We start from the raw sequence: 57,671 nt of genomic DNA, 5'->3' as shown, positions 1-57,671 counted from the left end.
CTCCGCCGCCCGCTGCTTCGCGTACTTGACGGCGCCCTGGAGCCCCGCCGACATGGGCGTGCCGTTGCACGGACAAGGCGTGAAATCGAGCGCGTCGGCAATCGGCGTCACGTTGCCCGGCAGCGCGGCGATGGGCACCTCGGGCGTCGCATATTCGTTGATGTCGCACATGTTGTCCTGGCATTTCGTCGCGCCAGGCGTGGGCGCCTGATACGGCGGGAAGAACCCGAGGCCGACGTTGATCCCGGTGGAGCTCGGATCCTTCATGAACCCGTTCAGCGCCGTCGTGACGTCCTTCCACCGCGAGATGGAGACGAGCCCGCCGTCCTCCACGGCCGCAGTGCAATTGTCGTACTTGGAGGTGTCGTGATAGCCGACCATGGAGCCCGACTGATCGAGCATCACGTACATGTCGAGCGGGCGCAGCTCGGCGGTCTTGTTCGTGGAGACGCAAGCATCAATCCCGGAGCTCGAGCTTCCACCGTTGCCGCCGCTGCCGGGGAACCCGATGCCGCCGGCCCCGCCGCTCCCGCCGGATCCACCATTGCCGCTGCCTCCCTGGTTGCCCGAGCCGCCGTTGCCGCCTTCGCCGCCGCACGCGGGTATGGCAAGCGCGGGCGCGACGAGGAAGAGCGAGAGCGAGAGCGCGAGGCGGTTGGCAAATGTGGTTCGGGGTTTCATGCGGCTCATGGCTGTCTCCGTTTCGGCCCCGAAGGTAAAGGATGGACGCCCGATACGCGAGCCGAAATCGTGCCAACCTACGATTCCGGCGAGGGTGCGCATTGTTTAACCCTATTTGAATCGCAAACCGCCGCGCCGGGGCGCTGCCCCGGACCCCGCGGGGGCTGTTCGCCCCTCGACCCGAACCAGGGCAAGCCCTGGACTGTTCGTGGAAGAACTGCGCGATGCGCAGTTCTTCCAACAGGCCCGTTGCCGGTTGAGATGTCAGCGCTGCTGTCTTGGTTGGCGGGGTCGTTCCTGGTCTTGACTCGGCCTGTTCGATGAACTGCGCATCGCGCAGTTCATCGACCCCGGGTCCAGCGCTTGCGCTGGTCCGGGTCCAGGGGCGGACAGCCCCTGGTGGGGCCTGGGGCAAAGCCCCAGCGCAGCGCCTCCCAAGATGAAACCCATGCTCAGTCGTTTTCGGACAGGGGGGCGAAGTTTCCGGCTTGGAGATCGCGCCGCTCGTCCTCGTGCTCCTCGACGAATTTCACGAGGTCCTTGTACGTGCCGCATGTCACCTCGGGCAGACCGCACACGGCCTGCGCGAACGCTTGCATGGCCTCCCAGTATGCGCCGCCGTTCCACTTCGAGAAGTGGTGGCCAATGTGCAGCGGGGCGCGGTTGCCGAAGTAGTTCGATTCGAAGTAGGCCATGTAGGTGTCGACCATCTGCTTTTTGTACGTCTCTTTGTGGTCGGGGTCCGGCTTGGCGCCTGAATCGGCGAAGTAGAAGTTGTAGTCCATCGACAGCGTGGCCTTGCCGGAGCCGACGATGCGGAGCTCTGCCAGCGGGAAGTTCCAGATGCCCGCGATCTTCTCGGGCCAATAATTCGCGGCGTTCGTTCGGCTCGTATCGTACGTGTAGCCTTTGTTCACCAGCGTCTTGAAAAGACCGGGGCTGTGCGCGAGCAGCGGCGCACGAAAGCCCACGACGTCGCGCGGGCCGAAGCCGAGCTCGGGAGCCGAAAGCCCGATGCCCCTGAAGATGATCTCCTCGAATTGATCGAACTCGCTCTCCCAGTCGGCCTCGCTCCACGAGCTCCCGTCGAAGTGGCCGTTCGCGTGCGAAGCGATTTCGTGCCCCTCGGCCGCAGCCTTCTTGACCTCCTCGAAGCGCTCGGCAATCTCGTCGACCGTCCCGCCCCACCCGATCGCCGACTTCCCCGGGCCGTGCCGCGGAGCGTTGTAACGTAGCTTGGCCGCGTTCGGAATGAAGTACACGCCGCTGATGAAGTACGTGAATTTCAGTTTGTTCGCCGCGGCGAAGGCGCGCGACTCGCGCCAGAACGAGAGGTTGTACGACCCGTCGAAGGCGAGAATCACGAATTGCGGAGGCCGCGCCACGGCCACCGCTTGCGCGCCCTCTGCCGCGTCGTCTTTCTCTCGAGGAGAGTCGCCGCATCCGGCCGCGAATGTATGAAAGAGGGCGATAGCGGTGGCTCCGAAGAGGCGGCGGTTGCTCATGCCTCTTTCGCAAGCACCGCCCATACCAATCTACGTCGGTCCCATTTCGGCCCGTTGCCGACCTCGGTGACGATCCGCCACCGCGCTGCGACAAGCTGAACAGAAGGGAGTATCCAAAGGATCTCTTTTGGGCCGCCGCGCCGGGGCGCTGCCCCAGACCCCGCGGGGGCTGTCCGCCCCTCGACCCGGACCAGCGCAAGCGCTGGACCTTTTGTGGAAGAACTGCGCGATGCGCAGTTCTTCCAAGGCGCCGGTGGCAAGACCAAAGACGGCGTTGCCGGTCGAAATGGCAGCGCGGCCATTTTTGAACGGCACGAGCCACAACATGTTCCGCAGAGCTGCGCCCATCCGGCGCGAACGCCCCGGACGATGATTCTTGCCGGCTTGGTATTCTCGAAACGTTCCCAGCGTTGAAGTTGCCTGCAAAGCGACGCGAGAGCGAGCCCCCGCAATGAAGCGCTCGGGGCGATGGCTCATGGCTTGCTCGAGGCGTGGGCGTGGGGCCTCCAATCTTCAGTCGCTGCCGGTCGCACGTCTCGTCGCTGCACTCGCCGCGTGTCGGGGCCGGAATCCTGACCAAGCGTGCCACCCATTGCCGAGCTGGCGCGTCCGCTCTTCGTCTCGCGCAATTCCGAACCAATGAAAAGGAACCAAGTCATGTCGACCAAGGAGACCTTGGCCATCGTTTTCGCTGCCGCTCTCTTGCCCGCGGTCGTGTGGGCTCAGGATGCCGGCGACGCCCCGCTCGAAGCGCTACGCGTCCAGGTGACTTCGTTGACGCTGGCAACGCGCCAGTTGCAGATCCTGGGCGGCTACTCCGGCTCGGCCGAGCACAAGTCCGCCACCATCCTCGGCGGCGAGAACTCACGCACCGACAAGCACGGCGACTACGCGCCCTTCTGAGGAGAACGACCATGATGACATCCGGCTCGTTGCCTCTGGCACTCTCGGCGCTCGTGCTCGGCATGTCGGCCTGCATTTTGGGCGACGTCGAGCCCTCTCCGGTCGAAACCTCGGTCGCGACCACGACCCAGCCGGTGGTGGTGGCGCCGGACCCAGCCGACAAGCGCTACGTCAACACCTTTCAGAAGCTCGATCCGACGCGCACCGATTTCAACTGGCAGAAGTGGCCGAATGGCACCCGCGAGGTGCAGATTGCCGGAAAGCTGATCGTCCTCGACGACGCCTACGTGAACAGCATGGGGAAGGACATCCAGGCAGGCAACGTCACCCGGCTGGACATCTACGCCGAGCGATTGATCGTACGGCGCCCCATCCGGGTGCCCGGCGCCCACGTGCGCATCTACGCCCGCGAGCTGCGCTTCGAGGACACCGGCGCGGAGCCGGCGCTCATCGACACCTCGGCGAAACAGCCGCCCGTCGGCGCGGAGCAATTTCGCAACGGCGACAACGGCCAGTCCGCCGGCGACGTGCACCTGTTCGTGAAGGAGTTCTCCTCGCAGGGCAATCGCTTCCCGCGCTTTCGCATGAACGGGGGCAACGGGCAGAACGCGGGCCCGGGCAAGCACGGGGCCCCGGGGGTATCGCAAACGACCTTTGCCAGCGCGCATCAGGACCTGCTCAAGTGCGCGCGCAAGCACGGCATCGCCGCCTCGATGAACTTTCACGTCTCCAGTTTCAAGTTCGACCCGGCTCCCCTGACCCTGGACGAGCTCGAAAACAATGCCGTCGCGCTCGGGGTGGACCTTCCCACGAGCGGCACCAACGCGAGCCCGGGTGGGCGCCCGGGCGAACCCGGCAACGCCGGCTCGTTGCACGCCAACCTGCCTGGCCTCGCGCCCTACGCCGAAATGTTGGGGGGGAGTGCGGGCCTGAGTGCCGGGTACTACAGGGGCGGCCGGGCCGGCCAGCCCACGCCCGCGCTCAAGCTGGCCTCGGCAAAGTGCCAGCACCTGGTTGGGTTCTCCACGCCCGCTTGCCGAGGTTGTGGCGGGTCGACCTCTACAGCCGATCGACTCATCGTTCCCTCGGTCACCCGGGCCACGCCCACCGACGGGCGGAGCGTCGACTCGCCCTTGCCCAACCGCTCCACCGGCGACGCGGGCGAGGCCGAGCTGGTGAACGCGCCATTCGCCTGGTTGCACCCCCATTCGGTGGCCATGACCCTGTCTTTCGTCGAGGACGCGTTCCTGAACGGCTTCCGCACCCTGGCCGTCGACGAGCTGACCTCGCTCGATCAGGCGCTCGACACCTACCAGAAAAGCCCGGACTGGCAGGCGCTCGCCCTCGGCGACCAAGCGCTGCTCGAGCAGCAGGAGCTACGCGTCGAGACCCTCCTGGGCAAGTTGGCCGCGCGCCAGGACTACTTCGGCAACCCCGAGCACTGGGTGCCCGCGCTCTCGCTCGAGGCCAACAAACTGCTCTTCGAGGAGGAGGTGAGGTGGGCCATCCGCACCATCTACATGGCCGACTGGATCACCGAAACGCAGGAGCGTCAGGTCGACCGGGCCGCAGCCATCGACGCGGCCAAGAACCTCTTGCGCCAGGAGATCCGTACCCTCGAGTCGCAATACAACGACGCGCTTTTGGCGCTACCGCAACTGCAGATCGACGCAGAGACGGCGGCCAGCCACCTCGCGACGCTCGAGGGTGAGCTTTTGGTGGCCGAGCAGCGGCTCGAGGCGCGGGCGCGAGAGAACGTCGAGGATCGCCACAAGGTGCCGTTCTGGAAGAAGGGTCTGCGCGTGCTCGCCAGCGTCGCGCGCCTGATCCCGGTGGGCCAGCCGTACACGGGCGCGATCGCCGGCACTGCGCTCGACGCCATCGCCGAGGTCAAGAGCGACGCGCCCTGGGACTCCATCAAGGCATTGCCCGACCAGGTCAAGCAGGCCAGCGAGACGATCGACAAGGCCAAGGAGGCGGCAGCGGCGGCCAAGAAGGCCAAGGAGGAGAAGGTCAAGCCCGAGACCAAGAAGACCAAGAAGACGCTGCGGGAGGGGGTGAAGGAGCTCGCCACCAAGCTGTCGCCGGTGATCGAAGAGGCCAAGAAGCACAAGGCTCTCTTCGCGAGCGCCGAGGCGCCCAAGGAGGAGCTCGAGAAGGAGCTCGAGAAGCTCAAGGGCGAGGACGCCGCGTTCAAGAAGGTCGCCGAGAAGGCCGCAGCGATCACCAAGGAGCGCGAGGCGTTCGCGGCCCGGTTGACCGAGACGCTCGACAAGCTGGAGAACGCCGCGGGCAAGATGGGCGAGCACTACCTGCACCTCGCCGAGCTCTTGCCCGAGGAGGAGGGCATCACCGAGGTGCTCCTCACCCAGCGCGCCATGCTCGCCATCGGCGACATGCGCCAAGGCGGAGCAGCGGCTGCTCAAGTACCACTACCTGCTCGGGCGCTCGTTCGAGTACACCATGCTGCGTCCGTACCCGGGCGACCTGACGCTCACCCGGCTGTTCAACGAGGTGCTTTCGCTGGTGAAGAACGACGCCACCGGCGTGATCTCGACCGAGCAGGACGAGCAGCTGTACACGCTTTACCGCGAAGAGATCTCGTCGCTGGTCGAGCTCGTCGTGACCGAGCACGCAGGCCGGCTGCAGACCACCCAGGTCGAGATCGACCTCACCCCCGACGAGATCGCGCGCATCAACGAGGGATCGCCGCTCGAGATCGACTTCGCCGAGCGCGGCGTGTTCGGTCTCGAAGAGGAGAACCTGCGCCTGCTGGGCCTGGAGGTCGTCGACCTACGCTTCGCCGGCGCGCCGCCGGCAGGCGCGAGCTTCATGGACCTGGTGTTCGAACACGGCGGGCTGTCGCGCATCTTCCACGAGGGCGTGGTGCACGTATTCAAGCACTACAACCAGAAGACGCGCGACCCGCTGCGCTGGACGGCACGCTCGCAGAACGGAACGCTCACCATGCACCAGCCGAGCCCCGCCGCCGCGTCGCTCCTGCGTGCGCTGCTCACCGGCGACGACGGAAACCTCATGCTCTTCGCCCGGCCCTCGCCGTGGGCGAAGTTCTCGGTGCGCACCGTGTTCCAGGGCGCGCGTGTGCCCCTCTCGGCGGTGCGCCTGCGCCTCTCGTACGAGTACGAGCGGACCGTCGGTTCGAGCAACTGGAGGGCGCACCAGCAGGCGCAGAACGCGCGCATCGGCGCCCGTTACGCCAATCTGCTGCACCGCCAGCCGACCGCGGACGAGCTGCGCGCCGGCCGCGAGCTGCTCGACCTCGGCTACGGCGATGGGGACGTGGCGTCCGTGGTTTTCCGCCTGCATGAGCAGGAGGCCCAGGCGCTCGAGGTCGACCGCATCTACAGCGAGCACTACGGCCGCGTACCCAACCCGGCCGAGCGGGCCTTCTGGTCGCTCCAGCTTTTGGATGGCCGCAGCCTGGCGCAGGCAAAGGAATACGTGCAGCTCGTCAACGACGCGGTATTCGAGATCTACGCACGCCAACCTACCTACGACGAGCTGAAGCTGTACACGCAGTTGCTCGACCAAGGGCTGGGGATCTAGAGCGTAGGGTCACCCCCCTCCACGGCCCCTCGCCCCCACCCGACCCCCCGTTCGACCCCCAGCCGAGACGCCCGCGCCCCTCGGCGCACGTCCCTCGAACACCGGCCCAAGACCCCCCCGGCCTCGTCACTTCCTTCTCGATCGCGGACAAAACCGCCCCCGCCCCTCGCCGCCTCGTTCTCGCGCGCGAACCTCGAAGCCCTCGCCCCTCGAAACCTCCGACCCGAACCCGATGAGCGCCGCGCTCCGCCCGAAAGACACGCGACGTGAGCTTCCGCCTTGGAGGTCGCGCCCCCCTTCGTCTCGCGCGTCGACGCCGACACAGGAAGGCAGAGGGCTCTTGCCTCGCGACACGCGTGCCAAGAGAGGAGGTCTCCTGCCTCGTCGCTCGGCGCTCGCGTCGCGACCATCGAGGTCGCGTGCCTCCTCGCGCGCACGCCGAGCGCGACGCGAGGACCCCCGCGCCCACTTCAGTCCGCGCGCGTGTTCCAAACAAAGACCCCTGCGCCCTCTTTCACCCAGGTCCACGTCGCGGCCCACGAGCCTCCCCCCCTTGCGCGCGCGCGTCGGAGTCACGCCTACGAACCCCCCTTATCTTCTTCGTCGCGCCTCGGGCAGCATGCGACCCGCCTTACGACCACCCAGGTCGAGACTCGATCCCCGAAAGGACCGCCCGCATGGATCCCCTCCTCGCATCCCCTCGGCGAATATCCCTCCGACAGCGAGGCCGATCGAAAGGCACGCGCTGCTCGTGGGGCCTGCGCATGGGTCTTTTCTTGGGGCCGCCGCGCCGGGGCGCCGCCCCGGACCCCGCGGGGGCTGTTCGCCCCTCGACCCGAACCAGGGCAAGCCCTGGACCTCAGGGGGAAGAACTGCGCGATGCGCAGTTCTTCCCACAGGCCGGTGGGATAGCGTTGCCGATCGAAATGGCAGCGCGGCTGTCTTGATTGGCAGCGTCGCTCGCCGGTCTTGCCTCGGCCTGTTCGATGAACTGCGCATCGCGCAGTTCATCGACCCCGGGTCCAGCGCTTGCGCTGGTCCAGGTCCAGGGGCGGATAGCCCCTGGTGGGGCCTGGGGCAACGCCCCAGCGAAACGGCTCCCCGATGGATGCGGCGACGCTAGGATGCGCCCCGTGACGTACAGGATCCCTCCCTGGATTCGCGCCCTGCTCGCGGCCGACCGTCTCGCACACCGCATCGCCACCGCGCGCGAAGGCCTGCGCGACGAGCTGCTCCTCGCCTGGATCCCCGAGGCCGATCGCGCCGCCCTCACCGCCGCGCTCTACGCGCGCCAGAAGACCTACCTCCCCGGCGGCCATCGCTTCGAGAGCGGCCTCTTCACCTGGGAAAAACGTGTCCTCGACGCGCCCACCTTCCCCCGCCGCGGCTGCGTGCTCGTCGGCGCGGCCGGCGCCGGGCGCGAAGTCGTCGCCCTGCTCGAGCGCGGCTACGAAGTGACGGCCTTCGACCCCTGCGAGGACTTCGTCGAGAGCGCCCGCACGCTCACCCGAGGCCGCTCCGCCGAGATCCTTCTCGGCTCCTACGACGACCTCATCGCCGCCTCCGAGGGCCGCGGCGGCCCGCTCGCCTCGCTCGGCGATCCGCTCTCCTTCGACGCCGTGATCCTCGGCTGGGGCAGCCTCTCGCACGTCCTGCCTGCCTCCGCGCGGCTCGGTCTTCTTCGCGCCGTCCGCGCGCTCGCGCCACGCGCCGTCGTGCTCACGAGCTTCCAGCTCCGCCACGACAGCGAGGCGAAGACCGAGACCAAGGGACGCCTGCGCGACGCGCTCCGCCGCGCCTTCACCGCGATGGGCGCTCCCGGCCGCAGCGAGCCGGGCGATCAGTTTTACCCGGATGGCGGATTCTTCTCGTACCTCTCACCCGACGAGATCCCGCGCGTGGCCTTCGAGGCTGGCTACGAGGTCGTGCTCTTCGAAGAAGGCCCCTACCCGCACGCGCTGCTCGCCCCGCTTACGGGCGCGGTCTGAATGCGCCGCTGCGCGGGTGCAACGAAGTCCGGTGGCCGTCGTTGTGGCCTCCGCACCCGGGTGGTACGCTGGCCGAAGCGTCATCGGAGGCGCGCGCCTCTGCGGCGGCGGTAGAAGGAGAACGACGCGCATGGCCGACATCGAAGACAGAAGCGCCGAACTCGAAGCCCCTCCGCACGCGGAGGGCGAAGAGGCCGACGACCCCCGCAAGCCCTACGAGCCGCCGCGCCTCACGAAGAAGCGCTCCGTCGCCCGCGCGACGCTCTTCACGCCCATGGGCCCGGCGACGGGCATGGTCGTCATGGGCTGAGCGGCCCCGCTGCGCGTTTCCTGGAGCTCCCATCCGCCATGGCCGTCACGTGGATCGCCCTGCACCTCACGGATCGCTGCCAGCTCGACTGCCAGCACTGCCTGCGTGATCCCGGACAGAAGCCAAAGGATCTCTCGCTCGACACGATCCGCAAGGTCCTTGCCGAGGCCCGGCGGCGCTACCACACGCGCCAGGTCGCGCTCACGGGCGGCGAGCCCACGCTCCATCCCGAGTTCGAAGGCGTCCTCGACGCGATCGTCGAGCATGATTGCACGTGGCACATCGTCACGAACGGCCGGCGCTTCGAGCAGCTCCTCTCGCTCGTGCGTGATGATCCTGCACGGCGCGAGCGCCTCACGGCCGTGAACCTCAGCCTCGACGGCGCCGACGAGGCGACGCACGACGCGATCCGCGGCGCGGGCAGCTTCCGCGACGTCATGAAGGCCGTCACTCTCTGCACCGCGCACGGCATCCCGTTCGTGCTCCAGATGGTGCTGCACGCGCGCAACGTGCATCAGATCGAGGCGTTTGGCCTCATGGCCGCGCAGCTTGGCGCGGCGCGCGCCTCGCTCTCCATGCTCCAGGCGACTGGCACGCACCACGACGAGGCCTTGTACCTGCCGCCCCGCGCCTGGCAGGACGCGCAGCACCGCATCGAGCGCCTCGCCGCCGCGCTCACCATGCCCGTCACGATGCCCGAGGGGTTCTACCGCGAGCAGGCCTTCCACGTCTGCGAGGCCATGAAGAGCGAGGCCCTCCACGTCGACGTCGAGGGCCGGCTGAACCTCTGCTGCCAGCACGCCGGCGTCCCGAGCGCGGGCCCGCCGCGCGACGTCGCCGGCGACCTCGCTACGACGAGCCTGCTCGAAGCCCACGGCCGCCTGCTCGGCATCATCCACGAGGCCCAGGCCGCGAGGCTCGCCGCCATGGCCGAAGGCTCGCTCGACGCGTGGGACCACTTCCCCTGCAACTGGTGCATGAAGCACTTCGACAAACCCCACTGGACGAACGCGGGCACGGGCGGTCCTCCGGCGCAGCGGGAGCGATGGCGCGGCGCGTGGGCGAAAAAGGTCACCTTGCCCGTCGTGCGCTAGGCGGCTCGGGGGAGCGCGAAATGCCTTCGCCCTTGCCGCGGCACCTCCGCCTCTCCGCGACCGCGGTGGCCTTGCGCCTCTCGCTCCCCTTGCGGGTCGCGCAGTCGAGCCTGCCCGCGCTGCTCGACGCGCTCTCGCGGGGCACGATCGAGCCCGCGCCGCTCGACGCCATCGACGAAGCCCTCGCGCGCGCGGACGCGATCACCCATCGCTTGCCCTTCGTGCCCGACACCTGCCTCTACCGCTCGCTCGCGCGCTTCTCGCTGCTCCGCCGCGCCGGGCATGCCGCACGTTTCGTCATGGGCCTCTCGCGGCCCGGGGAGATCGAGGGGCATGCGTGGGTGGAGCTCGATGGCACGCCGTACGGCGAAGAGCTTTCCCCCGACCTCATCGTGACGTACGCCTACCCCTGCCTAAACCCAAAGGAGCCCGCCGCGTGACCGAGCCGCGCCTTCCCAGGCCGAACCCCCAGGTGCTCTTCACCGAGCTCGACGACGGCACGGGCGTCCTGCTCCACCTCGACACGAAGTTCTATTTCACGCTGAACGCGGCCGCCGTGATCGTGTGGAAATCCCTCGCCGAGCCGATCGCCGAGCCGGGCGTGATCGCCGAGCGGATCACCTCGCTCTTCCGCGTCGATCGCGAGACCGCCGCGCGCGACGTCGACAGCGTGCTGCGCGAGATGCTCGAAGACGGCCTCGTGCTGCCGGCCTGACGCGAGATGCGAACCGCGGCGCTGCACGGCGCGACGCTCGCCTGGACAACCGAGGACGGCGCGCCCGATCTCGTCCACGAGCTCGGCCTCGACGAAGGCATCGGCCGAGCGGACGGCCGCGGCCGCATCGAGATCGTGCTCCGCCGCGGAGGCGCTTCGCTCGACGCGGATCCAGCTGCCGAGGGATACCGCCCCTCGTTTTTCCACGGCATCGTGCAGGCCTACCGCGAGCCCGCGGGCGCGCCTCGGGCCTTCCTGCTCTGGGATCGCAAGAGCCGCATCCTCGTCCCCGAGGGAGCCTCACGCATCGAGGCCTTCCTCTCCGGCGAAGAGATCGTCCCCGGCTCGGCCCGCGCCTCGCTGGAGATCGCGCTCTCGCTCGCCCTCCGCGCGGTCGGCCTCTTTCACCTCCACGCCGCGGCCCTCGTCCACCGCACGCACGGCGAGGCCGTCCTCGTCGTTGGCGGCGCGGGCGCGGGCAAGACGACCACCACGATCACGCTCGCGTCCGCCGGCTACGGCTTCCTCGGCGACGACGCGCTCCTCCTCGAAGACGACCCCCGAGGCCCGCGCCTCTGCGCCGTCCCGCGCCCCTTTCACGTCGGCCCGGCCGCGCTCTCGGCCTTCCCACGCCTCGCGCCCCTGGCTGGCCCCACGAAGAGCCACGGCGACAAACGCGACCTCGACCCGAAGCGCGCCTTCCCGGGCCAAGACCGGCCCACCTGCCTTGCGCCGACCCTCGTCCTGCACCCGCAAATCGAGCCGGATCAACCGACCCAGCTCGCGCCCCTCGCGAAGGCCGAGGCCCTCGGCAACCTGATCGCGTCGAGCGGCGGCCTCGTGATCGACGACGTGCCCGGAAAGACCGAACACCTCGCCCTGCTCGCCCGCATCACGAACGGCGCGCGCCACTACGATCTGCGCATGGGCCGTGATCTGCTCGCCGACCCCTCGATCCTCGCGTACGGGATCGACGGCCTCGACTACTGAAGGAAGAACTGCGCGCAGCAGCCCTCGGTAACCGAGCAGGGAAAGGAGCCGAGCGTGGCCTCGCACTTGCCGACCTGCATCCCGTTGATGGAGCAAACGCAGACCTGCGTCGTGCCCGGCTGCGGGAAACACTCCGTGGCCACGGCGCTCCCGTTGCACTGACCCTCGCACGAGCACGACCCGTCCTCGGCCTCCGAGCAAAGCGCGCTGGAGCAGCCGGTGCTCGGGGTCTCGCACGCCTCGAGCGCCTCGACGAACGGGAAGCAGACCGAGCTGAAGCACTCGCCGTTCAGGCCCGAGTTCTTGATGACGCACTCGAGCAAGGCGGTGACCTCGTTCAAGCACGGGCCGGCCTCGTCTTCGAACTCCTTCACACAATCGGCGACACAGTCATCCTCCGCGCACCCCGGGGTCGCGCTCATGCTCGCGCACGCCGCCTGGCAGAGGCTCTGCAAATCGCCGCCCCCCGCCCCGCTCGAGCTCGTCGTGGTGTTCGTCCCGGCACTCCCGTTTCCTGCGCTGCCCGTGCCGCCCGCGCCGCCGCTCCCGTCCGCGTCGATCACCACCTTGCCGCCACACGCCCCGAGCCCCGCGAACACGAGCGCCCCGATCCCCAGGAAGCCAAGCATCGTCCGTTGCATGGCGCGCATCCTAACCCGGACGGACAAGACCCGCGAGGGGACGGATGTCGCGCTCCGCCCGGGGGTTCGTCACGTCCGAGCGTTGCCACCGAGGGCGCGTTTCTGCGCTAGGATGCCTCCCCTCGGTGCTCCTTCCGACGCTCCTCGCCCAGCTCTTCGCCGCGCCCCAAGCCGCGCCTGCCATGACACAGGCCGCGCCTCCCGCCGCCGTTTGTCCCACGGGCACGCGGCTCGTTTCGGGCATCCATTACGAGAACGTGCAGCGGCTCTGCACGACGAGGCAGAAGGGCCATTGTTATTCGTTCCTCCCGGGCATGCTGGCGCTCGAGCCGGTGGCCACGCCCGTGCACGTGTGCATGGACGAGCACGAGTGGCCGAACCGCGAGGGCAAGCGGCCGGACGTGATGATGCGGTTCGTCGAGGCCGAAAAGAAATGCGCCTCGGTGGGCAAGCGCCTCTGCACCGAATTCGAATGGGAGCTCGCCTGCGAGGGCCCCGAGACCACACCCTGGCCCTACGGCCACACCTTCGACCCGAACGCCTGCAATTCGTCGAAGGATTTCATTCCCTACGACGAAGGGAAGCTGAACGCCGACGAACGCCGCGTGCGCGAGGTCGAGACGTGGCGCCTCTACCAGGGCGAGCCGAGCGGCTCCCGCCCGCGCTGCGCGTCGAGCTTCGGCGTGAAGGACCTCGTGGGCAACGTGGAGGAATGGGTTCGGACGTCACGCAAAGAGTGGCAATATCGGTCGTCGCTGAAGGGGGGATTCTGGGCCAAACCCTGGGCCCATTGCCGCGGAACGAACGATTCGCACGGGCCGATGTTTCGTTATTACGAGATCGGCTTCCGCTGCTGCAAGGATCCCGAGGAGCCCGTCACGGCGCCGGAGCCTGCGCCGGCGCCTGCACCGGAAATGACGCCGTCTCCGTAGCATTTTCGGAGAGCCGCCCCTCGATGCCCTTCGCGTGATCGGGCAAGGGCGGCAGATTCGCCTCGTCGTACCCGGGCGCGACCCAGTAGACCTCGGGCGAAGGACGATAGCCGCTGAACCAGCGCCGCTCCTCGACGCGGCCGTCGGCATATGAAATGCGCAGCGTCGAGGTGACGTCGTATCCGCGCACGCCCTTCTGTCGATGAATACGTTTCCCCGGCGGCAGGTGCGATTTCACCGTGATCCGACGGACGAAATCGTACGACTGCCCGACGCCATAGCCGTATTCGACCTTCGCGACCGGCTCACCGCCGAGGACCTCCACGCGCACCTTGTTCGGCTGCGGGAAATACGCGTGGATCATGACGGGGAACGTGTAGGGGTTCTTGAGCTTGAGGTCGACGATGGGAAAACTCACCGTCGCGTCGAGGCCGAGCTTCGTGTAGCTCGACGCGCGCGAGTGCCCCTGCCGATGCAGGACCTCGAGCCCGCCGTAGACGGCCGCGCCGTGCAGCGTCGAGGAGAGCTGGCAGGTGCCGCCGCCGATGCCGTCCGTGAGCTCGTCGCCCTGGATCTCGGGCGCCAAGGTAAAACCGTTCTCCCGCGTGCGCGCTCCGACGCGATCGTTGAAGGAAAAACCCGCGCCCGGTGGCAAGACGACGCCGTCGATCTTGCGCGCGGCGTTGCGGATGTTCACCGCGCGCCCCGCGCCCGAGCCGAAGAGCGAGAACGAGGTCTCGAACGAGGCGACGACCTTCGTCACGTCGACCTGCGCGAGATCGAGCGCGGTCACCTTCGCCGGCACGCGGCGCGTGATGAGGCGGATCACGACGCCGTCCTCGAAGCTCGTCGCGCGCATCTCCGCAAGCGTTGCGTCGATGTCGAGCTCGCGGCCGGGGACGTCCTCGATCTTGCGCTTGTTCTCGAGATCGAGCACCGCGTCGACGGGCGCGACGGAGAACCGCGACGCGATCGACTCCAGAAACCGCCGCGCCTTCGCCTCGTCGATCCAGAAGGCGAGCGGCACGAAGACCTGGCCCCGCCGCGCGAGGCGCGCCTCGCGCATGCGCCTCACGAGCGAGCCCGTATGCCCTACCTCGCCCGCGTGATCGAGCGAGGCCTGCACGTCGATCTCGACGCCGACCGCGCCGAGCGTGGTCTCCACGATCTCGCCGTCGTGATGGAAACGCGCTTCCCAGCCGAGCGCGTCGAGCTGACGGCGCGCGAGCCACGAGGCGGGCGAGCCTTCATCGGGCACGCGTTGCTCGCCGAGGAACAGGCCTTCGACGACCGGAGAACGTGGCCCGTACCGATAGGCGCCGAGCCCGAGCCCCGCGGCGACCGAGGTGCCGATGCCCAGGACGAGGAGGAGAGAGGACTTTCGCACGGAAGATCGCCGCGATCGTAGCGGAGACCTTTCCGTCTTTGGAAGTTTCTCGGTAAGCGATGGAGGAAGATCACGCATGGCGTGACCAAGAACGCCCGCGCCCGGGAGCCACGTTCCCCGGGCAGTTCGGGCCCGCGAGGCGCGTTATTCGCGCTCTTCGCCCCCGAGGGTCTGTGTCTCCGCGCAGATCCCGCGGTACCTCTGCGCATTCACCACGTAATGAACGGCGCCGGCGAGGCCGAGCTTCGCCTCCTCGTCGGTCACCTCGCGGACGACCTTCGCGGGGCTGCCTTTCACCATGGATCGCGGCGGGATCACCATGCGCGGCGGCACGAGCGCGCCGGCCGCGATGACCGAGCCCGCGCCGATCACGGCGTTGTCGAGGATGATGCTGCCCATGCCGATGAGGCAGCCGTCCTCGACCGTGCACCCGTGCAGGATCGCTCCGTGGCCGATCGTGACGTCCGCGCCGATCGTCGTCTTCGATATGCCGTCCGTGAGGTGCAAACAGGCGAGGTCCTGCACGTTCGTGCGAGGGCCGATGCGGATCGGGCCGATGTCGCCGCGCAGGACGGCGCCGAACCACACGCTCGCCTCGTCGCCGAGCTCGACGTCGCCCACGAGCGTTGCGTTCGGCGCGAGGAAGACGCCCCGACCGAGCCGCGGCGAATGGTCTCCGTAAGGAAGAACGAGCGCCACGCGCCTACCCTCCCCCTGCAGCCACGATCGGGAGCGAACGCCGCTCCCCCGCCGCGCGGGGCTTCGGCGCGTCCACGGGCGCCGCGGGCACCACGGGGAGCGGCTTCGCCGCCGCGCGCGCCTCGTCCGAAAGCTCGGCCTGGAGCGAATGCTTGTTCGCCCGCGTGATCACGACCTCGACGATCGTGCCGCGCAGATCGAGCCCCTCCGCGCCGGCGACGTGCACGATCTCGTTACGCTCGGTGCGGCCCGACCAGGCGTTCGTGCCCTCCTTGCCCGCGCCTTCCACGAGTACGCGCTGCCGGCTGCCGACGAGCCCCTGCAGATGCGCGCCGAGCAACTCCTCGCTCACCTCGAACAGCCGCGCGAGCCGCTCGCTCTTCTCGGCCTCGGGCACGTCGTCCGCGAGCTTGCGGGCCGGCGTGTACGGCCGCTGTGAATATTTGAACCCAAACAGTCCGCGGAAGCCCACCTCCCGCACGAGCGAGAGCGTGGCGGCGAAGTCGTCCTCGGTCTCGCCCGGAAAGCCGACGATGATGTCGGTCGAGAGCGATAGATCGGGCAGCCTCGCGACGAGCGAGCCCACCCGCGCGACGTACTCGGCCCGCGTGTAGCGCCGGATCATGCGCTTCAGGATGCGATCGCTCCCCGATTGCACGGGCAGGTGCACGTGGCGGGCGAGGACCGAAAGATCCGCGTGCGCCTCGATGAGCGAGGGCGTGAGGTGCCGCGGGTGCGGGCTCGTGTACCGGAGCCGCACGAGGCCGGGGACCTCGGCCGCGATGCGCCGCAAGAGCGCGGCGAACTCGCTCTCGTCCGGATCGTCGGGCGAGGCGCCGGGCGCGCGCAAAAGCTCGCTGCTCGGATCTCGGTAGCTGTTCACCGTCTGCCCGAGCAGCGTCACCTCGCGGACGCCCGCTTCCACGAGCCCCGCGATCTCCGCGACGAGCTCCGCGCTCGGCCGGTACCGCTCCGGCCCCCGCGTGTACGGGACGATGCAGAAGGAGCAACGCTCGTTGCAGCCCTTCATGATGGTCACGAATGCCGTGGGCGCACTCGCGGCGACGGAGAGTGCCGTCAAAAAGCGCGGGGCTTCGAGGTCGAAGACCGTCCGCACGAGCGGCGGCGCGCCGAGGCCGATGTCGTCGAGCAGGCGCGGGAGTTCCGGGATGTTGTCGGGCCCGAGGACGAGGTCGATGCCGCTACTGCGCGTGAGCAGGCGCTCGCCCTCCTGCTGGGCCACGCACCCGGCCACCACGAGGACCATCTCGGGGTGTGTCTGTTTCCACTTGGCGAGGCGGCCGACCTCGCTGAGCAGCTTCTGTTCGGCCTTCTCCCGGACGCTGCAGGTGTTCAGCACGACCACGTCCGCGGCCCGCGGATCGTCCGATTCCGTATAACCGGCGTGCCGGAGGACCTCGTGCATCCGCTCGGAGTCGTGGACGTTCATCTGGCAACCGAACGTCGTGATGGCGTAGCGAGGCATGGCGCCGCTCATGTAACAAAACGGCGGAGGGGCGGCCAGCGCGCGGACGCGCTTCTTGCTTTCGTGGCTGTTGCAGCGGGCGAGAGGAGCCGCGATGATGGCGGCCGTCGCGGGGAAAAGGCGCTCTTCCGTCGTCCAAGCCGCGCGTGGCCCCTTGCAAGCACGGCGGGCGTGCACGACAAGACGGGTTTCAGGGACCGAGCTAAGGAGAGGACATGTCGTCGGCGAAATTCGAGACACTCGTGGACCTGTTCGAGCGCTCCGTCAAACAGTTCAAGACCAAGGATCTGTTCGGCGTGAAGAAGGACGGCCGGTGGGTGTGGACCACCTACGGCGAGGTCGGCAAGCTCGTCGACGACTTCCGCGCGGGCCTCGCGTCGCTCGGGGTCAAGCGCGGCGACAACGTCGCCATCATCTCGAACAACCGCATCGAGTGGGCCGTCGCGGCCTACGCGTGTTACGGGCTCGGCGCGGCGCTCGTGCCGATGTACGAGGCGCAGCTCCCCAAGGAGTGGGCCTTCATCGTGAACGACTGCTCGGCCGTCGCGCTCATCGCCGCGACCGAGGAGATCTACCAGAAGGCCCAGGAGATCCCGGAGAAGGCGCCCTCGCTCAAGCACATCATCGGCCTCGGGCGCCCGAAGAGCGAGCCCACGTCTTACGAAGCGCTGCTCGAGGCCGGCGCGAAGAGCCCGGTCCCGGCCATCAAGCCCACGCCCGCCGACACGGCGTGTCTCATCTACACCTCGGGCACGACGGGCAACCCCAAGGGCGTGATCCTGTCGCACGGCAACATCGCCTCGAACATCAACGCCGTGCACGAGATCCTGCCGCTCGTCACCGACGACAGGAGCCTCTCGTTCCTTCCCTGGGCGCACTCGTTCGGCCACACCTGCGAGCTCCACGCGCTCCTCTCGCTCGGCGGCGCGATGGCCCTCGCCGAGGGCGTCGACAAGATCATCGGCAACCTCGCGGAGGTGCACCCGACGATGCTCTGCAGCGTCCCGCGCATCTTCAACCGCATCTACGACGGCGTGAACAAGCAGATGGCCGGCAAGCCGAAGCCCATCCAGGCCCTCTTCAAGGCGGGCATCGCCGCGGCCACGAAGAAGCGCAAGGAGGGTGCGGGCTCGCTCTCGATCGGCGAGAAGATCCAGCTCGCGCTCGCCGACAAGCTCGTCTTCTCGAAGATCCGCGCGAAGTTCGGCGGCCGCATGAAGTACGCCTTCAGCGGCGGCGCGGCTCTCTCGCGTGAGGTCGCCGAGTTCATCGACGCGCTCGGCATCACGGTCTACGAGGGCTACGGCCTCACGGAGACGAGCCCGATCGCCACCGCGAACCGCCCCGGCTCGCACCGCATCGGCAGCGTCGGCAAGGCGATCCCGCACGTGAAGATCGTCATCGACAAGGAAGCGTCGGGCGACCCGAAGCACGGCGAGATCGTGATCTACGGGCCCAACATCATGCAGGGCTACCACAACCGCGACGAGGAGAACCAAGCGGTCTTCACCGAGGATCGCGGCTTCCGCACGGGCGACCTCGGCTACCTCGACGACGAGGGCTACCTCTACATCACGGGCCGCATCAAGGAGCAGTACAAGCTCGAGAACGGCAAGTACGTCTCGCCTGCGCCGCTCGAGGAGCAGCTCAAGCTCTCGCCGTACATCCTCAACGCGATGGTCTACGGCGACAACCGCCTCTACAACGTCGCGCTCGTGGCCATCGACGTCGAGGCCGTGAAGACGTGGGCGCAAGGGCATGGCCTTTCGTTCGAGAGCGACGCCGCGATGTGCGACAGCGCGCGCGTGAAGGAGCTCGTCATGGACGAGATCCAGAAGTACTCGGCCGAGTGGAAGGGCTTCGAGAAGATCCAGAAGGTCACGCTCACGAGCGAGGACTTCACCACGCAGAACGGCTTGCTCACGCCCTCGCTCAAGGTGAAGCGCCGCGTGGTGTGGCAGCGCTACGGCCAGCAGATCGAGGCCCTCTATGCCGAGGGCAAGTCCAAGGGGCAGGACGCGGCGACGGCTGCGTGACGCCTCCCTCGGGCGTCACTCGTTGACGCCCTGTATCCCCCCTTCTACCCTCGCTTTCATGCACAACCAGGCTCGCGTGGCGGCACTCGCAGCGGCGGCGTGGCTCGTGGGCGGCTGCGCGAACAGCGCCGCGCGCTCCACGGGCCCTGAGCCCGTCGTGATGGTCGGCGACGGGGTCAAGGCCAAGCCCGCGGACAAACCCATCCAGACCGCCACGGGCGACAAAGCCGCCGTGCTCGAGAAGGATCCCGCGGAACCTGCCGAGTACGGGATCATCGGCGTGCTCCAGGGCGCAGACTCGAACAAAGGCCTCGGCAGCATCTTCGGCTCGGAGGGCGGCGTCGTCGGAGGCGTTGTCGGAGGTCCGGTCGGCGTGTACGGCGGCCTCGGCCTGAGCGGGGTTGGCATCGGCGGCGGCGGGACGGGCGAGGGCATCGGCCTCGGCACGCTCGGCACTGTCGGACACGGCTCCGGCTACGGCCATGGCAGCGGCTTCGGCTACGGCTCGAGCCGCCCCCATGAGCGCGTAAAGGCCCGCATCGAGGCTGCCACGATCACGGGCCCGCTCACCGACGAGGTCGTGCAGCGCATCCTCGTGGATCATCGCGACGACGTGCAGGACTGCTACCTGCTCGAATCCAAGCGCGGCGCCCACGTCCGTGGCCGCATGACGCTCTCCTTCACGATCGACGGCGCGGGCCGCGTGGACGAGGTGTGGGTCCCTGAGTCGAGCTTCTGGTCGCGCGAGCTCACGAGCTGCGTCGCGCAGGTCGTGGGCACCTTCCGCTTCCCTGCCCCGCCCGCGCAGGTAAAGGTCCTCGTCCCCGTCGTCTTCTGATTGCATCGACCGCATCGCGGTCGATGCACCAAAGGTCCAGGGCTTGCCCTGGTCCGGGTCCAGGGGCGGACAGCCCCTGGTCGGGCCCGGGGTGAAACCCCGGCGCTACGCCCTCAAACGTCGTACTCGTCGTCCTGAACGATGGCCTCGGCGCCGAAACGCGCACGCGCTTCGAGTAGCTCCTGGTCGCTGATCCACGTGCGCTCGCACTCGGCGAGCGGCGCGACCTGGTAGACATCCTTGCGGCTTTCGCCGTGCCCGTCTTCGAGCACGCGGACGACCTCGTGGTGGAAACCGCACGACGGGCAGAGAGCTCGCATGGCCTGATTTATAGTTCGAAGGCGTAACGCTCGCTTCGAAAAAGCGAACGCCCCCGCTCCGCGAGGAGCGAGGGCGCTCGATGGGGACCGCTTCGGTCCGCCTGTCAGAACGTGATCAGTGCGCCGCGGGCGCCGCTGCCTTCACGTCCGTCTTGATGCGCATGCCGTAGAAGGAACGCCACACGAAGATCGCCGACGCGACGAAGAAGATGCCCGCGAGCACGATGCTCGTCTGGTGCGGGATCTTGATCGCGAGCTCGACGGCGAGGAGGCCGAAGAGCGTGGTGAACTTGATGATGGGGTTCATGGCGACCGACGAGGTGTCCTTGAAGGGATCACCGACGGTGTCGCCGACGACCGTCGCTGCGTGGAGCGGGGTGCCCTTCTCCTTCAGCTCGACCTCGACGAGCTTCTTCGCGTTGTCCCAGGCGCCGCCGGCGTTCGCCATGAAGAGCGCCTGATACAGACCGAAGAGCGCGATCGAGATCAGGTAGCCGATGAAGAAGAACGGATCGAGGAACGCGAAGGCGAGCGTGCCGAGGAAGACTGCGAGGAAGATGTTGATCATCCCGCGCTGCGCGTACTGCGTGCAGATCTCGACGACCTTCTTGCTGTCCTCGATGCTCGCCTTCTCGGCGCCCTCGAGCTTGATGTTCGCCTTGATGAACTCGACTGCGCGGTAGGCGCCGGTCACGACGGCCTGGCAGGAGGCGCCGCTGAACCAGTAGATCACCGCACCGCCCACGATGAGGCCGAGGAGGAAGGGCGCGTTGATGAGCGAGAGGCGCTGGATGGCCTCCACCACGCCGAACTCCGCCTGCAGCTCGAGGATGATCGAGAAGATCAGGGTCGTCGCGCCGACGACTGCGGTGCCGATGAGCACCGGCTTCGCCGTCGCCTTGAACGTGTTGCCCGCGCCGTCGTTCTCCTCGAGGTAGTGCTTGGCCTTCTCGAAGTCGACGTCGAAGCCGTGTTCCTTCTTGATCTCGTCCTTGATGCCGGGGATCGACTCGATCACGCTGAGCTCGAAGACGCTCTGCGCGTTGTCGGTCACCGGGCCGTAGGAGTCGACCGCGATGGTCACCGGGCCCATGCCGAGGAAGCCGAAGGCCACGAGGCCGAAGGCGAAGACCGGCGCGGCCATCGTCGACGTGAAGACCGTCGCGAGGCCCTGGAGCGCGACCAGGTACGCGGCGCCCATGAGGCCCGCGATGACCATGCCGAGCCAGTAGGCGCTGAAGTTACCGGCCACCATGCCGGAGAGGACGTTCAGCGACGGGCCACCCTCGCGCGACGAGGTCACGACCTCGCGCACGTGGCTGCTCTCGGTCGAGGTGAAGATCTTGACCGCCTCGGGGATGATCGCGCCCGCGAGCGTGCCGCAGCTGATGATGAGCGAGAGCTTCCACCAGAGCGTCCCATCGCCGAGGTTCGGGATGAGCAGGTACGACACGACGAACGTGAGGCCGAGCGACACGAACGACGTGAGCCACACGAGCCACGTGAGCGGCGCCTCGAAGTTCATCTTGTCGACGGTGCCGTAGCGGGCCTTCGCGATCGCCTCGTTGACGAGGTAGCTGACGACGCTCGCCACGACCATCATGATGCGCATCACGAAGATCCAGACGAGGAGCTGGACCTGCGTCTTGACGTCCGCGACCGCGAGCAGGATGAACGAGATGAGCGCGACGCCGGTGACGCCGTACGTCTCGAAGCCGTCGGCGCTCGGGCCGACCGAGTCACCCGCGTTGTCGCCCGTGCAGTCGGCGATGACGCCCGGGTTACGCGCGTCGTCTTCCTTGATGTTGAAGACGATCTTCATGAGATCGGAGCCGATGTCGGCGATCTTCGTGAAGATGCCGCCCGCGATGCGGAGTGCCGAGGCGCCGAGCGACTCGCCGATCGCGAAGCCGATGAAGCACGGCCCCGCGTACTCGCCGGGCACGAAGAGCAGGATGATCAGCATGACGAGCAGCTCGACGCTGATCAGCACGGTGCCGATGCTCATGCCCGCCTTCAGCGGGATCGCGTAGGTCGGGAAGGGCTTGCCGCGGAGCGACGCGAACGCCGTGCGGGAGTTCGCGAACGTGTTGATGCGGATGCCGAACCAGGCGACGCCCGTGCTGCCTGCGATGCCGACGAGGCTGCAGAACAGGATGAGCGCGACACGACCGACGTCGAAGTGCTTGAAATAACCGTAATACACCGCGATCACGAGGCCGATGAGGACCTCGAGCAGCACGATGAACTTGATCTGCGTGATCAGGTACGTCTTGCAGGTCGCGTAGATGAGCTCCGAGATCTCCAGCATCGAGCGATGCACGGCCATCTTCTTGAGCTGCATGTAGATCGTCATCCCGAAGATCAGGCCGAGCGCGCAGACGCCCATGCCCGCGAGGAGCAGGGTGCGTCCGTCCATGTTCCCCATGAAGGAAACAGAGCCCAGATCGGGAAGCTTCAGCGAAGCCTCGTCCGCCTGTGCGGGACGAGCCAGGGCGATAGCGAACAGCGCGCCTACGACGGCCAAGGCGCGCGCGGGCCACGCTCGCGCCCCGCTTGGGCGCGAAGAACCCTCTACGTTCATGACGGTGTGCCTCCTTCAAACGAGGAGTCCGCCGACGATGGCTCCCGCCGTCGTGGCGATCTCCCAGGTTCCGAGGGGTTGGCCGCCTGCGTGAGTCGCGGATGAGCGGGCACCGACGGGGTTCGTCCCCGTGGCGCAGGCTCCGTCGAAATCGACCCGCTAGCCCTGACGCCGACGCTTCAGCACAGCCTCGCCCTCGACGGTTTTCCCCGCCGAGGCGCGCGCTGACTACCACAACGCGACTTCCCCGTCATCCTTCTTTTGTTGGAGGTTGGGCCGGCCCCGTCCGGCCCCTCGGCAGCTGGGGTTTGGGGGCGCGGCTCGGCTCGTCCGAGCGGAGCCCCCCTCGTCCGATCAGTTGCCCGGACGTTTTTCGAGCGAGGGCTTGGGCTCACCGCTCTCGGTCGACGCGGTGTTCGCGTCCTTGTTCGCCGTGAGCAGCTCCGCCACGAGATCCCGGCACTCGGGCTTGTTGCGCAGGTGCGCGAGCAGGAGGTTCGACGCGTCGCTGAAGGCCTTCTCGAAGGCGAGGCCCTCGCGCGTCCGCTGCGTGACCTTCTCGCGGCCTTGGCCGAGATCCTCCTCGAGCGCCTCCGCGTACCGCGTCAGTTGCCCGCGGAGCTCGTCGATCTGCCGCCGCAGATCACGCGCCGTCGTCTCGCGCGTGTTCTTCTTTGCCTCGTACCGCGCGAGCTGCTCGCGCTTTGCCTGCACCGTCGCGGCCGTCGCGCCCGCGCGTTCGAACACCGTTCGATCGAACGCGCCTTGCCGCGCGGCGCCGTCGGCGAGCTGCTTCGCCTCCATCGCGAGCTTCTCTGCTTGCGCCAGCTCGCTGCGCACCTTGTCCACGTCCTCGCCGTCGGCCGCGGCCTCGCGCATCACGCGCGACTCTTCGTGCGCGAGCTCCTCGACCTTACGACCGATCTCTGCGCGGAGTGCGCGACCGCGCCGCTCGAGGGCCTCGACCTTGCGCGTGTGGCTTGCGACCTCGCCTTCGAGCCGGTTCGCCTTCGCTGCGAGGTCCCAGAGCTGCGCGAGCGCTGCCTGGATGTCGGGCGGCGCGTTCCCGGCCGGATGCGCGCGGGCCACCATGCGTGCGAAGAGCGCCGTCCGGTTCGCCCACTCCGTCACGCCGGCCGACTGCGGCGGCGGCGGCGGCGGCGGCGCGGGCACGGCCTCGCCCGTCTCCATCTCCCAGGGCGTGCTCGGCAGGCTGCGCTGCAGCGCCTTGAGCTCTTCCTGGAGATGGTGGGCGTCGCGGTAGCGCTTGCGGATGTCCTTCTCGAGCAGCCGCATCGCGATCATCTCGCCTTGCGGATGCGCGTCGGGGCGCACCGTGCGCGGGCGCCGCGGGATCGCCGTCCGCTGCATCTCGAGCAGCGTCTCGCGATCGTTTGCACGGAAAGGAAGTTGCCCCGTGAGCATCTCGTAGAAGAGCACGCCGAGCGCGTAGAGGTCCGCGTGGGGCGTGGCCTCCTCGCCGCGCGCCTGCTCGGGCGACATGTACTCCGGGGTCCCGAAGACTGCGCCCTTCGGGGCGAGGCGCGGGTCGCGCGCGATCGCGGCGAGGCCGAAGTCGAGGATCTTGACGAAGTCCTTCCGGCCGCCGCGTTGCGTGAGCAGGATGTTGTCGCTCTTGAGATCGCGGTGCACGACACCGAGGTCGTGGGCGCGCGCGAGGGCGGCGCACATCTGCTCGAGGATGTCGACGCCGCGCGCGATCGGCATGGGGCCGCGCGCGAGCTCCGCGGAGAGCGGCGTGCCGACGAGGTACTCCATCACCAGATAGAGCTCGCCTTCCTCGGTCTCGCCGATGTCGTGGATGTCGATGATGTGCGCGTGATCCACGCGGTTCGCGGCGCGAGCCTCGCGGAGCATCCATGCGCGGAGGTGGGTCTCGCCGCGCAGATCCGGCCGGATGAGCTTGAGCGCGACCACCCGATCGATGAGCACGTGGCGGGCGCGGTAGACCACGCCCATACCGCCCTCGCCGATCCGGGTCTCGAGGCGGTAACGACCTGCGACGACCTTACCGATCATCGGGTCCGCGCTCGCGGTCTTCGGGCCTAACGATGATCGCTGGAGAGCGCGCTGATCCATGTTCCTTCGTGTTCTCCTCGGGTACGGGGCTGGCTCGCGTGACGATCCACGCGCCGCCCGCTCGATCTCCCGCGGGTGCGTCCGACCTTCGGTCGTGCGCTCGCGGAGGCGAGGCCTTGCGGCATCATCGCGGATACTACCAGGGGAGCGCGCGCCGCGTCGACGGGGCTTGATGGCGCAGCCCCAAGGCTGCTAGCGTCCTCTCGTCGCCCCATGCCCTCACAAACGCCGCTGGGGGCGACACCGCCAACAATGTCAGGACCGATCGAGAGCTCAGGCGAAATCGAGATCTACTGCCACCCGGCCCGATCTTCGGGCCGCGGCACCGTGCCGTTTTTCGACGAGATCCGGCCCGGGGATCGGCTCTCGCTCGTCTTCGTCCCCAGCGAGACGTCGGTCCCGCCCTACTCCCTCAAGGTCTTCTCGCCGTCGGGCGCGAACATCCTCGACACACTCGTGCGGGATCCGCCCACGGGCGCCCCGCAGAGCCCTCCTCCGATCGAGTTCGTGGTGTCCGCCCCCGGCGTGTACCGCATCGAGATCCGCACCCTCACCGGCCGGCAGCGTGGGGACGCCAAGATCCGCGTCGGCTGACCTGCGCCCCGAACGAACCGAGCACGAACACGACGCCGAGGTCGGCGTGATCGTCAGAGAAGCATGCCCAGCACGAACGGCGTGGCGACGATCCGCGCGGCTTCGAGCGGCTTCGCCCATGCGCGCCCTTCGAGCACGCCCCCGAGCCCGCCGAGCGCCGCGACGAACCAGGCCGAGAACACGAGCTGCGTCCCGATCGGCGCCGTGGCGCCTTTCAAGAGAAAATACACCGTGGCCACGAGCGTGAAGACGAGCATCACGGCCGCGTAGATGCCCGCGCCGCGCGTCGGCCGTACGTCGTACTTCGGTCGATCCGGCGCGACGGCGAGATCGGCGGGCGCCATCCCGCGGGGCCGCCACTCGGGCGGCATGATCCAGACGAGGATCTTGTCGAGGAAGCGCGGCGCGCGGGCGGCGGTGTCCAGGATGTCGCGGAACGGGGCCCATGCGCAGACGAGCGGGTTCCACGAGGCGACGGGCTTCACGGTGCCGTACACGGGTTGGTCGGCCTCGGGCTCGAAGGTCCCGAAGAGCCGATCCCAGATGATCAGGATGCCGCCGTGGTTGCGATCGAGGTACCGCCCATTGCAACCGTGATGCACGCGGTGGTGCGAGGGCGTGTTCAGCACCCATTCGAGCGGGCCGAGCTTCCCGACGAGCTCGGTGTGAATCCAGAACTGGTAGACGGTGTTGATACCGAGCGCCGTCACGAACATCGCGGGCGGGAATCCAAGCAGCGCGAGCGGCAGGTAAAACACGCGCGACACGAGCGGCTGAACGGGCCCCTGCCGGAGCGCGACGGCGAAGTTGTAATCCTCGCTCTGGTGATGCGGCGCGTGCGCGGCCCAGGCGAGGTTCATGCGGTGCGAGGCGCGGTGAAACCAGTAATAAAGAAAATCGAGGCCGACGAGCAAGACGACCCAGGCGAGCCCCGAGCTCGGCGAGACGTCGAAGAAGCGTCGCTCGTAGAGCAAGAGGTAGCCGCCGAGGAGCACGCCCGCCGCGACGACGCCGAAGAGCGTCTGCGCCGAGCCGAGGAGCAGATCGGCGAGCACGTCCGGGCCGCGGTAGACGCGCCGCTTCTTCACGCGGCCCCCGAGCCATTCGAGGCCCATGAGAACGAAGAATCCCGGGATGGACAGGGTGATGACGTCCACGGCGGGGACATCTTAGCGAGGCGGGCGGGTTCCGTCACGCGGGGCGACCGGGGAGCCCCCTCCATGCGGCATCAATGCAGCGTGCAGGCCATCCGGACGAACGACCCGCCGTCGCCCCATTCCATGGCGTGCGCGGTTTTCTTCGGAAAATGGGCGGTCACGAAGCCGAACGGATGCGGGCGGTCCGGGAGCTCCTCCTCTCCCAGGCTGACGTCGACGCTCTCGATGCACGCCGAGCCCTTGTCGACGCGGATCTCGTAATACAGCGCGTGGATGCTCGGGTCCGTCGACTTCACGCCGTCCACTTCGAGGAGGATGCGCTCGTTTTGCTCCCGGAGACGAAACAGCATCCCTGATGCGCCCGGACGACAGGTCGGCATGGCCCAGAACCCACCTCGCATCGGAGGTCGATGCAGGGTCCATCCGTGCAAGGGAAGAGGCGACGTCGCATTCGCGCCTGCGCCGAGCGGCAGCGTCTGCACAGCGGCCCACCCGTATCCGTTGAGGAGGACTGGCAGATCCTTGCTCCCAAGAATCCCCGCCTCGGCCACGTTGCGCGGGCCATGCAAGGGGGCGACGTTCCGCAGCGATCCGTCTGCCATCCATGCGAAGAGGTATTGCCCGATGTTTCCCACGACCGGATCGTCGTCGTTCGGCCCCAAGGTCGCCGTCAAGAAGCTCCCGTCGGGGTGCTTGCGGAGGCGCGTCGTGCGAGGTGGTTTCCCCGGGGTCGCGAGGACCAGATCATACACGAGGCGACCGCCTTCATGGTGAAACACGACGAAGAGCGTACGGTTCCCTCGGCGAACGACGCCATCCAGGTCGGGGAGCAATGGGACGTCGGGGGGCGCCGGCACGGTCCACGTATCAACTTTCCCCGTGGTCTCGTGCGGATCGATGGCCTGGAGCGTCCATCGCTCTGCCGTTTCCCCGTCGGAGGACGCGAACGCCTCCAGCCGTCCGGCAACGACCTCGGCGCTTTGCGCGACCACGACCTCCTCGATGAGCCGGTGATCGACGGTCGAGACCGCTCCGCTCGCGGCGTCGTACATGGCCTGGCGCGCCCTCGCATCCCAGAGCGGCGGCGCTGCGCCGATGCGGCCGCGACGCGCGCACGAGAGCGTTCGGACCGTCGGCTCCATCTCGCTCGGTTTGGGAAGAATGGCGAGCGGTGGGCCCACGGGCGGCGGTGGAGCCGAGGGATAGGGGGCTGCCGGTCCCCATCCGACGCGCAGCCAGCGCAGCATGGCAATCCCGGATTCGCTCGGCAGGGCGCCGAGCGTTGCATCCTTGTGCACGGGGTCTTTGGGCAGCGGGCCGGCGTTGAACCACGACGCGCCGGCATCGGGGGAGAGAAGCAAATCGTCGCCGAGGATCACCCCGCGCCCCCGGCGAAATTGGGCATGGTGCGCGGACAGCGGCGTCACCGTCGCCGGCCCGGAGAGCGGCTGACGGACATGAACGATCTCGTCATTCAGGGACACCATCGCATGCAAGGCTCCGCTTTCGTCCTGCTCGATGGATCCGAGCACCTTCGTTGGTCCCCGGGCTCCCTCGTCAAACGTGATCGGCGGCAGCAGCTCGGGCTTGATCGATCGTGAAAAAAGCTCGAATCGCGTCTCGGGAATCGGCACCCCGGACTCCCCCTGCGGGTCCACGTGGTTGCCGGTGATGCCCTTCAGGTGGACGATGGTTCCATCGTCCAGCGCGCCGACGCCCTCCAGGCCGCCGGAACTTTGATCATAAAGGTCCGGCGCAGGACGGACCGGCTCGACGTCCCCCCCAGCCCCGGACGCGCACAATACGACGCGTTCCTCCTCTGCCTCGGCGGATGCGTCCTTCGCCCGCGGGGGCGCGCAATGTCCGAAAAAGACGAGGGCGCCGCGGGGCCTCTGGACGACCTCGTGAACATACGTCTGGGAGAGCTTCGGCATCTCGACGCGCCGCAGGGTGAGCGGGCCCTTCACGCTGAACGCGGCCGTCTCGACGCGGTCGGAATCCATGGGGCAGAAGACGAGCCCTCGATCCGGCAAATGCGCGGCGCGGCAAGCCATGATGTCGTGCCAATGGGGATCATGCAGCGTGTCCATCTGGAGATTCAACGGATTCCACGCGACCTCCAGGGCAGCGCCCGTCCTCGGATCCACGCGGGCGGCCATGCGATTCACGGCGATGAAGACGCCCCCGCGCGGGTCGGGGCTGCCATCGCGAATGGCGAGCTCGATCGGATCGGTCTCGGTCGCTTCGATCCACGCGAGCGTGGGGTTCGTCTGGGCCATGCCGACGAACCGACGCGCGAATGCGCCGACGCGGTTGTTGGCGAAATCGATGGGGGCGCGGAAGTCACCGCGGACGGCCTCGATCCGATCCCTGCGCCGTCCGAGGCCGAAGTCGTACACCCGCTCCTCGGGCTTGTCGGCGTCGGGCACTTGAAATGTCTTGCCGCCGTCGCGCGTGAGGGCGAGGCCAATCGATTCGAACACGACGGCCCCTTCGTCCATCGATCGAAACAGGATCTCGGTCGGCGGGACGTCGGGCCACCCCGCGAGGGTCCTCGTCGCGCCGGTCTCCACGTCGAGCAGCAGGGCGGGCGCGCCGCCGCCATCCGAATCCCACACGGCCACGAAGCCGGGCCCCGCGCCGACCTTCGAGATCGTGTTGGCCGCCCCGACAAGGAACGCCTCGACGAGCACACGGGGCTCGCCCAAAGGATCGTCGAAGCGATAAAGGGCCTGGCTGTTATACCCGACGAGGCGGAGCCCTCGCGGCGTGGGTACGGCGAGCATGTCGTCGAGCGGCTCGGGCGTGAGGACCTTTTCGTCGAGGATCGAGCCATCGGCGCGGACGAACGCGCGCCGGCCCCCCATCAGCACCAGCGTCCCTTCCGGCAAAGGGAGGATCACGCGTGTCGTACGACCCGTGCGTACCCAGCGCGCTTCCGGCTCCTCGGGGGCCTTCGCGCGCGTGACGTTCGGCGTGTCCTCGGGCGGCGTGGACGATGCCGTGGGCTTGGGCCGCGCGGTCGGCGCGCAGGATGCTGCCAGCATGAAGAGCGCAGGGAGCATCGAGGTCCGGGGAGGCGACACGGCGGCGGACGTTAGCTTCGCGGGTGTGTCATGTAAAGCTCCCGCGCCGATCCTGCCCGGCACGTCATTGAAATGTTCATCACGAACCTCAACCTCCTCGGCCGGCGCCGCCGCTCGCCGCGGGCGTCAAATTTCTTCCCAGAGTATGTCCGTCGCCCGGCCGCCGCAGCGGACGAATACCTCGACGATCTTCATCACATCGGGGAGGGGAAGACAATACCTGCTTGCTATGGGTGTGGGTGTGTCGGCAATTAAGAATTCTTCATACGCATCAGCGCCTGCTGAATCACCTTGTTGTCGGACGGCCGCCAGGTAGGGGACATTGCCGTCGGCGTCGGAATGTTGCACGCACCCTATGCCCCTTCCGACGCCAACCAGAAGGTGTGAGTCGTGGGAGGTCAGAGAAAAGAAAAACGGCGGTCGACGGGCCGCACTCATGAAGACTTCATCGAGATCCGAGGGGTTCTGTACCGTCGAACCGTTGCGGGGATTGTTTTCGTCTTGCTCATCGCGAAACGTGATACTCATGGGGCCTTCCCTTCGAATCGAACAACCGATCCATCCGGCAGCACCACTTTCAACCGACTACCGGTAGGAAGCATGCGTGGCAGATTTTGCATGCAACTCGTGCAAATCCTCGGGTTGTTGATGTAGAGTGTTCCGCTATTGATCCCATTCGATCTCATGGCTGCGGCAGCATGCCCTTCAACGTGCGTTCTCGTTACAATATCGAATCCAGGGCTTCCCTTCGGCAAGCCACGAGCTGGTCCTTCAATGCCACTGCTGAGGGCAGCCGAGCCGTTCTCCGTCACGAGGACTCCTCGCGTCAAGGGTTGTCGAGGGACGAACGGCAGATCGACCTGTTTCGGTGCCGTTCCTCCTGCGCGTGCCCCCGCCTTCAGCGTGAGCACCGTCATCGCCACCGTGGCGACGACGCCCATCCCAGCCCGACCAACCCCCGCGTAATCCCCTTTCTCCCCTGCGTCCACCCCCTTGATCACGTCGACCGACACTGCGTAGGAGCGGATTCGCCTGGTTCACGCCATCCGCGATCCGCCCGCCGAGGTCGTCCGTATTCGCCGGCCCATCCATGGGCCGATACGAAGCACCGCGCGCCGTCGGCATGACCAGGTTCATCACGAACCCGACCGCGAGCTCGCCCGGCAGCTCCAGCGCTCGCTCTCCGGCGCCGGCCAGCACCTCCGTGGCAATGTCGATCCCGCTCTTCTCCACCTCCTCGGCCGGCATCGCGTGCCGCTGCGGCACCGGCTGGCCGACTGTCGTCACGTCTCCCTTGCCTGCGCTCCCGCCGACGTCCTCACCTGGATTTCGGCCGGACAGCGCCCGGATCGCATCCAGCGGCACGTGCACGTGGTCCGTGGGCATCTGCACTTCGCCGGGAACCGGCGGCAGATCCTCCACGCCCGTCTCCACCTGCTGATAGCCGCTCGGATCGATATACCGCAGCGGGTTGTTGAGCACGTAGCTATACGGATTCCAGCCCTGCCCCGACCACGGCCACGTGACGAACGGATCCGGCGTCAAGAACCGCCCGAGCCGCGGATCGAACAGCCTCCCTTTCATGTGGACGAGCCCGATCTCCTCGTCCTCTTCGTGCCCCGTGAATCCGAGCGTGATCCCCGGCGGCCCCGCGCCCGAAGGCGCATCCCCCCATACCGGATTTCGCCGCCCGCCGAACGGGTCGAAGCTCGTCCGCTCGGCATTCCCCCCGAGCGAATCCGTCACCACGTCGATCGACCCGAGCGCATCCACATGGAGATACCGCGTCTCCATCCCGCCGGCCTTCTTCGTCACCACCGCGATCGGCCGCTCGGGACCGTGCACATAATACCGATGCTCGACCTCCCCGTTGGCACGCGTCACCCGCTCGTACAGCCCACCCACGTAGATCGTCACCGCCTCCGGCGTGCTCTTTCGGAGCCGCATCCCGTCGCCGCCGTAGTCGAGCAGCACCGCCGACGCGCCGTCCTTCGCGGTGAACTCCTTCGGCTGATCGAATGCGGTGTAGGCGATCGTGTGCCCCGGCCGCGCTACCTGATTGCCCACGGCATCGTAAACGAAGCTCTCCCCATCCGCCCCCGTCGCCGCGTGCGCATGCGCGGGATCCGCATACTCGATCGACCCGATCTCCGGCGTCTTCCACAAATTCCCATCGGGCGAATACCTCCACTCCCGCGCGCAAGGCTTCGCCGCGTCGAACGAAGCACACGTGAGCCGATCGAGCCCATCGTGCGAAAAATACTCGGTCTTCCCCTGTCGCTCGTCCCGCCGCAGCCGAACATTTTGCTCTGGATCATAGTCATACCCGAGATCCTGGAGCGTCGTCCCCCCGGCCGCAGTCGTCAGGATCGACGCCACCCGATCCCGCTCCCCGAACCATTTCCGCGTCGTCGAGATCCCTTGCCCCAGCACCTCCCCCGTGATGCGCCCCGCGCCGTCCGTTGCCGAAAGTGACCAGTACGCCTCGTGCGTAGCGGCGTCACGAACCGCATTCAGATGCCCCGCAGCGTCCAGCCCAAGCTCGACCTCGAAGGGCACCCCGTCCGCCTCCGGATACCGTACCCGCTCCGGCCTGCCGAATGCATCGTAGGCGTACCCCACACCGAACGTCTCGCCGCCAAGCAAAAGCTCCGTCCCCGAGACGCGCCCCTTCTGCACATCGTAAAGCGTCCGCTCGATCGCCCCGCCCGGCGAATGCACCTCGGAGAGCGCGCCTTTCAGCGCGACATCCCAGACCCATTCCGTCACCCCGTCCTGATCCTCGCGCTTGTACAGGCGCCCAAGCCGATCATGGTGCAGATGCACCACCCTGCCGAGCGCGTCCTTCGACCATCGGACCTCTCCGAATCCGTTGTAATGGATCTCCGACGCGCCGCGATCCGGATCCTGCGAGAACCGCACTCGCCCGAGCCCATCCCGCGAACGTCGTCTCCGCCCCGCCGGGGTCCGTCACCTTGCGTAGCCCCGCCGGTCCGTACTCGTATTGCGTGAGCCCCTTCTCCGCGTCCACGACGCGCACCGGCCGCCCGAGGCCATCGAGCGTCGTCTCCCTGATGTACCCGCGCGCATTCTTCGTCGTGACCGTCGCGCCCGCATACGTCGTCTCCGTGACGCCACCCCACGGCGCGACCTCACGCTTCACCCGCCCGACGGCATCATACGTGCGTTCGGCATACTTCCGCGCCGCGGCCAGCATCGTCTCCGCGTCGGCGACATATTCCTTGGCCACGCGCTCGCCGAGGTCATCGTAAACCACCTCGCGCAAGATCCGCGGCGCGAGCTGCCCCGGCGCCGACACGCCGCTCGACCACGACCGCAGCACCCGACCCAGCCGATCGAACTCCGCAGTCTCTGCGCCCCAACCGACCGCTTCCCGCGTGATCACGATACGGTTCTGCACGAGTTGCCGCGTGACGACCGTCTCCGTCTCATCCGGCCGCACCTCCCGCGTTACGCGCCCAAATCCGTCGATCGCCCGCGCCGTCACGAGCGCATTCGGATCCACCACGGCGAGCTCTGCGCCGGTCCCCGGATCGTACCGCTCGAACGAGAGATGCCCGAGCGAGTTCCTCCGCGCGAACGGAAAGATCCCCTGTTCATCATAAGAGACACACGCCGCGCGTTTCCCCTCGAATGCATCCGTGGCGACCGTTCGCACCACGTTGCCGAAGGCATCCCGCGTGACGAGCACGCCGAGCTTGGTCTCCGCGTCCCCCTCGCTCTCGACCTCGATTCGCTTGAATCGTCCAAAGATGTCGTGCTCCTGCCGCGTCGTCCGGCAAGCCGTCTCCTCGCCTGCCGTGCTGCACGCGGTCTCCTCCGCGAGCCGACCGAGAATCCATTTCGATGCGTCATTCGTGAAGATCCGCTCGACGTCCTCCACGTGCTCCGCCGTGCTCGATGGCGCAAGGCCGAGCCCGTGATCCCTGCCGATATACGTCACCTCCGCGAGCACGTTCCCGAACGCGTCCACGTCGCCGACGACGTGAATCGTGTCGCGAATCCGCGTCGTCGGCGCGGCGCCGCGCGCATCGCGTCCCTTGCGAACGTCTCCGGCGTCTCAAAGGCGTCTCTTAGGCCCAGAACGCGCCTTGCGCGTGCACCTCGATGCACAGGGCGCTCGTCACACGGGAGACCATCGCGCTCCAAGACCGTCCCTGCGCTGCCGCCCCGTCACTCGTCTTCGACGACGCGGATGGGCAGCCACTTGAATCCGGTCACGCCTGCGTCGCGGAAGATGCGCCAAACCTTGGGGGTGACGAGGAAATCGGGTTGCGAGAGCACGGCTGTCTTCAGGTCGCCGTTCCACCGCGCGATACCGAAACGCTCCCACATCCGGTTGACGTCTTGCGCTCCGACGAGGTCCCGGGCGTGGTACACGAGGCGCAAGGGTTCCTTGAGGGAGAAGTTGAACTTGCTGCGTCCGCAGGCCTTGCACACCTTGCCGCGTTCGACGCCCGTCGAGCGTGAGGACATCGGGGGCAACGTGTGCGACGCCCACATCTGCCTCCATGGCAGCTTGGTCTGCCGCATGTCCTTCTGCCTTGCGTACACACTACGAAAGGAGAGCCCCGAGAGACCGGCGCTCTCCAGCGTCTCGGCGAGCCGCTCGTCGACCAGGATTTCGCCTTCGCTGCCCACGGCGCGAAACTGCCCGAGCTTCGGCATGCTATCCTGGCTTGTGCCATCGAGCACGTACGCCGAGGTTTGACGGATCCCTGCGCCACACACCGGGCACGCCGTCGAGATGTCGTAGTCCGTGCCGAACCGAGGGCCTCCGAGGACGAAGATCTCCCAGGTGCCGATCGCAATGATGAGGGGTGCGGCCTCGAACTCCTCGTCCGTGTACTCGTCCCACCGGTCCTCGAACCATTCGACCTTGTAGGCGAGTAGGAGCTTTTGCAGGAGGGGCAGGCGGGGGTCGTTCGCGTCCAGTCGGACCTCGACGACTTGTCTCCGGATCGGCCATTCTTGTACCTCCGCCACGTCGGACCCGCAGCCCGAGGGCGAAAGGACGGTCTGCTCCCCACCCGGGACATCGTTGCTATCGAAGTGCAACAGAATCTTGGTTTTCATTGGCTATGTCCTGCAAGCTTCTGTTTGGATCAATCCAGGAGATAATGCTCAATTGCCTTCAGCCAATGCGGTTTCAATCTGTAGACCCCCTGGTATGCCGTCCAGAGCTTCGGGAGATCTTGGTAGGCAATGCCTTTCGTAGCATCGCGCAGACTGGCCGTAAACATACTGTGCTCCTCGCTCGAGAGGATCACCGACGGCCCATCCAGGGGGTCGAGGCCGATTTTCTCCATCCTCGCCGTCTCGTAGATGTGGTGAGCTTGCCACTTCCGTCCATGCTTCGCCGTGAAGTGTTGCATCACGCGATACGGCCCGATCACCTCCTCCTTCGCGAGCGCCTGCGTCAGCTCCTCTCCAAACTCCTCCGCCAGGTACTTGGCCGCATCCTCCGATAGCTCACTCACGTTCTTGATGACGACCTTCTCCCCGCGCTTCAAGGCTTCCGACGTCGCCTTCATGAACTTGTTGCCGAGCGCCATCGCCACCGGCGAGAACATCACGGCCGCGGCCGCCGCCTGGAGCCTCGGGTCGTTTGGCCCGTCGGCGTTCATCCCGCCGACGATCCCGTATTCCTTTCCGTCGGGCCGATAGAGATCCTCGTTCATTTGCAGGTTGAAGATCGCCCCCGCGATCACCACCTGCTCCAGGATCGCCCCGGCCCGCGTCTTCTCCTTCCGCGCCTGGCAGCCCTCCTTCGTCTGCTCGCAAGACGCCACACTGGAGAGCGGCGCCCCGGGTCGAAACACGCGCTCCGGCAGCGCGCCGCCCCGATCCACGAGCGTGCAATGCTCGTCCACGCACTTCGGCGGATGCACCTCGTCCTTCTTCGGCAAGGTCGACGTCGACGGCAACAGCGGCTCGTTCGACAGCACGCCCTCGGGCGGAGGCGGCGAGGGCCGAGGCTTGTCCGGCGGATGCTCCGGCATCTTCTTCACGCCCGGCGGCACGACTTCCCCTTGCTCGTCCTTCGCCGACGGCGGCTTCTGCGGCTCCGAGGCCTCGGTGGACGTGGCAGCTCCCGCCTTGCTCTCCTTGGCCGTGTCCTTGGACGCATCCTTCGCCGGTGCCGGCTTCGGGCGCGGCGGCGGCGCGGGGCAGGTCAGCTTGTTGTGCGGGATCGGTAGGCGTCTCGCGCTCGCTGGCGGCGCGTAGGGGTCGAATACGTAGGTCGTGAGCCCCTGGCTCTTCAGCGTGAACTTCGCGCGGCTCGTGGTCCACAGGGCCTTCGCCCCCGGCGAATAGGCCCATTCGTTCACGTTCGATGCGACGTCCGGCGGCTTGACGCAGACGCGGATCTCCGCGCGAGCGATCGCCGGCACGCACGAGACGACAAGGAGCAACGACGAGCACGAGGCGAGGATACGATCGCGCATGCGACCTCCCGCGCGGATGGTACCGCCCCTTCGATCCCGGTCGGAAGCCCCGAACCGACAACTCCGAAGCATCATCTCCGATGCGACCCTCGGGGGACGTCATACCCGCGGAGAGCACAAGCGGGGACGGATGCTGCATGTCCTCGGGCGCGGGGCAGCTAGCCCCTCGTCATATCCGAGAGGCGGCCCGGCAAAGCAGCCGCCCCAAAGCGCGATCATGACCACCAACAAGAGGCGGCCCACCCACGCAACGCCCCGCACCGATATCGCACCCCTTCCCATGCAATCAAAAGAGCCGGGCCGGGAAACGTTGTCAAGCTCGCTTGCGGGGGCGCGAAGAGGCCGATCGACGTTGCGCGGCGTGCCTTGTACCGGTGCAAATCGAGGCTCCCACTTCCCGAGGACCGTCTTGCACCGACGCAAGAGCCCCCCCACACATCACGAGGCGTGCCTTGCACCGGTGCAAGGCCTCGCCATCACGCGACACGAAGCCTCTTGCGTGCACGCAAGCACTGTGAAGTGCTCGCCCTGCGCCCCGTTGCACGCACGCGAGGGCGCCCATTCATCCGTTCCATCCCCTGTTGCACCCGCGCGAGGCGCTCGATGTGGATCCGCCCTACGCTCTTGCATCGCCGCGACACCCCCCATGAAACGGCTCCCGATCGATTTGCACGCGCGCGCCCCCGGTCGCACTCCGTGCTCACGATCTGCTTGACACGCGCGCGAAGGTCTCGGTAGCGTGCATCACCTTCGAAGGATCATTTCAATGCAAGCCCCCACCATGAACACCCCGGTCTCCAAGTGCGGAGACCTGGCGGCGTACGCCGCGAGGATGCTCGGCAAGTTCACGAACCAGGCCACGCTCCTCGCGCTCGGGCTGGAAATGACCGCCGCCGCCGCCGAGCTTCACGCAGCCCAGGCCGTCTATGAGCAAGCGGTACGGGACATCCTACCGACGCGCGTCGACGTGAAATACGAAAACTATGTCTCCGACCGTCGCATCCGCGTCACCCAGCAAAAAGCCGAAATGGCCGACGGAAAACGCGGCGGCCGCATCGCAGCAATCGCCTTCCCCGAGGGCTCCGCGCCGATCACCCGCCTCGTCGGCGCCTCCCAGGTCCAGGCCATGGTCGATCTCGAAGGCCGACTCGCCGCCGCACAGGCCCTCTGGCCCGACGCCAGCGCCGAGAAGGAGGCCATCGCCCAGCACCGCGAGCACTACGACAACGCCCTCATCGCTCGCAAGAACGCTGGCCAGCATGCGCGGAACATGCGCGCCGCGCGGAACGCAGCCAAGGACAAGTTCATCCACAAGTACGTCGAGATCATGAGCCGCGTCGAGGCCGAGTTCCCCAAGGACCGCGCCACGCAGGACCTCTTCTTCGACGAGGTCCGCACCAAATCGGCCCTCGCCACCGCCGACACGAGCACGGGCGAAGAGGGAGACGACGAGGGCAACGAGAGCGAGACCACCGGCGGGTGACGGTCGATTCCCCCTCTACCTTCCCCCCTACCCCGCCCCCTACGTCTTCCCGATCTTCTTCTTCAGCGCCGCGAGCTCCGCGTCGATCTCCGCCGCGGCCTTCTTCCGATCCTTCTCGGCCTGCTTTGCCGCGGCCAAACGCGCCTTCTCCTCGGCGGCGGCGCGCTTTTGCGCCTCCTTCGCCGCCGCCTCGCGCTCCTTTGCCGTCGGCTCCCGCGTCGCTTCCTCGACCTTCTCCACCGCCTCGTCGAACAGCGCCTTGCCCGCGCTGAACCCGAAGCCGTGCACGATCGCGTCGGCGAGCCGCTTGATCACGGCTTCTTCCCCTTCTTCCACTGCTTCAGCGCGAGCTTGCGCTGATGCTCCTTCGCCACCGTCCCGTCCGGCGCGCGGCCGTGCACGTAGTCTTTTTGCCACGCCGCCTGGTTCGCGCTCGAGCCCTCGATCGGCAGCTCCTTGATGAATTGCGACCGGCTGTTCCGCCATTCGAGGTATGCCTTCGCGACCTCCGGATCGTCGTAGAGCCCGCGCAGCTCCGGCTCGAATGATTCCAGCTCGCCGCGGCGCATCGGCACGATCATCGCGATCGGCTCGCCACGCTTCCACGTCACCGGGTACTGCGCCCGCGTGAGCTGCCAGTTCATCGTGAACGTCGCCGTGGTCCAGTCCGTCTCGACGATCCCGTCGAGCGGATACGCGCCGTCCTTCGGCATGTTCGCCGGGCCCCGGACGAGCAGGTTGTATCCGGGCGGCGTGCGGAACAGGAACGGAATGGTGAACGTGAGGATGCCGTGCCCGAAATGACTCATGGCCAGGTACGGCTCCGGGCCCTCGAGGTTCTCGATGCACACGCTCTTCAAGGAGCCCGTCCCGTCCCAGATGGCCCGCACCGTGTGCGGCGAGAGGACGAGCCAGCCGGCCTGGTTCGCGATGAGCAGCGGCAGGCACCGGTTCGCGAACGCGTCCCGCGTGTCGTTCATCCATTCGCGCTGGATGGGCCCGGGGACGAGCTCGGGCGGCTGTCCGGTGCTGGTGTGGTAGGCGAGGAAGGGGAGCTTTTCGGACTTCTCGGACATCGGCCGGGACGATCCTAGCAAAGCTCCCCGGCCTGGTGGGAAGGAAATTCAGTTCGTGTTCCGAAGGACCACGAGCGAGTTCGTCGTATTCGACGTGACGAGCAGGTCGGGCCGGCCGTCCCCCGTCACGTCCGACGCCGAGACGGACGTCGGGCGCGAGATCTCGCCGATCGTCGGCCCGGCCGTGAAGAAATCGCCCTCCCAGAGGAGCACGTTCACCCGTCCGCCCGCGAGGACGACGAGATCCTCGTCTCCGTCCTCGTCGAGATCCTCGAGCACCGGGTTGTGCGCGATCCCGAGGCCCAGCATGAAGGTCGTCCCGATGAACGTGCCGTCGCCGACGCCGAGCATCAGCACGACTCCGTCCCCTTGCGCGTGCGTCGCCACGAAGTCCGCGTGCCCGTCGCCGTTCACGTCGCCCGCCGCCATGTGGCCGATGATGTCGTCGACGAGCAGGTATTCCGGCGCATTCGCGAACGTCCCGTCTCCGTTGCCGGGCTGGAAGAAGACCACGAATTCGCCCGCGCCAGCAAAGTCGAGCTTCCCATCTTCGTTGAAATCGGCGATCGCCACGGCGTCGGTAAAAAGGTATTCCGCGTCCGAGAACGTGCCATCGCCGTTGTTCCGGAGCGAGATGCCGCCGTTGTTCGTATCGGCCACCACGAGGATATCGAGATCGCCGTCGCCGTCCGTGTCGCCGACGTCCGTGCTCCCGGCGCCGAAGAACCCAGGATAAGAAGGAATCGACGGGCCGAAAGAAAGGCCGCCCGTGTTCGGGAATGTCTGTACCACGTAGCCCTCGTCATTCCCGCCCGGCAACGCGGCGACGAGGTCCAGGCTCGGATTCTCGTCTGCCGGGAACGCGAAGAGCCCGATCGGCGCCTCGAGGACGTCGTTCGAGCCCGCCGGTTCGAACCCGCCGCCGGCCTTTCCCCGTAGTATCGTATTCACGGCCGCGACATGGCTGAACACGATGTCCTTGTGCCCGTCGCCGTCGAAATCGGCGGCCACCGATTGACGGGCGCCGACGCCGTACGGCACGCCGAGCGGCGCGAGGAAGCTGCCCATTCCGTCGCCCCGAACGACCGAGATCCCGGGGCCGTCGTTGCCGGAGACGATGTCCGTGTCCCCGTCGCCGTCGACGTCGCCCGCGGCGAGCGCCTTCGGGTTTCGCCCCGCGTCGAGCGCGATCGGATCGGAGAGCGCCCCGCCGCCGGTGTTTTTCAGGACATAGGCCCCGCCAAAGCGGTGCGCGAGCAGCACGTCGGGCTGGCCGTCGCCGTCGACGTCCTTGATCTCCTCGATCTCGGCGTCCGCCTCGTTCGCGTATTTCACCATCGGCGCGAACGTGCCATTACCGTTGTTCACGAGGACGCCATAACCGGTGGTGAACGCTTGCCGCGGGCCCACGACGACGTCGAGCTTTCCGTCACCGGTGAGGTCCACGAGCACGATCGACTCGGATCGCTGCGACGGCAGCGTCACGCCCGTCGCGAGCGCGCCGCCGCCCGTCCCTTTCCAGAGCCAGGACACGTTCGACGTCGACGAGCTCGTCGCCACGACGTCGACGAATCCATCACCGTCCACGTCGCCCGCGGCGACAGCGAAGATGTTGTGGGTGCCGCCCGAGGTGCTATACGTCGCCGCGAGCGTGAGCTTGCCGTCTCCGGCGTTCGTGAGCACGTCGATGCCGCCCGACCCGCGGGAGACCACGATATCGATGTCGCCGTCCGCGTCGATGTCGGTGGGAGCGAACGCGCCGGGCGTGGTGCTGCCCGTCGCGTATTGCTGCGGCGCCATGAGCGAGCCGTCTCCCTGGTTCAGGGCGACGAAGACGCCGATCGGGGTCCCGAAGAAACTGTTCGTCGCGACGACGTCTGGTTTGCCGTCGCCGTTCATGTCGGCGACCGCGACGTTCACGGTGATCGATTCGAACTGGGCTCGATGGATCTCCTGGAACGTCCCGTCCCCGTTGCCTCGCAAAACGCCGATGAAGCCGCCGCTCGTGTTCGTCACGACGAGATCGAGCTTGCCGTCGCCGTCCATGTCGGCCGTACGAAGGGCGGTATTGCCCGCTCCCACAGCCGCGGGATACGAGCCGTCGACGACGAAATGCAGGCCCATCGAGCCCCCGCCGCCCGCGCCGCCCATTCCACCGGCGCCGCCTTCACCGCCTTCGCCGCCGATTCCTCCGGCGCCGCCCATTCCTCCGACGCCGCCCACGCCTCCAGCGCCGCCCTGACCGCCGGTGCCGCCTTGACCGCCGACGCCCCCCGTCCCGCCGGCGCCGCCCGTGCCCCCGACGCCGCCCATTCCGCCTGTCCCGGCGGATCCGCCCGTTCCCGACGGGGTCCCTGTGCCCCCGTCGCCGCACGCCGAGAGCACGAGCCCGACGGCTGCCCAAATCGCAAGCTTGCTACGCTTCATCCCCAAGTCCTCCGATTCTCCGCTGGAAAGGCCATCCCCGTCCATTCGTCAGGGCGAACCAATCACCACCGTTCTCTGCTCCGTGACGGCCGTTCCATCGGCGTCGGAGATCTCGGCTTTCAGGTTCACCTGCTGATTCACCAGCACCCCGATGTCGAGCTGCGAATCGATCCGGAAGAGGATCCCCTTCGCTTCACAAAACCCCTGCGCCGGCCTGTCCGGAAACACGCGCACCGATTGCGACGGCCCGATGACCTCGCCCGAGTCGACCAGCGTCGCCGTGAGCTTGACGACCGCGGTCTGCTTCAATCCAAGCGTGCGGAGCGACGCGAAAATGTGGTGCCCCCCTTGATCGCCGGCCCAGACCTGGAGCGTGTCCTGATCCGCGAGCGGGCTCCAGATCACGTTGCCCTGCCCGAGCGTCACGGTCGGCGCGCCCGGCTCCTTTGGCTTGCACCAGCTATATTTCGCCCAGTCGGACGTGTATGCTTCGAGCACCTCGGGCGCGAGATAAGGATCCAGGCAGCGACCCCAGTTGCACGTGAGCCCCGGGCCACAACCCTCGCCGCAAGCATCGCCGCTCATCGTGACGCGAAGCAGGGGCGTCTTGCCCGCGCGGGCGCGGGTGCTGGCGAGGCGCTGTCTCACGTCTCCTTTGCCGTCGACATCGGTCTCCAGCGAGACCTCCACGAGCGCGTCGTCCGCGAGCCCCTCGATGGGGATCTCCTGGGGAAGCTGGATCGGCGCCGGCACGCCCGTGCCCCACAACGCGTCGTGGACCACCGCGCCGTCCACCTTCGCCACCACGTGAATCGAGGCCGCCTGCAGGAAAAGCTCGTTCGGCGCATTGATCACGCCGACGACCACGCGCGCCTCGTTTCCGCCGCCGCCCATTCCCCCGCCGCCGCCCGTGCCGCCGGCGCCCCCGGCCCCGCCCATTCCGCCGCCGCCAACACCGCCCGTTCCGCCCGCGCCGCCCATCCCTCCGGTGGCGCCCATTCCGCCGGCGCCCATTCCGCCGGCGCCGCCGGTCCCCCCGGTGCCGCCCGCACCGGGAGAAGGATTCGGTTCGCCCCCGCATGCCGCGAGAGATGCAAGAAGGAATAGCAGACAGGTGATGGATCGCTTGTTCACGGTACGCTCCGGATGTGCGATCGAAAATCTTACAACGACCCGCGACAACGTGGAAAGCACTCCTTGTTGATGTCGCCACGCGTCATCGCTCTCGTGCATCCTACGTTCGCAGATAGCTGAAAGTTTCTTCGTTCACTGGAAGCGAAACTCCCCTGGCGCGGAGTCGCCAGCCGCTTGGCGCCTGGCAGGGAGAGGGTTGGAATTCCCATTGCATCGCTTCTCCATACTTTCGGCTTACGGAAAACCTCATCTGTTCGCGGAAGAAGGTCATGTCGAAGAAGCACCTGAATTCCATGCTTGGCGCTCGTCGTTTCGGAAAAACCCTGGGAGGCCTTTCGCTCGTGCTGACCGCCGGTTGCGCGGTCTCCGAGATGCCGGAGGAGAACCTTCCCGAAGGGAGCATGGAGGAGGCCGCAGCGCAGGGATCGAGGCCGATCTTCACGCCGGCCGGCGACGCCGCTCAACACACGCTGGCCGAGGCGATCAGCCGCGCGCACGTCGTGGTGAATCTCGAGACGCTCGGCCTGGATAACGAGGACGACATCGAGGTGAAGCGCGTGCGCATCGACGAGCTCTCGCTCGCCCACACGCGAATTCAGCAGAAGTTCAAGGGTTTGCCCGTCTTCGAGGGCGAGGCGATCGTGCACCTCGATCGCAACGGCAACCTGAGCGACGTCACGGATGGATTCGTGAAGCGCATTCGCCGTGATCTCTCGGTTTCGCCCACGCTCACCGAAAAGCAGGCGATCCGCGCGGCGCTCGATCGATACGTCTGCGAATCGTGCCTGACCGCGGCGCCCGAGGTCTCTCTGCTCGTGATGCGCCACGACGGGGAGGATCACCTCGCCTATCGCGTGAAACTCCGCCGCATCGACAGCACGCACGACACCGCGATGCCCGTCCTTTTCATCGACGCGCACAGCGGCAAGGAGATCCACCGCTACGATAACCTCCAGACCGCGCAGGGCACGTCCCTCTACAGCGGCACGGTGACCATCGGCACGAGCAGCGCGAGCGGCAAGTATTACCCCGAGGATCTCACCCGCAAGGTCGGCACGTTCAACTACGCCAATGGCACGAGCACCGTGTATCACGTCTCGGACACGGACGACCTCTGGAACGGCACCGATCAGCGGGTCGTGGTCGACGCCCATTTCGGCGCGTCGATGGTCTACGACTATTACAAGACCGTCCACGGCCGCGATGGCATCGACGGCGCGGGCGGCCCCGTGGCGTACGCGGCGGTAAACGGCGGCGCCGGGCTCATCAGCTCCATCGTCCGGTACAGCACGTCCTACAACAACGCATTCTGGGACGGCAGCCAGATGACGTACGGCGACGGCGACGGCACGACGTTCGCGCCGCTCGTCTCGCTCGACATCGCCGGGCACGAAATGGCCCACGGCGTGACCGAGTTCGAGGCGAACCTCACGTACGAGAACGAATCCGGCGCGCTGAACGAATCGTGGTCGGACGTGTTCGGCGCGCTCGTCGAGCGATACGTCTACGGCGAGAGCGCCGATACCTGGAAGATCGGCGAGGATTGCTACACCCCGGGCACCACGGGCGACGCGCTCCGCTATCTGGACAACCCCCACAATGCGAACAACAATGGCTACACGTCGAACGACGATCCCGACCATTACAGCGAGCGGTACACGGGCACCGAGGACAACGGCGGCGTCCACATCAACTCGGGCATCCCGAACCACGCGTTCTACCTGCTCGCGAAGGGCGGGACGCACCACCTGAGCGGCGTGAGGGTCACGGGCATCGGCGCGGATGACGCGGGCAAGATCTGGTACAAGGCCCTCGCCGATTACATGACCGCGAGCACGAACTTCGCGGGCGCCCGCCAGGCCACCCTGAGCGCGGCGAGCGCGCTCTTCGGCGCGTCGAGCGCGCAAACCACCTCGACACAGACGGCCTGGTGCGCCGTCGGCGTCGGCGAATGCCCCGCGAGCGGCGGCGGGGGTGGGAGCGGGACGAACCTGCTCACGAACGGCACGTTCGAGGGAAGCGTGAGCCCCTGGGTGCTGAGCGGCACGGGCGCGCTCTACGTCAACAACGGCAGTTACCCCCATTCGGGCACCGGGTATCCGTATTTTGGCAATGCCGTCAGCGTTTCGGGCTCGATGTACCAGCAGATCACGATCCCCGCGGGCGCCTCGCCGACGCTCACGTTTTCTCTGAACGTGACCTCGGCCGAGAGCACGACGACGACGCAATACGACCAGCTCTTCGTCGAGCTCCGGAACACTTCCGGCACCCTGCTGAAGACCCTCGCGACCTACAGCAACCTGAACAAGGGGACGGCCGGGGCCTACGTGCAGAAGAGCCTCTCGCTCGCGGGATACGGCGGCCAGACCGTCCGGATCCAGTTCCGCACGACGAACGATAGCTCGGCCATCACCACGTTCCGGGTCGACACGGCCGAAGCGAAGTGACAGCAGGCTGTCGAGAAACGCCGCGAGCGCCCTCCACCCGTGAACACGGACCCCTCGACGCGGGTCGATGATCTTCGGGTCGAAGGGCGCTTGCGGCTTGCTCGACGGTTCACCGTAGCAGCGTGGGTGGAAGAGGAGAACGCGAAGGGTCATCTCTGTGCGTGCGGCTGCGGGCAGCGGGTTCGAGTCATGCCGCTGCACCGGAAGAGCGGGATCCCGCGGTACGTACCTGAACATCAGCCGAACGTCTTCGGGGCAGAAATCACCGCACGCGCGCTCGGTGTGCCATCACTGTGCGTTGTCACCTTCCCGGCAGACGACGAGGTGGATCGCATTCGTTGCGACGTTTGATCTACGTCGAGCCGTACGGGCGCGGGGATGTGGATGCCCCCATTCACGTGCGGCCGATCCGGCTGGGGTGAACCCCTATCGACGGAGGGATGGCTCGTGTCCGTACGGGTCACGAACCGGTGACCGGTTCGGTCACTCGCCTCCCCCGAGAGCGCACGATCGCCGGGGAAAACGAGAAGCATACGCCTGGCACGAACCGTGCTGCGGTGCTGCGTCCCTGAGGAAACGTTTTCGAGGAGGTCGGTCCATCATGACAGTGCGTTCGCTTGTCCTTTTGCTTGGTCTTTCGTTGGTCTGGGTCGGCTGCGGGGGCCACGAGGGAGACGGCTCGGGCGCCGCCGGTCACGACGGGGGCCACGGCGGCGCGGGAGGCGGCACGGGCGGCGCGGGCGGGACTGGAGGCGCAGGTGGCGCAGGCGGTGGGGGCGGCGCAGGCGGCGGCTCTTCGGGCCCGCCGCAGGCCCCGATCATGAAGTCCGTGGCCCCGATGCAGGGCGCCTTGCACGTGGAGTGGGAAAACGTGACGCCGGATTGCGAGAAGATCGAGCTCGACCGGAACAAGGACGGCGGCGCGTATGCCAAGGCGTACACGCTCGTCGGCGCGGCGACGTCGCAACACGACACGTCGGCAATCCCGCCGGGAACGTACTGCTACAAAGCGCGCTGCATCAAGGGCGCCGAGACGTCGTCCGACTCCAACGAGAAGTGCGGTACGCCATGAAAAACCATCGATTCGTGCTCTTCGGGGCCTTCCTCGTCATGGCCGGTTGCTCCAGCGAGGAAGGCCAGAAAACGGCCGCGCGTGACCCCCTCGCGCCTTATCCGCCGACGGGCGTCACCCGCGAATTCGAGCTCACGATCGACGAGACCCAGTGGGAGGTCGGGCCGGGGGCAATTTACAACGCGATCGCCTACAATGGCGTCATCCCGGGCCCGCCGATCGAGGTCGACGCGGGGGATCACGTCGTCCTCCGCGTAACCAACAACGCCGCGAAACCGCACTCGGTCCATACCCATGTCGTGAAGTTCACCTACACCAACGACGGGACTCACAATTCGGTCGTCGCGCCTGGCGAGACGAAGACCATCGAATGGGACGCCGTGTATGCAGGGACCTTCCCGTATCACGATCACGGCGACGAGGCCGAAGGGACGAAGCGCGGTATCTTCGGCGCCCTCATCGTGCACCCGCCGGGGGAGGCCAAAGCGAACGAGCACGTCGTCGTGCTCGCCGACTTCGATCAAGGCGAATACGACTCGCTCCCCGGCGTCGCCGATCCCGAGACGGGCGAATTCCCAGACGCGGGCGTCTATCACGGCGGTCACCAGTACATGCACACGATCAACGGCAAGGGCTATGAGGACGCGATCCCGGCTTTCAAAGGCAAGGTCGGCGAGCTCCAACGCTTTCGGGTCGTGAGCATCGGCAACGAGTTCCACACCTGGCACATCCACGGCCACCGCTGGCTCGACGGGAGCGGCCAGCTCACGGACAACGTGCAGCTCGGCCCGGGGATGTACACGACGTTCGAATTCATGGAAGACAACCCCGGCACCTGGCTCGTGCATTGCCACGTTGGCGAGCACATGGAAGGCGGGATGATCGCTGACTACGTCGTCACGCCTTGAGGCTGACTCGGACGTGACCGCGCGGCCGCCCTCGGGGGAGCGGCGGCGTAAGCCCCTGCACCGGACGCGAAGTTCGGCCGATTCAACGCAAATCGCAGGAAGGAGCGTTGCATGAACGCGAAGAGTATCTACGAGACGCTGGCCGCCCTCGGGGCGGGGGTGATGATCGCAGGCTGCACGACGTCTCCCGCGCCGACGATCGACGCGGAGGTGAAGCCTGTCGCCGAGGTTCCCGCCGCGAGCCCGGGCCCGGCCAAGGCTGCGCCGATCGCGCCCACGGGCGGCCCCCTCCCGGTCGCCACGAGCGCGGCAGCCCCGCCCCCCGAGGCTCCGCCGAAGGCCGCCGCGGCAGCCCCGCCTGTCGCCACACCTCGCGCGACCACGGCGCCGCCCGCCGCGAAGGAAGCCCCCGCGCCCCCCGCCCCCTCGCCGGTGACCGCGACCCCGCCTCCGCCTGCCGAGAAGCCCGCGCCCACCCCCGCGGCAACCGCGACGGCCGCGCACAAGCACGGCGCGCAGATGAGCTGCGGCGAAGGGTCCTGCGGATGAAGCACGAGGCAATCACGCGGGCAGCCCTTGCTGTGCTCCTCTCGCTCCTGCCTTCGTGCGCGACGAAGCAAGAGCCGCTGCTCGAGCAGCGGCTCCTCGCGGAGTTTGTCGAGGCGTATCCGACGGCATCGAACCCGAACGGTATCGTCCGCAGCTTCGACATCACCGCCGCGGAGGTCGAATTGCCCCTCCTCGACGGCAAACCCCTGCGCGTGTGGGCCTACAATGGTCAGGTGCCCGGCCCGGAGCTGCGCGTCCGTCTCGGCGAGACGGTGCGTGTCCGATTCACGAATCGCCTGCCACAGCCCACGACGATCCACTGGCACGGCGTGCGCGTGCCCAACGACATGGATGGCGTCCCGACGCAGAGCCGCCCCGCCATCAAACCCGGGGAATCGTTCGTCTACGAATTCACCCCCAAGGACGCGGGGACGTTCTGGTTCCACCCGCACATCCGCAGCAGCGAGCAGGTCGAGCGAGGGCTTTTTGGTGTGCTCATCGTGGAGGACCCGGCGCCCCCCGCCTACAGCCGCGATGTCGTCTGGGTCGTCGACGACTGGCTCCTCGGGCAGGATGGGCAAATCGTGCCGGCCTTCAATACGCGCCACGACCTCGCGCACGACGGGCGCTGGGGGAATCACGTCACGGTCAATGGCCGGACGAACGAGGTGCTCGCCCTCCGGCCTGGAGAACGGATCCGTCTGCGGATCGTGAACGTGGCGAACGGGCGCGTGTTCGCCCCCGATTTCGGCGGGCTCGCGGCGAAAATCGTCGCCGTGGACGGCCTGTACGTGCGGACACCGTTCGACGCGAGTGGCTTCGAGCTCGCGCCCGGCAACCGGATTGACGTGGATTTGATGGCCGGTTCTGCGGGCGCCGCGATATCCATCGAGGATCGGTTCCTGCGGTCCCGCCCGCGACGCCTCGCCGAGATTCGTGTCGCTGGCGATCCCGTAGAGACCCCCCGTTTCGAGCCGCCGACGCGCAGGACCGTCCCCGCGTGGACGGCGGGGAGCGAGGTGCCCGTGCATGCCGAGCTCGCGCTCGATGCGCGGCGGGGCGGGCCCTTCGGGATCGAATGGACCATCAACGGCGTGGCGTTCCAGGGCCACGAGAGCGCCACGGGCCACACCGGCATTCCGCTCGTGCAGGGCCAATTCAATCATCTCCGGTTCGCCAACCACTCGGCTCGACTGCACCCGATCCACCTGCACGGGATGTTCTTCCGTGTGCTCACCCGGAACGGTCGTGCGGTGGATGAACCGTTCTTCCGCGATACCGTCCTGGTTCACCCACGCGAGACGGTGGATGTCGGCGTCGTTCCTGTGGACGAAGGGAGCTGGATGCTCCACTGCCACATCCTGGAGCACGCCGAAGCGGGCATGATGACAATGCTCGAGGTGGGGTCCGCCCACGGAGCGACACCGGGACACACGAAGCATTGATTGCGCTCGATCCAGGCGGGTGAATGCTGCTCTTTCCGGTCGATCTGTTGCCCCAACCTGCCGCTCTACGACCGGCTCTTGCAGCTCTCGGCCTGGCAGGCGTGTGACGAACTGCGGCGGCAGGAAGGGACAGTGACCATGTTGGTTCATGGCCTTTCACCGGGGAAATGGGTGCACAAGATCGTACGGCCGAGCCGACGCAGACCGCGGCCCGCCATTACACTCCCTCGTCGTTTCAGGCCGCGGCCACGTACGGACCACGCAACAACGCGTCCCGGTCGAGCGGCGCCGCCGCCTCGATGAACGAGCACGATCATGACGACCTCCAAAAAGCAGGGCGCCGGAGCTCGCGGCGCGAGGTCCGAGAGCGCCCGGTGCGAGGGACCGCTTCAGGCGGCGTGGGGGCGCGACTCGTAGCCGGCGTCGCGCAACGCATCGACGAGGGCCGGGAGCGGTGCGGAGGACGCATCGTGACGCACGAGGACGGTGCCCTCGCGCAACTTGACCTCGACCTTCTCGACCCCCGCGAGCTGGCCGAGCGCGCTGTCGATGTGGCGGATGCAGGACGGGCAGCTCATCCCGTCGACCTGGAGCAGGGTTTCCTTCATGGCGTCTTCCTTTCGGGAGCGGCCCTCTCGCCGCCCATGCCTCGAAGACGCAGCCGCCAGGCTTCATTACACCTGCTCGTGGCTTCCGCCGGACGAGCCGAGCCGGCGGCGATCAATCGTCTCTGGTAGCGACGCCCGATGGGGGGCGAGAGGCATCCTGGAGGGCGGAGACCTGCGCGCGGAGTCGCTCCACCTGCCCCTGGAGGCTCGCGGGCACGTCGCCCGAACCGCGCAGGATCTCAAGCAAGCGCGGCGCGGGCGAGACGCCTGCCTGGAGACAACCGGCCAGGACCAGGACGTCCGTGCCGTCGAGATCACGAAGGAAATGCTCGATTTCGGTCCAGTCGGCGTCGTCGCGGAGGGCCGTCACGGGCGCCACCGGGTGCTCTCGCTCGATGGTCATGAACCCGCGGGACCGCCCCGAGGCTTGGTCGATCGGGAGCATGGCGCGAAAGAGCGTCTCGATCGGGACCCAATGCGGCGGGTATTTGAAGCGTGCCACGTCGAGCAGGAGCACGATATCCCGGTCCGCGTGCATACCGCCGATCGGCGAGAAGTGGCCGCTTCCGGTCTGGCCCAGCGTCGCGCGGTCGTAGGCGACGACGAGATGGGTTTCGCCTGGGCGAGACGTGGCATCTCGAATAGCCTTGCGAAACACCTCGACGGATGAGGACTCCGCGAAGTGCGTGTTGGTCCGGGTGCCGTTACACCGGGCGAGGCATGCGAATTGCGTCAGCGTAATCCCGTCCCGAGCGACCGCATCGAGGGGGCGACAACAGTCCAGGTGCTCTTCCGCGTACCAGCGCCATGGCCCCTTCCACGCGCGGCCAGGATCGATCGCCAGCGCGTTCAACACCATGATGAGCGTACCAAGTCCGCAAAACGCAGGCTCGGCCTGGGTGTGGAACTGCTCGATGAGCGAAAAGAAGCCCTCCATCGTCCCTCCGGAGAGAGCTTCGCGAAAGATCGCGCGCCCATCCGCGGAGGAGAACGATATGCAGCCCTCGGGCAGGGGGCGCTTGTAGAACGACGGCTGGGCCTTGGGCACGGGTTTCATGAGCCTGCGCTCGAATGGCATATTTCCGTTCGTGGGTCAATGATCCATTTCACCATCGAAACGATGGCCTCGTCGAAAAACGGATGATGATGTTCCTTGCTCGAAGCGCCGGGACCAAGGCGCATCATCCGCGCGACCATGTTGTCGCTCTCGTGGATGTCAGTGGCCGAGACCTTGCCGGTCTCCGGTCTTGCCACGGCTGAGAGATTGGTCACGGAGGGTGCATTGGAAGGGACCGCAGGGCCCGCATTGTTCTCAGCTCGGACGTCGATTGCAGACAACGCGAGCGGCAACAGAAGAATCCCCGCCGACAAGTGCTCGAGCTTCTTACGACTCTTCATGGCCTCCGACGACCCCTCGAGCTCGGTCGCGCTCGTGTGCAGCATCTTCATCGGGGCGAGCGAGCCATAAAGGTCACGCTCCGCGTTTGAGCCACGCGTAAACCGCGAAGCACCCACCGGTCTCGGCCGCTGCCGTGAAGAGGACAGCCCGAGCACGGCGAGCCACGCCTTCATGAACGCACCGCGGAGATGGCCCTCAACGGTTCGTCGAGCAGGGTGCACTCGTGAGCCCGGCAGCGTCGGAGCGTCTGCATCAGGCGTCTGCGGACCGCGCGCAGGGCCACGATCTTCTGGTCCACACGAGCGAGCACGGCCTCGAACCGCGGTTGTTCGCTTGCGCAGCTCGCCGTGCCCAGGAGTCGTTCCGCTATCGTGGAGACGCGGCGATCTTCGTGCGATCGAAGCCGACGGAACCGTTTGCGTTGACGGGTATTCTTCGCTGCCCTCCGTGTGGCGGTCGGATCCTGGGGAAGATTTCGGGTAGCTCGGAGCGCCGGTACTACATGTGCGCGCGTCGCCACCTCGGTGGGAGCGACATCTGTTCGTTCCCGAGCATCGCCGCGAACGATTTGCAGAAGGCCGTCTGGGACTGGCTGCACGAAGTGCTGTCGTCGCCGGCCTTCGGGAGGTAGGGTCCGCGCGAGGGGTCCGTGTTCACGGGCTCCCTGGAGCTAGGCAGGAGGACGCAGGAATACGGAAGGATTCCGAGGACGACGACCGACGATCCAGGGCGCGCAGCAAGTTTATCGGCAGCCTGCGGTTGACCGGCGCGGCCCGGGGCGTAATTTTCGAGCCGTGCGTGCCCTTCGCGTCCTGCAGCAAAGAGACGAGGCCATCCGCGCGCGCGTCGCGCGGGACGTCGAAGACCGCCTCGGCGAGGGCAACCTCGAATCGCTCGCCCTCGCGGCCCACGCGGCGATGGAGCGGGAGACCACGCGCGCCCAAGGCACGGGCGCCCGCGCCCCGGCCTGCTCGGCCGGTTGCTCGTATTGCTGTCACGTGCACGCGCACGCGACCCTCCCCGAGATCCTCGCCGTCGCCGCGTGGCTCCGTCGCTCGCTCGCCCCGGAGGCGCTCTTCGCGCTGAAGGAACGGCTCGCACGGCACGTGGCGGACGTCGAGCCGCTCTCCGACGAAGAGCGCTGGGCCGCGCGGATCCCCTGCGCGCTGCTCGACGAACGCGGCTACTGCTCGGTGCACGAGGCGCGGCCGCTGCGCTGTCGGGCCTTTCATTCCTGCTCGGCCGACGATTGTCGCGACGCCTTCGAGGGCCGCACGGACGCGCTGCCTCCCCGCGCGGCGCTCCTCGCGCGCGCCGCGGACGCCGTCGAGGCGGGCTACGATCGTGCGCTCCTCGCCGCCGGAATTGACGCTTCGGGTCATCGGCTGGAGGTCGGGCTCCTCCGCGCGCTCGAACGTACGGCGCCGTAATTCTGGAGAGGCCCGAGATCCGGCGATCGCAAACGCAGAGAACCGTGGCATTCTCCGGCGCATGCGCACTCTGCTAGCTCTCTTTCTCCTCCCATGTTTCGTGATCCCCTTCGCTTGCTCGGCCAGTGGCGATCACACCTCCACGAGCGCCGGCGGCACCGCCGGGGCCGGCGGCAGCGACGGCACCGGCTGCGGCCAATGCTTCGGGGCCGTTTTCACGCCCTGCAATTCCGACGGCACCCCCGGCGCGCCGATCACGTGTCCGAGCGGCGTGTGCGCGCCGAACGTGGGCTGCGTCGAATGCCAGCCCGGCTCCCTCACCTGCGTGGGGAACGAGGTGCGCCGCTGCTCCGAGGACGGCAAGGACGCGAGCGAGGTCGTCGAGGTCTGCGACGCCGCCGCGGGGTTCGGCTGCTCCAATGGGAAATGCACCGGCGCTTGTGACGTCGCCGCCGATCAGCCCTCCAACGTGGGTTGCGAGTTCTGGGCCGTCGATCTCGATCAACAGGACGGCTTGAACGATCCGGCGAGCGCGCCCTGGGGCGTCGTCCTCTCGAATACCGGCGAGGCCGTGGCGAAGGTCGTGATCGAGCAGAATGACGCGCCGCTCGGAATGCCCGCGACGCCGAAGCTCGTGCTTGCGGTCGACGTGCAGCCCGGCGAGCTCTTCACGGCGAAGCTGCCGACGCGCGAGCTCGATTGCGGCGTCAAGCCGAACGATTACCTCTCCCCCGGCACGTGTTTGTCCTCGAACGCGTTCCGCATCACCTCGTCCACGCCGATCGTCGTGTATCAGTTCAACGTCTTCGAGAATGCGTACTCGAACGACGCGTCGCTCCTCTTGCCCACGACCGGCCTCGGCAAGATCTACCGCATCATCAACTGGCCGGCCGGGCACCCGGTCCCGCTCGATTTCCCGGGCATCGGCAAGATCATCGATCGCTCGTACGTGACCGTCATCGGCACGAAGCCGAACACCGTCGTCACGGTCAAGCCGAGCTGGCGCATCAAGGGCAACCCGCCGATCGCGGCGACGATGCCCGGCGGCGAGATCAAGGTCACGCTCAATCCCTTCGACGTCTTGAACCTGGAGACCGACGACGCCACGTTCCAGGACGACCCGAAAACGGTGGCCGATCTCTCGTCCACGATCGTCACGTCGACACTCCCGGTCGCCGTCTTCTCGGGCGTCGAGACCACGAGTGCGCCCGGCGGCGTCGTCGAGATCCCGACGTACGGGGGCTGGACGAGCGATAGCACCTGCTGCCTCGATCACCTCGAAGAGCAGATGTTCCCCGTCGAATCGATCGGCTCGCGTTATGTGATCACGCGCAGCCCCGTGCGCTCCACGTCGGGCTACCGCGAGCCCGACATCATTCGATTCCTCGGCGTCGCCGAGGACGCGACCGTCACGACGAACCTGCCCGCGCCCTTCGATTCGTTCGTGCTCCAAGCGGGCGAGGTGAAGACCACGTGGGCGCAGGACAATTTCGTGGTCGGCGCGACGAAGCCGGTCATGGTGGGGCAGCTCCAGGTCTCGAACGGGTACGTCGACGGCCCCGCGATCGGCGATCCTTCGCTCACCGTTTTCCCGCCGATCGAGCAGTTCCGCACCGAATACGTCATTCCGACGCCGTCCTCGTGGACGCAGAACTGGGTCGTGATCGCGGCCGAGGTCGGCTCGGAGATCATGCTCGACGGCTTCACGACGAACCTCTGCCAGATCGAGCCCGCGGGCATGGTCGAGGGCAAGGCGTACCATTCTCGCAAATGCCCGCTGGAGCCCGGCGTGCACAAGCTGACCGGGGACAAACCTTTCGGGATCATCGGGTACGGCTACGGGAGCGCGGGCTCGTACGCGTTCGCGGGCGGCGCGGACGTGAAGCGCGTGTACGAGCCGCCTCCGCTCAAGTGAGAGGAATCCCTGCGCGCCCGCGAGGAAGCTGATATCCTCGCCCTCCATGGGACGAGACGACGGTCGCGCGGGGTATCGACGACGGACCAAGGCCACGCTGGAAAAGGGCGCGTGGCTCTCGATTGCGCTCTCCGAACTCGCCTGCAGCCCCGCGCCCGCCCCCGCGCCCGTATCCTCCGTCCCTACCCACGCCGCCGCGCCCGCGGCGACCGCGTCCGCGCCCGTGTGGACCAGCCCAAATCAGGGCGAAGAGGAGCTCCTGCAAAAATTCGCGCCCTACGCGGTCACGGACGGCTCGCTCGCGCGCCGGGTGCTCTACACGTGGACGACGCGCGAGCAGATCGCGGCTCTCGAAAAAGACCGCGTGCTCCTCACGCGCACCGAATCGCCCGAGCATGGCGCGTCGTATTTCGATCAAATGCTCCACGCCCGCGCCGTCGCCAAGGATCCGCTCGCGGAGGTACTCCGCACGACGCCGTTCGCCCGCGCGCGATATGCTTGGACCGCGCCCTGGGCGACGACGTTTGGCCTCGGCGGCGAATCCTACGGCGATCGGCTCCTTCGGGTCACGCTGAAGCAAGACGCGTGGATTGCCGTGCTCATGACCTCGAAGAAGAACCTCGAAGTCAGGGATCTCGCGGGCAAACCGGTGCCGATCGCCGACGCGGTCGCCCACCCCGAGCGCATCGCGGCGGTGTATTTCGCGCACGACACGCCCGTGACGGGCTATGCCGCGTCGATGGCCGGACCGGAGGAGCGCGTCGGCTATCGGGAGTACGTGCTCTGCAACGAGTCGATGATCGAGTCGTGGTCGATCCGGACGCCCGAGATCCGGAAGGAGCTGCTTGATGGCGCGACGGCGCTGCGCGCGCTCGCCCGGTTCCTTTTCCTGCACCCGCCGGAGCGGAGATTCACGGGCATCCGGTGGAATGTGCAGGTGGTGAAAGAGACGTTTCCCCGGGCCGAGCCGGTGCCGACGCTCCTTGGTATGTACGAAGCGTCGCTCGCCTTTCCCTTCGGATCGTACGAACCGGACTCCAATGCTCTGAACGCGGTGGCCGCCCGGGTCGACGAATACGAGGAGAAGCAAAAAGGCCCGCCGCTCACGCACACGCCAACGGCGAAATTCCCGCCTCCGTCTGAAAGAAAGCCGTCGCGGCCGCCGCGGATCGTACCGTGGTACGAGAGGCATTGACGAGGGCCCATGCCCCGGATCAGAAAAGCCGAGGCGCTCGCGCGCGTCGAAGCGGAGCGGGCGCGTTTGCCCGCGTCGTACGAGGGGTGCGCGATGTGCGCGCTCGCAAGGGGGTTTCCCGCGGATACCGTGCAGCTCGCTGAAAGCCCGCGCGCGGTGGCCGTGCTGGATCGATTCGCGGCGCGGCGTGGCCACGTGCTCGTGGTGCTGCGGCGTCACGTGGAGTCGATCGCGGCGCTGTCGTGGGACGAATACGCCGAGGTGCAAAAGCTCGCGTGGGAAACGACGCGCGCACTGGAACGCGTGCTTTCACCGCGCCGAACCTTCGTGGCAGCGCTCGGCGCGGCGACGGCGCGGGTGAATTCGTTCCCGCATCATCACGTGCACGTGATTCCGATCGACGCGGCGGACACGCAGGACAGGCCCGCGCAGGTGCTCACCTGGGAGCTTGGTGTTTACGTGTACGAGGAGGGGGAGGCGAAGGCGCTCGGGGAGGCGCTCAGGGCGAGCTGGCCGGCGAGGGAATGAGGGGGCGGTCGTGCAAGACCGCCCCCAAGGGCCCCATCAATGCACCCGCATCCCGGGTTTCGCCCCGCTATCGGCCGACAGGACGAACACGTTCTCCCCGTCGCCCGCCGCGAGCACCATGCCTTCGCTCATCCCGAACTTCATCTGCCGCGGCGCCAGGTTCGCGCACACGATCACGAGTCGGCCGAGGAGAGCCTTCGGATCGTAATACGCCTTGATCCCCGCGAACACCGTCCGCGTCGTGTCGCCGCCGAGCGAGACCGTGAGCTTGAGGAGCTTCTTCGCCCCCGGCACGCCCTCGGCCGCGATGATCCGCGCGACGCGCATGTCGACCTTCGTGAAATCGTCGATCGAACACTGCGGCGCGAGGGGCTCCTTGGCGAGCGCGTCGCCCGCATCGTCCCACGTCGTCGGGGCCGCTTCCCCCGCGCTCGCCTCCGGGGCCGCCGCGGCCTTCGGCGCCTCGCCCGGCTCGCCCGCGCGGCTCGCTTCGAGCATCTTCTGCACGGCATCCATCTCCATTCGCTTCATCAAATGCTGGTACGGCGCGACGGGCGTGCCCACGAGCGGCTTCTGCGCGAGATCGAACCGATCCATTGCGCAATTCAGGAGCACGCCCGACTCCGCCGCGAGCTTCGGCAGGACGGGCGCCAGGTAAAGCACGATCTGCCGGTACAGGTTCAGCGCGACCGTGCACGCATTCTGCACCTCCTGCTCCTTACCCGGCTGCTTGGCGAGCGCCCACGGGGCCACGCGATCCACGTATTCGTTCGCCCGGTCCGCGAGACCCACGATGATCCGGGTCGCCCGCGCGAAATCGAATGCCGCGTACGCCTCGCCGATCTCCGCGCCCGCCTTCGCCGCCGCCTCGAAGAGCCCGCCGTCATCCGGATAGCTCGCGGAAAGGCCCGTCTTCGCCACGAAGCGTGACGAGCGGCTCGCGAGGTTCACGATCTTGTTCACGAGCTCCGCGTTCACCTTCTGCACGAACTCGTCGACGTTGAGATCAAAATCCTCGACGCGCGCGCCGAGCTTGCTCGCGTAGTAATAACGGAGGTACGAGGGATCGAGGTGGTCGAGGTACGTCCGCGCCATGACGAACGTGCCCTTCGTCTTCGACATCTTCTCGCCATTCACCGTCAAGAAGCCGTGCACCTGCACCCGGGAAGGCAGCGAATACCCCGCGCTCTTCAGCATCGAGGGCCAGAACAGCGTGTGGAAATAAACGATGTCCTTGCCGATGACGTGCACGATCTCCGTCTTGTCCGAGCGCCACCAGTCCTCCATGCGCTCGCCGTGCTTGTCGCACCACTCGCGTGTCGAGCCGATGTATCCGATCGGCGCGTCGAACCAGACGTACCAGTAATGCCCCGGCGCGTCGGGGATCTCGAAGCCGAAGTAAGGCGCGGGGCGCGAGATGTCCCAGTCGCGCAAGGGCTCCGCGAGGAAATGGCCCGCGAGGTAGTTCGAGATCTCCTTCGGCATGCGGCCCTCGACCGCCGTCCATTCGGCGAGGAAGGCGTGGTCGGGCTCGAGCGAGATGAACAGGTGCTCGGCGCTCTTGAGCTCCGGCCGCGCGCCGGAGAGCGTGCTCTTCGGGTCCACGAGCTCGGTCGCGCTGTACGTCGAGCCGCACTTGTCGCAGTTGTCGCCGTACTGATCGGGCGCGCCGCAGCGCGGGCACGTGCCCTTGACGAACCGGTCCGCGAGGAACGTGCCCGCCTGCGGGTCGAAGAGCTGCGTCACGTCACGCTTCGCGACCCGCCCGTTCTTCTGCAGCGAGGCCCAGATCTCGTTGCAGACCTCGCGCGTCGCGGCCGAGTTCGTGCTGCCGAAGTGATCGAACTGGATCATGAAGTCGGCGAAGTCGCGCTGATGCGCGGCGCTCATGTCCGCGATCACCGCCTCCTCCGAGCGCCCCTCCTTGCGCGCGCGGATCATGATCGACGTGCCGTGCGTGTCGTCCGCGCAG

Annotated in this window: 50 protein-coding genes (2 of these 50 running past the window's edge); 25 read left to right on the top strand and 25 right to left on the bottom strand. The window is 67.4% G+C overall.

Annotation, left to right across the window (positions count from 1 at the left end):
• A protein-coding gene (locus tag KEG38_RS27000; RefSeq protein ID WP_272422801.1) for a vWA domain-containing protein crosses the window boundary here: on the bottom strand, positions 1-690 show its 5' portion. The gene continues 579 nt to the left of window position 1, outside the view; 690 of the gene's 1,269 nt are visible here — the first part of the coding sequence; the start codon lies at positions 688-690; its stop codon lies beyond the left edge, outside the window.
• Between the two features lie 443 nt (positions 691-1,133).
• Positions 1,134-2,186: a polysaccharide deacetylase family protein gene (locus KEG38_RS26995; protein WP_272422800.1), complete on the bottom strand. Its 1,053-nt coding sequence runs from the start codon at positions 2,184-2,186 to the stop codon at positions 1,134-1,136.
• A 213-nt stretch (positions 2,187-2,399) separates the two neighbouring features.
• On the opposite strand from KEG38_RS26995, the gene KEG38_RS26990 reads away from it, so the two are divergent.
• The 10 genes from KEG38_RS26990 (at position 2,400) to KEG38_RS26945 (ending at position 11,753) form a co-directional block, all read left to right on the top strand.
• Positions 2,400-2,600 (top strand): hypothetical protein, encoded by a 201-nt coding sequence (locus KEG38_RS26990; protein ID WP_272422799.1) that lies wholly within the window; start codon positions 2,400-2,402, stop codon positions 2,598-2,600.
• Between the two features lie 243 nt (positions 2,601-2,843).
• Positions 2,844-3,089 carry a hypothetical protein gene (locus KEG38_RS26985; protein WP_272422798.1) on the top strand — a complete coding sequence of 82 codons (246 nt, stop codon included), beginning with the start codon at positions 2,844-2,846 and terminating at the stop codon, positions 3,087-3,089.
• 11 nt (positions 3,090-3,100) lie between these two features.
• On the top strand, positions 3,101-6,418 hold the full coding sequence (locus KEG38_RS26980; RefSeq protein ID WP_272422797.1) for a coiled-coil domain-containing protein: 3,318 nt from the start codon (positions 3,101-3,103) through the stop codon (positions 6,416-6,418).
• Positions 6,399-6,656: a hypothetical protein gene (locus KEG38_RS26975; protein WP_272422796.1), complete on the top strand. Its 258-nt coding sequence runs from the start codon at positions 6,399-6,401 to the stop codon at positions 6,654-6,656. Before KEG38_RS26980 ends, KEG38_RS26975 begins: the two co-directional genes overlap by 20 nt.
• 1,133 nt (positions 6,657-7,789) lie before the next feature.
• A complete protein-coding gene (locus KEG38_RS26970) occupies positions 7,790-8,644 on the top strand; it encodes a class I SAM-dependent methyltransferase (RefSeq protein ID WP_272422795.1) in 855 nt (284 codons plus the stop codon).
• Positions 8,645-8,774: 130 nt separating this feature from the next.
• Positions 8,775-8,954 carry a hypothetical protein gene (locus tag KEG38_RS26965; protein WP_272422794.1) on the top strand — a complete coding sequence of 60 codons (180 nt, stop codon included), beginning with the start codon at positions 8,775-8,777 and terminating at the stop codon, positions 8,952-8,954.
• 38 nt (positions 8,955-8,992) lie between these two features.
• On the top strand, positions 8,993-10,048 hold the full coding sequence (locus tag KEG38_RS26960) for a radical SAM protein (RefSeq protein ID WP_272422793.1): 1,056 nt from the start codon (positions 8,993-8,995) through the stop codon (positions 10,046-10,048).
• A 20-nt stretch (positions 10,049-10,068) separates the two neighbouring features.
• Entirely contained in the window at positions 10,069-10,488 is a 420-nt protein-coding gene (locus KEG38_RS26955; protein ID WP_272422792.1) for a lasso peptide biosynthesis B2 protein, read from the top strand.
• Positions 10,485-10,763, top strand: coding sequence for a PqqD family protein (locus KEG38_RS26950; RefSeq protein ID WP_272422791.1), 279 nt, complete (start codon positions 10,485-10,487; stop codon positions 10,761-10,763). The genes KEG38_RS26955 and KEG38_RS26950 overlap by 4 nt, the downstream gene beginning before the upstream one ends.
• A gap of 6 nt (positions 10,764-10,769) precedes the next feature.
• Positions 10,770-11,753 (top strand): phosphoenolpyruvate carboxykinase (ATP), encoded by a 984-nt coding sequence (locus KEG38_RS26945; RefSeq protein WP_272422790.1) that lies wholly within the window; start codon positions 10,770-10,772, stop codon positions 11,751-11,753.
• Here KEG38_RS26945 and KEG38_RS26940 read toward each other — a convergent pair.
• The gene (locus KEG38_RS26940; protein WP_272422789.1) at positions 11,747-12,394 is read right to left on the bottom strand and encodes a hypothetical protein; all 648 of its coding nucleotides are present in this window, start codon (positions 12,392-12,394) and stop codon (positions 11,747-11,749) included. The two genes, KEG38_RS26945 and KEG38_RS26940, sit on opposite strands and share 7 nt — an antisense overlap.
• A gap of 125 nt (positions 12,395-12,519) precedes the next feature.
• Between KEG38_RS26940 and KEG38_RS26935 the strand changes: the two genes are divergently transcribed.
• Positions 12,520-13,326, top strand: a complete 807-nt coding sequence (locus tag KEG38_RS26935) for a formylglycine-generating enzyme family protein (protein WP_272422788.1) — start codon at positions 12,520-12,522, stop codon at positions 13,324-13,326.
• On the opposite strand, the gene KEG38_RS26930 is transcribed toward KEG38_RS26935, so the two are convergent.
• From KEG38_RS26930 to miaB, 3 genes are all read right to left on the bottom strand, one after another.
• Complete coding sequence (locus tag KEG38_RS26930) at positions 13,271-14,713, bottom strand: VanW family protein (RefSeq protein ID WP_272422787.1); 1,443 nt, start codon at positions 14,711-14,713, stop codon at positions 13,271-13,273. The genes KEG38_RS26935 and KEG38_RS26930 overlap by 56 nt on opposite strands.
• 144 nt (positions 14,714-14,857) lie before the next feature.
• The gene (locus KEG38_RS26925; RefSeq protein ID WP_272422786.1) at positions 14,858-15,412 is read right to left on the bottom strand and encodes a gamma carbonic anhydrase family protein; all 555 of its coding nucleotides are present in this window, start codon (positions 15,410-15,412) and stop codon (positions 14,858-14,860) included.
• Positions 15,413-15,416: 4 nt separating this feature from the next.
• The gene (miaB, locus tag KEG38_RS26920; RefSeq protein WP_272422785.1) at positions 15,417-17,075 is read right to left on the bottom strand and encodes a tRNA (N6-isopentenyl adenosine(37)-C2)-methylthiotransferase MiaB; all 1,659 of its coding nucleotides are present in this window, start codon (positions 17,073-17,075) and stop codon (positions 15,417-15,419) included.
• A 38-nt stretch (positions 17,076-17,113) separates the two neighbouring features.
• On the opposite strand from miaB, the gene KEG38_RS26915 reads away from it, so the two are divergent.
• On the top strand, positions 17,114-18,934 hold the full coding sequence (locus tag KEG38_RS26915; RefSeq protein WP_272422784.1) for an AMP-dependent synthetase/ligase: 1,821 nt from the start codon (positions 17,114-17,116) through the stop codon (positions 18,932-18,934).
• A 58-nt stretch (positions 18,935-18,992) separates the two neighbouring features.
• A complete protein-coding gene (locus KEG38_RS26910) occupies positions 18,993-19,772 on the top strand; it encodes an AgmX/PglI C-terminal domain-containing protein (protein WP_272422783.1) in 780 nt (259 codons plus the stop codon).
• 113 nt (positions 19,773-19,885) lie between these two features.
• Here the strand turns inward: KEG38_RS26910 and KEG38_RS26905 are convergent, their stop codons facing one another.
• The 3 genes from KEG38_RS26905 to KEG38_RS26895 form a co-directional block, all read right to left on the bottom strand.
• On the bottom strand, positions 19,886-20,092 hold the full coding sequence (locus KEG38_RS26905; RefSeq protein WP_272422782.1) for a hypothetical protein: 207 nt from the start codon (positions 20,090-20,092) through the stop codon (positions 19,886-19,888).
• 115 nt (positions 20,093-20,207) lie between these two features.
• Entirely contained in the window at positions 20,208-22,676 is a 2,469-nt protein-coding gene (locus KEG38_RS26900) for a sodium-translocating pyrophosphatase (protein WP_272422781.1), read from the bottom strand.
• A gap of 354 nt (positions 22,677-23,030) precedes the next feature.
• A complete protein-coding gene (locus KEG38_RS26895) occupies positions 23,031-24,716 on the bottom strand; it encodes a serine/threonine protein kinase (protein WP_272422780.1) in 1,686 nt (561 codons plus the stop codon).
• A gap of 312 nt (positions 24,717-25,028) precedes the next feature.
• On the opposite strand from KEG38_RS26895, the gene KEG38_RS26890 reads away from it, so the two are divergent.
• Positions 25,029-25,370 carry a hypothetical protein gene (locus tag KEG38_RS26890; RefSeq protein WP_272422779.1) on the top strand — a complete coding sequence of 114 codons (342 nt, stop codon included), beginning with the start codon at positions 25,029-25,031 and terminating at the stop codon, positions 25,368-25,370.
• A 53-nt stretch (positions 25,371-25,423) separates the two neighbouring features.
• Here the strand turns inward: KEG38_RS26890 and KEG38_RS26885 are convergent, their stop codons facing one another.
• The 8 genes from KEG38_RS26885 to KEG38_RS26855 form a co-directional block, all read right to left on the bottom strand.
• A complete protein-coding gene (locus KEG38_RS26885; protein ID WP_272422778.1) occupies positions 25,424-26,527 on the bottom strand; it encodes a sterol desaturase family protein in 1,104 nt (367 codons plus the stop codon).
• A 71-nt stretch (positions 26,528-26,598) separates the two neighbouring features.
• Positions 26,599-29,613 (bottom strand): hypothetical protein, encoded by a 3,015-nt coding sequence (locus KEG38_RS26880; RefSeq protein ID WP_272422777.1) that lies wholly within the window; start codon positions 29,611-29,613, stop codon positions 26,599-26,601.
• A gap of 126 nt (positions 29,614-29,739) precedes the next feature.
• Positions 29,740-30,141, bottom strand: a complete 402-nt coding sequence (locus tag KEG38_RS26875) for an Imm1 family immunity protein (RefSeq protein WP_272422776.1) — start codon at positions 30,139-30,141, stop codon at positions 29,740-29,742.
• On the bottom strand, positions 30,138-30,425 hold the full coding sequence (locus KEG38_RS56070) for a DddA-like double-stranded DNA deaminase toxin (protein ID WP_372518195.1): 288 nt from the start codon (positions 30,423-30,425) through the stop codon (positions 30,138-30,140). Before KEG38_RS56070 ends, KEG38_RS26875 begins: the two co-directional genes overlap by 4 nt.
• A complete protein-coding gene (locus KEG38_RS55645) occupies positions 30,385-32,535 on the bottom strand; it encodes an RHS repeat domain-containing protein (RefSeq protein WP_272422775.1) in 2,151 nt (716 codons plus the stop codon). Before KEG38_RS55645 ends, KEG38_RS56070 begins: the two co-directional genes overlap by 41 nt.
• Complete coding sequence (locus tag KEG38_RS26865; protein WP_272422774.1) at positions 32,423-33,607, bottom strand: hypothetical protein; 1,185 nt, start codon at positions 33,605-33,607, stop codon at positions 32,423-32,425. The genes KEG38_RS55645 and KEG38_RS26865 overlap by 113 nt, the downstream gene beginning before the upstream one ends.
• 200 nt (positions 33,608-33,807) lie before the next feature.
• Positions 33,808-34,710: a hypothetical protein gene (locus KEG38_RS26860; protein ID WP_272422773.1), complete on the bottom strand. Its 903-nt coding sequence runs from the start codon at positions 34,708-34,710 to the stop codon at positions 33,808-33,810.
• Between the two features lie 29 nt (positions 34,711-34,739).
• Complete coding sequence (locus tag KEG38_RS26855) at positions 34,740-36,083, bottom strand: hypothetical protein (RefSeq protein ID WP_272422772.1); 1,344 nt, start codon at positions 36,081-36,083, stop codon at positions 34,740-34,742.
• Between the two features lie 766 nt (positions 36,084-36,849).
• Between KEG38_RS26855 and KEG38_RS26850 the strand changes: the two genes are divergently transcribed.
• The gene (locus KEG38_RS26850) at positions 36,850-37,566 is read left to right on the top strand and encodes a hypothetical protein (protein WP_272422771.1); all 717 of its coding nucleotides are present in this window, start codon (positions 36,850-36,852) and stop codon (positions 37,564-37,566) included.
• A gap of 39 nt (positions 37,567-37,605) precedes the next feature.
• Here KEG38_RS26850 and KEG38_RS26845 read toward each other — a convergent pair whose 3' ends face one another.
• Genes KEG38_RS26845 through KEG38_RS26830 form a run of 4 tightly spaced genes read right to left on the bottom strand, consistent with a single transcriptional unit; the run spans position 37,606 to position 42,203 of the window.
• Positions 37,606-37,881, bottom strand: coding sequence for a hypothetical protein (locus tag KEG38_RS26845; protein ID WP_272422770.1), 276 nt, complete (start codon positions 37,879-37,881; stop codon positions 37,606-37,608).
• Complete coding sequence (locus tag KEG38_RS26840) at positions 37,878-38,642, bottom strand: DUF6065 family protein (RefSeq protein ID WP_272422768.1); 765 nt, start codon at positions 38,640-38,642, stop codon at positions 37,878-37,880. Before KEG38_RS26840 ends, KEG38_RS26845 begins: the two co-directional genes overlap by 4 nt.
• Before the next feature lie 48 nt (positions 38,643-38,690).
• Positions 38,691-41,069: an FG-GAP repeat domain-containing protein gene (locus KEG38_RS26835; RefSeq protein ID WP_272422767.1), complete on the bottom strand. Its 2,379-nt coding sequence runs from the start codon at positions 41,067-41,069 to the stop codon at positions 38,691-38,693.
• Between the two features lie 48 nt (positions 41,070-41,117).
• The gene (locus tag KEG38_RS26830; RefSeq protein ID WP_272422766.1) at positions 41,118-42,203 is read right to left on the bottom strand and encodes a hypothetical protein; all 1,086 of its coding nucleotides are present in this window, start codon (positions 42,201-42,203) and stop codon (positions 41,118-41,120) included.
• A gap of 269 nt (positions 42,204-42,472) precedes the next feature.
• Here KEG38_RS26830 and KEG38_RS26825 point away from each other — a divergent pair, with 269 nt between their 5' ends.
• The 5 genes from KEG38_RS26825 (at position 42,473) to KEG38_RS26805 (ending at position 48,624) form a co-directional block, all read left to right on the top strand.
• Positions 42,473-44,650 (top strand): M4 family metallopeptidase, encoded by a 2,178-nt coding sequence (locus tag KEG38_RS26825; protein WP_272422765.1) that lies wholly within the window; start codon positions 42,473-42,475, stop codon positions 44,648-44,650.
• 601 nt (positions 44,651-45,251) lie between these two features.
• Positions 45,252-45,722, top strand: a complete 471-nt coding sequence (locus KEG38_RS26820; RefSeq protein ID WP_272422764.1) for a hypothetical protein — start codon at positions 45,252-45,254, stop codon at positions 45,720-45,722.
• Positions 45,719-46,630, top strand: a complete 912-nt coding sequence (locus KEG38_RS26815; RefSeq protein ID WP_272422763.1) for a multicopper oxidase domain-containing protein — start codon at positions 45,719-45,721, stop codon at positions 46,628-46,630. Before KEG38_RS26820 ends, KEG38_RS26815 begins: the two co-directional genes overlap by 4 nt.
• A 111-nt stretch (positions 46,631-46,741) precedes the next feature.
• A complete protein-coding gene (locus KEG38_RS26810) occupies positions 46,742-47,179 on the top strand; it encodes a hypothetical protein (protein ID WP_272422762.1) in 438 nt (145 codons plus the stop codon).
• Positions 47,176-48,624: a multicopper oxidase family protein gene (locus tag KEG38_RS26805; protein ID WP_272422761.1), complete on the top strand. Its 1,449-nt coding sequence runs from the start codon at positions 47,176-47,178 to the stop codon at positions 48,622-48,624. Before KEG38_RS26810 ends, KEG38_RS26805 begins: the two co-directional genes overlap by 4 nt.
• Before the next feature lie 389 nt (positions 48,625-49,013).
• On the opposite strand, the gene KEG38_RS26800 is transcribed toward KEG38_RS26805, so the two are convergent.
• The 3 genes from KEG38_RS26800 to KEG38_RS26790 all read right to left on the bottom strand — a co-directional run bounded on the left by KEG38_RS26800 (position 49,014) and on the right by KEG38_RS26790 (position 50,804).
• Entirely contained in the window at positions 49,014-49,232 is a 219-nt protein-coding gene (locus KEG38_RS26800; protein ID WP_272422760.1) for a heavy-metal-associated domain-containing protein, read from the bottom strand.
• 112 nt (positions 49,233-49,344) lie between these two features.
• The gene (locus KEG38_RS26795) at positions 49,345-50,289 is read right to left on the bottom strand and encodes a phytochelatin synthase family protein (protein WP_272422759.1); all 945 of its coding nucleotides are present in this window, start codon (positions 50,287-50,289) and stop codon (positions 49,345-49,347) included.
• Positions 50,286-50,804 (bottom strand): hypothetical protein, encoded by a 519-nt coding sequence (locus tag KEG38_RS26790; protein ID WP_272422758.1) that lies wholly within the window; start codon positions 50,802-50,804, stop codon positions 50,286-50,288. The genes KEG38_RS26795 and KEG38_RS26790 overlap by 4 nt, the downstream gene beginning before the upstream one ends.
• A gap of 50 nt (positions 50,805-50,854) precedes the next feature.
• On the opposite strand from KEG38_RS26790, the gene KEG38_RS56065 reads away from it, so the two are divergent.
• The 5 genes from KEG38_RS56065 (at position 50,855) to KEG38_RS26770 (ending at position 55,699) form a co-directional block, all read left to right on the top strand.
• The gene (locus KEG38_RS56065; RefSeq protein ID WP_372518194.1) at positions 50,855-51,262 is read left to right on the top strand and encodes a recombinase zinc ribbon domain-containing protein; all 408 of its coding nucleotides are present in this window, start codon (positions 50,855-50,857) and stop codon (positions 51,260-51,262) included.
• Between the two features lie 163 nt (positions 51,263-51,425).
• Positions 51,426-52,061, top strand: coding sequence for a YkgJ family cysteine cluster protein (locus KEG38_RS26785; RefSeq protein WP_272422757.1), 636 nt, complete (start codon positions 51,426-51,428; stop codon positions 52,059-52,061).
• Positions 52,062-52,122: 61 nt separating this feature from the next.
• The gene (locus KEG38_RS26780) at positions 52,123-53,976 is read left to right on the top strand and encodes an IgGFc-binding protein (protein ID WP_272422756.1); all 1,854 of its coding nucleotides are present in this window, start codon (positions 52,123-52,125) and stop codon (positions 53,974-53,976) included.
• A gap of 46 nt (positions 53,977-54,022) precedes the next feature.
• The gene (locus KEG38_RS26775; RefSeq protein WP_272422755.1) at positions 54,023-55,171 is read left to right on the top strand and encodes a hypothetical protein; all 1,149 of its coding nucleotides are present in this window, start codon (positions 54,023-54,025) and stop codon (positions 55,169-55,171) included.
• Between the two features lie 9 nt (positions 55,172-55,180).
• The gene (locus KEG38_RS26770) at positions 55,181-55,699 is read left to right on the top strand and encodes an HIT family protein (RefSeq protein WP_272422754.1); all 519 of its coding nucleotides are present in this window, start codon (positions 55,181-55,183) and stop codon (positions 55,697-55,699) included.
• A 36-nt stretch (positions 55,700-55,735) separates the two neighbouring features.
• On the opposite strand, the gene metG is transcribed toward KEG38_RS26770, so the two are convergent.
• Positions 55,736-57,671, bottom strand: the 3' portion of a protein-coding gene (gene metG / locus KEG38_RS26765) for a methionine--tRNA ligase (protein WP_272422753.1). 134 nt of this gene lie beyond the right edge of the window; the window shows 1,936 of its 2,070 coding nt (coding positions 135-2,070); its start codon lies beyond the right edge, outside the window; it ends in the stop codon at positions 55,736-55,738.

The sequence above is a fragment of the Polyangium jinanense genome (assembly GCF_028435265.1).
Lineage (GTDB): Bacteria > Myxococcota_A > Polyangia > Polyangiales > Polyangiaceae > Polyangium > Polyangium jinanense.
Note: the sequence above shows the minus strand (reverse complement) of the source record. Positions and strands in the feature narration are given on the sequence as shown.

Bases quoted from the DNA above. Each gene is read 5' to 3' on its own strand.
- KEG38_RS26995 (WP_272422800.1), bottom strand. From the start codon at position 2,186: ATGAGCAACCGCCGCCTCTTCGGAGCCACCGCTATCGCCCTCTTTCAT.
- KEG38_RS26985 (WP_272422798.1), top strand. From the start codon at position 2,844: ATGTCGACCAAGGAGACCTTGGCCATCGTTTTCGCTGCCGCTCTCTTG.
- KEG38_RS26980 (WP_272422797.1), top strand. From the start codon at position 3,101: ATGATGACATCCGGCTCGTTGCCTCTGGCACTCTCGGCGCTCGTGCTC.
- KEG38_RS26965 (WP_272422794.1), top strand. From the start codon at position 8,775: ATGGCCGACATCGAAGACAGAAGCGCCGAACTCGAAGCCCCTCCGCAC.
- KEG38_RS26960 (WP_272422793.1), top strand. From the start codon at position 8,993: ATGGCCGTCACGTGGATCGCCCTGCACCTCACGGATCGCTGCCAGCTC.
- KEG38_RS26955 (WP_272422792.1), top strand. From the start codon at position 10,069: ATGCCTTCGCCCTTGCCGCGGCACCTCCGCCTCTCCGCGACCGCGGTG.
- KEG38_RS26945 (WP_272422790.1), top strand. From the start codon at position 10,770: ATGCGAACCGCGGCGCTGCACGGCGCGACGCTCGCCTGGACAACCGAG.
- KEG38_RS26940 (WP_272422789.1), bottom strand. From the start codon at position 12,394: ATGCAACGGACGATGCTTGGCTTCCTGGGGATCGGGGCGCTCGTGTTC.
- KEG38_RS26915 (WP_272422784.1), top strand. From the start codon at position 17,114: ATGTCGTCGGCGAAATTCGAGACACTCGTGGACCTGTTCGAGCGCTCC.
- KEG38_RS26910 (WP_272422783.1), top strand. From the start codon at position 18,993: ATGCACAACCAGGCTCGCGTGGCGGCACTCGCAGCGGCGGCGTGGCTC.
- KEG38_RS26905 (WP_272422782.1), bottom strand. From the start codon at position 20,092: ATGCGAGCTCTCTGCCCGTCGTGCGGTTTCCACCACGAGGTCGTCCGC.
- KEG38_RS26900 (WP_272422781.1), bottom strand. From the start codon at position 22,676: ATGAACGTAGAGGGTTCTTCGCGCCCAAGCGGGGCGCGAGCGTGGCCC.
- KEG38_RS26895 (WP_272422780.1), bottom strand. From the start codon at position 24,716: ATGATCGGTAAGGTCGTCGCAGGTCGTTACCGCCTCGAGACCCGGATC.
- KEG38_RS26890 (WP_272422779.1), top strand. From the start codon at position 25,029: ATGTCAGGACCGATCGAGAGCTCAGGCGAAATCGAGATCTACTGCCAC.
- KEG38_RS26875 (WP_272422776.1), bottom strand. From the start codon at position 30,141: ATGAGTATCACGTTTCGCGATGAGCAAGACGAAAACAATCCCCGCAAC.
- KEG38_RS26860 (WP_272422773.1), bottom strand. From the start codon at position 34,710: ATGAAAACCAAGATTCTGTTGCACTTCGATAGCAACGATGTCCCGGGT.
- KEG38_RS26855 (WP_272422772.1), bottom strand. From the start codon at position 36,083: ATGCGCGATCGTATCCTCGCCTCGTGCTCGTCGTTGCTCCTTGTCGTC.
- KEG38_RS26850 (WP_272422771.1), top strand. From the start codon at position 36,850: ATGCAAGCCCCCACCATGAACACCCCGGTCTCCAAGTGCGGAGACCTG.
- KEG38_RS26840 (WP_272422768.1), bottom strand. From the start codon at position 38,642: ATGTCCGAGAAGTCCGAAAAGCTCCCCTTCCTCGCCTACCACACCAGC.
- KEG38_RS26835 (WP_272422767.1), bottom strand. From the start codon at position 41,069: ATGAAGCGTAGCAAGCTTGCGATTTGGGCAGCCGTCGGGCTCGTGCTC.
- KEG38_RS26825 (WP_272422765.1), top strand. From the start codon at position 42,473: ATGTCGAAGAAGCACCTGAATTCCATGCTTGGCGCTCGTCGTTTCGGA.
- KEG38_RS26820 (WP_272422764.1), top strand. From the start codon at position 45,252: ATGACAGTGCGTTCGCTTGTCCTTTTGCTTGGTCTTTCGTTGGTCTGG.
- KEG38_RS26815 (WP_272422763.1), top strand. From the start codon at position 45,719: ATGAAAAACCATCGATTCGTGCTCTTCGGGGCCTTCCTCGTCATGGCC.
- KEG38_RS26810 (WP_272422762.1), top strand. From the start codon at position 46,742: ATGAACGCGAAGAGTATCTACGAGACGCTGGCCGCCCTCGGGGCGGGG.
- KEG38_RS26805 (WP_272422761.1), top strand. From the start codon at position 47,176: ATGAAGCACGAGGCAATCACGCGGGCAGCCCTTGCTGTGCTCCTCTCG.
- KEG38_RS26800 (WP_272422760.1), bottom strand. From the start codon at position 49,232: ATGAAGGAAACCCTGCTCCAGGTCGACGGGATGAGCTGCCCGTCCTGC.
- KEG38_RS26795 (WP_272422759.1), bottom strand. From the start codon at position 50,289: ATGAAACCCGTGCCCAAGGCCCAGCCGTCGTTCTACAAGCGCCCCCTG.
- KEG38_RS26790 (WP_272422758.1), bottom strand. From the start codon at position 50,804: ATGAAGGCGTGGCTCGCCGTGCTCGGGCTGTCCTCTTCACGGCAGCGG.
- KEG38_RS26780 (WP_272422756.1), top strand. From the start codon at position 52,123: ATGCGCACTCTGCTAGCTCTCTTTCTCCTCCCATGTTTCGTGATCCCC.
- KEG38_RS26775 (WP_272422755.1), top strand. From the start codon at position 54,023: ATGGGACGAGACGACGGTCGCGCGGGGTATCGACGACGGACCAAGGCC.
- KEG38_RS26770 (WP_272422754.1), top strand. From the start codon at position 55,181: ATGCCCCGGATCAGAAAAGCCGAGGCGCTCGCGCGCGTCGAAGCGGAG.